Origin of the sequence: Arthrobacter sp. APC 3897 (assembly GCF_030407495.1) — a bacterium.
Classification (GTDB): domain Bacteria; phylum Actinomycetota; class Actinomycetes; order Actinomycetales; family Micrococcaceae; genus Arthrobacter_B.
The window spans coordinates 57,534-111,181 of the sequence record NZ_JASDDG010000008.1; the positions used below are offsets into that span (position 1 = coordinate 57,534).

The following is a 53,648-nucleotide window of genomic DNA, read 5'->3' on the forward strand; positions in this document are numbered from 1 at the left end:
CCGCAAACAGCGCCGCCGCAGAAGCCATCGCTGAGACAAAGGACAGAGCCCATGAGCATCACCACTACCACCCACCTGAATTTCCCCGGCACCGCAGCCTCTGCGCTGGAGTTCTACCAGTCGGTTTTCGGCGGCAGCGTCACGAGGGCCACATACGGGGACTTCGGCATGCCGCAGGAAGCGCCCGGCGCGGACAAGCTCGTGTTCGGCCGGCTCGACACCACCGACGGGCTTCGGCTGATGGCCTATGACATTCCCGCACAGAACCCTGCCGGCGTTTCCGGAACCGCCGGAACCACGCGCAGGGAGAACGGCATGACCTTCACTGACCGGACCTTCTTCCAGCCCCTGCGCGGGCAGAGCCTGCAGGAAATCATCCCGCTGTGGGCCGGGCTTGCCGTCGGTGCACATATCATCGAGCCGCTCGCCGCATCCGCGTGGAGCCCGGGGTTCGGAATGCTCACGGACCGGTTCGGGGTGACCTGGGTGATCGACGTCGAAGCCCCGTATAGCGGCTAAGCTGCGGACCGAAGGATTTTGGTCCGGCCCCGGGGAGGGGTTGCTTGTAGTGCAAGCTAGCGGTAGCGTGCAGTGCATGACACCCACTCCCGAGTCCGTTCTGACTCAGCTTCGCAAAGGCACGGTGGACTATTGCGTCCTTGCCTGTCTGCGCACCGGACCCGCGTACGGGCTGGAGATTGCCGACCGGCTTGGCGAAGGCAAAGTCCTGTTCGCCAGCGGGGGCACTCTTTATCCGCTGCTTTCACGTCTGCGGCAGCAGGGGTGGGTCACTACGTCGCTGGAGCCGTCGCCCGTCGGGCCGCCCCGCCGTTACTACCACCTCACGGATGAGGGCGAGAATGCCCTGCAGGTCTTCACCCGGACCTGGACCCTGTTTGCCGAGGATGTCACCACCATGATCAAGGAGACCCCATGAACACCACTGAACCGATGCCGGCCCTCTTGGAGGCGTACTTCGCTGACCTCGACCGCGCGCTGGCAGGGGCCAATGAGCGCGAACGCGCCGAGACAATCCAGGCGATGCGCGAGGACGCGGCGGAGATGCTCACCCGGTACGGAGCGTCGGAACAGGGGGCAAAACGCGTCATCGCCGAGTTTGGGCCGGTTGAACAGATTGCCGCCGCAGCCACTCCTGCGCCCGCGCCCGCCGCTGCCGCGTCTGCAGCTCGGCGCTCATGGGCCGACATCTGGCTGCTGGCGGGTTCCATCGCGGGCCTTTTGTACTTCGTGTTTCCGCCGCTCGCGGTGGCTATGCTCATTTGGGCGATCCTGCGGTGGAGGCAAAATACCGGGAACCGTACGCTGCAGAAGGCGGCCCTGTGGATTTCCGGTGCGGCGGTTGTCTTGTCGGTCGTACTGTTCACCCTCCACAGTCTCTGACCTGGCCGGCGGTCACATCTGCAGCGTGGGTGACGCCTGCCGCGGTTCTTCTGACCCGCGCCGCCGCGGTTTTGCCCTTCCTGCCGCAGTCATGAGCCGCCTTCAACGCGAACCGGCTGCGGGTACAAAAAAGCGGGCCATCCCCGAGGGGACGGCCCGCTTGTGCATGGTCTTTACTTTTGGTCATCCTTATTGCCGTCAACGGCGTCCTTGACCTTGTCTTTGGCCTGATCGACCTTCTCCGGGTGATCTTCCGCCGCGTCCTTCGCCTTGTCTGCCATTCCGCCCAGATCAGCCATGGGTCTCGCCTTTCCTATGAGGTCCCGAAACGGCACAGGGTCACCGGTTCGGTCTGACACGCCCCATCCTCCACCCGGGGAGCGCCAAGTACCACCCCCGCCGGCTTTGGATCCGGACCCGGCCGGCGGCGGTCCCGCTGCCGCCAAGGCTGTTAGCGTTATCGGGACCCGGGCTTGCCTGCCCATGCGTGCGCATAGAACAGCGGAGAATGTGAATCCAGCAGCTCTGCGTAGTCCTCGGCTTCCTTCGCCTGGGCTGAGCTCTCCGGAATGCCCGGGGAGAAGGCTGACACGCCCAGCCCTGCGGCATGGTCCTGCAGCGTCAGGCCCGCGGCTTCCAGCACGGTGGGGTACATGCTCAGCTGGTCCACACCGGGCCGCTGCCGGACGGTCTGGTCCTGCCCCGGAATCCAGATTCGGTTGAAGATGGTGCGGTTCTCGTGGAAATCAAGCTGCTCGTGGAAGGCGTCGCCGGCGCTCATGTGCTTGAGGTGGTCGCCCATGATGACGACGGCGGTGTCCTCGAGGTACCCCTTGTCCTTCATGTGGCCCAGGAATCCCGCAACCTGCGTCATGGAGCAGTGGAACGCGGACGTGACCTCGTTCCGGGTGTCCACGTTGCAGTAGTCGTAGATGTGCACCGGCTCGTGGGTGTCCAGCGTCAGCATCGACAGGTTGAACGGCTTGCCGGTCCTTTCGGATTCGGCGTGCAGTTCGTCAACTGTGGCTTTGGCGTTCTCCATGAGCCGCTCGTCACTCAGGCCCCAGTCGCTGCGGAAGCTCTCTTCCGGTTCGCCGGCGGCACGCCAGTCCGCAAGCCCTTTAATCTCCGAGTAACCGTGGGTGGAAAGGAACGTGTCCTTTGCGGCGAAGGAGGAACTCGCACCGCCCAGGAAGACGCTGGTGTAGCCCTGTTCTTCCAGGACATCACCCAGGCAGGTGATTCCACCCAGATAGGTGTCGCCCTCTTCATCGACGGCAGCTGAGGATCCGCTGTCCGACCCGAAGCCTGCCCCCTTCAGGGGGACCCCGCACTGCGTGGACGTGAGGCCGGCCATGGTCCAGCCCCCGCCTTTGTACTGCTGCAGGTTGTCCACGCTCTGCCAGCCCTCTTCGGCCGCGGTAACTTCCTTCAGCGGTACAAACGCGTCCTTTTCGAAGAGCTGGTCATCAGCCAGGGTGGCCTCGCCGGACTCCAGGTAGATCAGCACCAGGTTGCGCTTGTCCGTGTTGCCGGTGACGGTGGGCTCCACATAGTAATCACCGACGTCGTACGGGGACTTGGTTGCCTTGATGTAATCCGCCACGCCCACAGTGGTGCTGAAGGCGGTGGTGCCGCCCACAACCACAGCGGACACCAGAACCGTGGAGATGCTGCGCAGGATCCACTGCTTGCGGCGGGGGAGCATGCTGCCTCCGGCACGGTGGCGTTTGCGCCGCCGGGTGTGCCGCCAGAAAGCGATGGCAACCGTGATGAGCAGGGGAACGACGCCGATCCCCAGGATGCCGGCCCAGACGATGGCTCCGCCTCCGCCGTCCGTCTCCACGGACATGAGGTTCAGGAGCATCTGGCCCACCGAAATCTCGCCCCAGTAGAAACGGATGCCGGCGGCGGCGATCAGGAGTGCAAGCCCCAGCCAGATCAGAACGTAGACCAGCAGCGCTCCCACGACAGCACCGACCCGTCGGGTCACGTGAAAGATCCGGCCAGTCATGACACCCCGCGTTCCGATACCGGCTTTCCGCCGGACACCCTTGACAAACTCTTGACAATACAACATGCCCGTTCACGGGCTCGTAACAGACTAGTACCGTTACGTTACCCGTTCAACGGCGGCGTATTGCCGGCATCAAGCCGTTTGCCGAAGGAACTTCATCCGATCGTTAGCGTGTCAGCGGCCGGCTCACCAGCCTCCGCGCGTCGGTGTGTGCCCCTTGCGGGCGCTGTCGGGCATGGGCATTTCGGCCCGCAGGCCCAGGAGCCGGATCGGTCTGCCGGGCTCGATGGCGCCGGCGAGATCCAGGGCCTGGGCCAGGACATCGCCCGTGTCGAACGTCTCGGGGATTTTCCGCGCGTGGGTCTTGGTGGTGAACGGCGCGTACCGGACCTTGAGTGTCAGTCCGATCACGGGCCGTCCCTCCGCCGCCACGTCCGTCAGGACATCCGCGGTCAGCTGCCGAAGCGCTGCATCCACCCGGGCGGGCTCGGTCAGGTCCTGCTGAAAGGTGGTTTCCCGGCTGTGTCCGCGGGCAATCCACGGAGTGTCATCCACCTCGGCGGACCCGTCTCCCCGCCCCAATTCGGCATACCAGGGGCCCATTTTGGGACCGAACTCGGGCACCAGGCTCTGCGGATCAGCCGCCGCGAGCTCGGCAACCGTGGAGATCCCGAGCCTGGCGAGCCGGCCGGAGATCTTGGCTCCCACGCCCCAGAGTTCCTTCGTGGGCCGGTTGCCCATCACCTCCAGCCAGTTGTCGGCAGTCAGGCGGAAGACTCCTGCGGGTTTTCCGAGATCCGTGGCGTTCTTCGCCCGGACCAGGGTGTCGCCGATGCCTACGCTGCAGTGCAGCTGCGTGTCCTCGAGGACGGCGGCCTGAAGAGACCGGGCGTAGCTTTCGGGATCTTCCGTCTGCGTCCCCACAAACGCCTCGTCCCAGCCCAGTACCTGCACGACGGCGCCGGGGTGGGTCCGCAGGGTGGCCATGACGACGTCGGATGCCGCCAGATAGGCCTCGGCATCGACGGGGAGGATCACCGCGTCGGGCACCTTCCGGGCTGCAATCCGCAGCGGCATGCCGGACCCCACGCCGAAGGCCCGCGCCTCGTAGGACGCGGTGGACACCACCGCCCGTTCCGCGGGATCGCCCCGACCGCCCACGATCACCGGTTTTCCCGCAAGCTCCGGCCGCCGGAGCACCTCAACAGCGGCAATGAACTGGTCGAGATCCACGTGCAGTACCCACTGGTTTCCGCTCACGCGACCAAGTCTGCCCCATACCTTCGCAAATGGGCATCAACTCTGAGGTGACCGTAGCCCTTCCCGGGAAAGGAAAAACGTACAGGCGCCTGCGCGTTCGGGTTACGGCTCGTTCGTGGTAGATTTTGTGTGATTTAGTGCGAAACCGTCTCATTGGCAGTCCCCGGCAGGAGAAAAATGCTCGCAGCAGAACGCCAGGCAGCCATCCTGGACCGGCTGGACCGTCATCCCGCGGTCCGCGTCAGCGATCTGGCCCTGAACCTGGGGGTGTCGGAGATGACCGTCCGCCGGGATATCGATTCCCTTGACGCACGCGGCGTCCTGGTGCGCGTCCACGGCGGGGCGGTCCGTCCCGGAAGCCTCAGCTCCGTGGAGCCGGGGTTCGAGGCCAACCGCACCCGCAGCAGCGCGGCGAAGCAGCGGATCGCTGAAACAGCGGTGTCCCTGCTGGTTCCCGGCATGACTGTGTCCGTCACCGGTGGAACCACCACTTATGCGTTGGCTCCGCTGCTGTCCGCCGTGCCGGGCCTTACCGTCATCACCAACTCCATGCCGCTGGCAAACGAGCTCCACCGGCTTCAGGCCACCGCCCACCACGGCAGCGCACCCGAGGTGCTGCTCTCCGGCGGCCAGCTCACGCCGTCGCAGGCGCTGGTGGGACCGCTCGCCACCCGGACCATTTCCTCTCTGCGGGCAGATCTGTGCTTTATGGGTGCTCACGGAGTGGATGCGGCAGCCGGGGTCACCACGCCCAACCTTGCGGAAGCGGAGACCAACACCGCCTTTGCCGGAAACTGCGGCCAGCTGGTCCTCCTCGCCGACGCCACCAAGATTGGCGTGGTCAGCCTCGCCCGGGTGGTGCCGCTGGGTGCCGCTGCGGCGCTGGTCACGGACCAGGCTCCCAATGCCGAATACTCAGGTCTCACCCGCATCCTCCTTGAACCCGTCACCGACCCGCAGCGAGAAGAGCGCCCATGACCTTCGTGACCCCTACCCGGCTGTCCGACGGACGCGAGCTGATCTACTTCGATGCCTCCGAGGACAGCGCCGCCCGGCACCGCGACGAAGCGGCATCCGCCGACCGGCGGGCGCTTCCAGCCCGCGGAGCCGCCGGAACCGCACGCTACGACGCGCTCTCCGGCGAATGGATTGCCGTGGCGGCGCACCGCCAGTCACGCACCCACCTGCCTCCGGCCGACCAGTGCCCGCTGTGTCCCGCCACGCCCGGGAACCTTTCGGAGATTCCCGCCGCCGACTACGAGGTGGTGGTGTTCGAGAACCGGTTCCCTTCCTTCGGGCCGGACCTGGGCGGGCTTCCGGATGCACCGGAATGGGGAACGACGGCGGCGGCGTACGGCCGCTGCGAGGTGGTGGCCTTCGATTCGGCGCATCAGGGTTCCTTCGGTTCCCTCAGCCCCGAACGGGCCCGAACCGTCATTGACGCCTGGGCCCAGCGCACCGAAGCGCTCTCGGCGCTGCCCGGAATCAAGCAGGTTTTTTGTTTTGAAAACCGCGGGGCGGACATCGGGGTCACGCTGCTGCACCCCCACGGCCAGATCTACGCCTACCCGTTCATCCCGCCCCGGGCCGCAGTGCTGGCGGATCGGGCAGCGCAGTTTCATGCCGCGTCCGACGGGAATGAGACCCTGATGGGACACATCCTTGCCTCGGAACGCAGTGCCGGGGACCGGATGGTCCTCGAAGGGAAGCACTTCAGCGCGTTTGTTCCCTTTGCCGCCCGCTGGCCGCTGGAAGTTCATCTGGTTCCGCACCGCCGGGTTGCCGACCTGGCGGGACTGACCGGTGAGGAACGTGACGACCTCACTGCGGTTTATCTCGATCTCCTGGGCCGGGTGGACGCCCTCTATCCCACGCCCACTCCGTATATTGCGGCCTGGCAGCAGGCTCCCCTTGATCCCGTCCTGCGCCCCGCGAGCTATCTGCACCTGCAGCTCACTTCCCCGCGCCGTGCCGCCGACAAACTGAAGTTCCTGGCGGGTTCGGAGGCAGCGATGGGTGCCTTCATCAACGACACCACGCCCGAGGCCGTTGCGCAGGCACTGCGCAGCGCCGTTCCGTGCGCATCTCCGGCCCGTTCCGTTGCCGGCCGTCCTGCCACCGGCCGTCCTGTCACCGACCGTCCTGCCACCGACCGTCCTGCCACCGACCGAAAGGAACAGGCATGAACTCCACGCCGGCCAAGCTTGCTGAAACCTTCACCGAACGCTTCGGCGTGGATCCGGACGGGCTCTGGTCCGCGCCCGGCCGCGTCAACGTCATCGGTGAGCACACGGATTACAACGACGGTTTTGTCCTGCCGTTCGCCATCAAGCACTCAACCACCGTTGCCGCCGCCGTCCGCCGCGGCCGGACGGTCCGTGTGGCGTCCACCTTCGCGCCCGACGACGAGCCGGTAGCCGTAGACCTGGACAATCTGTCGGAGGGCAGCGTCTCCGGCTGGGCCGCCTATCCGCTGGGGGTCCTGTGGGCGCTGGAACAGTCCGGCCACCGCTGCCCCGGCATGGACATCCTGGTGGATTCCTCCGTGCCCGTAGGTGCCGGGCTTTCCTCCTCCGCCGCACTGGAGTGCGCCGTCGCCGTCGCCGCCAATGACCTTGCGCAGGCGGGCGTGTCCCGCCGGGAACTCGCCGTCGTCGGCCAGCTGGCCGAAAACAGGATGGTGGGAGCCCCCACCGGCATCATGGACCAGTCCGCGTCCCTGCTGGGGGAGGAGGGACACGCCGTTTTCCTGGACTGCCGTTCCGGTGAATCACGGCTGGTTCCCCTGGACCTTGAGGGCGCCGGGCTGGAACTGCTGGTCATCGACACGCGTGTCAGCCACTCACACTCCACCGGCGGGTATGCGGCACGCCGCCGCTCCTGTGAGCAGGGCGCCGAAGCTATGGGCGTTCCTGCGCTCCGGGACCTGTCCATTGCGGATCTGGCCAAAGCCGGGGGGCTGCTCGATGACGAGACGTTCCGGCGAATCCGCCACATCGTCACCGAAAATGTGCGCGTGGAGGAAGCCGTGGAGGTGCTGACCGGCAGGGGCCCTGCCGGACTCGGGCCCCTGCTGACGGCCAGCCATGCTTCCATGCGAGACGACTTTGAAATCTCCTGCGCCGAGCTGGACACCGCTGTGGAGGCTTCGCTCGCCGCCGGAGCGCTGGGAGCGCGCATGACCGGCGGCGGTTTCGGCGGTTCCGCCATCGCGCTGGTCCGCCGGGAGGACACTGCGGCCGTCCGGTCGGCGGTGGAGCAGGCATTCGCCGCTGCCGGTTTCCAGCCGCCGGCCATCTTCAGCGTCCTTCCCGGGGACGGCGCAGGCCGGGTGGCCTAAGGGGCGCTGGCTACGCGGTCTCGTCGCCGACGCGGATCAGGATCTTGCCCGTGGTGCCGCTCTCGACGGCGTCATGCGCGGCTGCCGTCTCTGCCAGCGGGAACCAGGTGAGCGGCAGGCCGGCGGACTCGCCCACGGGGAACACTCCGTCCCGAAGAGCGGCGGTGATGTCCTCCGCTGCGGCATGCTGGGCGTCTTCGCCGACCGTATAGATGAGGACGCCCTGCCACCGGACGTTCTTCGCAAAGCTGGCCACGATGGGGGCGGTGAACTCGTCGCCGTTGTTGTTCGCGTAGTAGGCGATGCTGCCGTGGTTGGCGATGACGTTCACGTCGAGTTCCGCGTTCTGGGCGGGGGAGACCTCAACGATCTGGTCCACGCCGTCGGGCGCAATTTCGCGGATGCGCTCGGCCTGGGCGTCGTCGGGGTAGCGGACAATGTGGTGTGCTCCGGCGGCGCGGGCGAGTTCGGCCTTCGCATCGCTGCTGACCGTGGCAATTACTGTGGCACCGGCCCAAACAGCGAACTGGATGGCGGCGTGGCCCACGGCTCCGGCGCCGCCCTGCACCAGGACCATGCGGCCGGCCAGCGCGCCCGGGGACAGGCGGTCCGGGCCGAACTCGTGGACGGTCAGCGCGCGGTGGGCGGTCATGGCCGGAACACCCAGGCTGGCGGCGACGTCGAACCCGATGCCGTGGGGAAGTTTCACGGCGCGGTCGGCGGGGAGGACGGTGAATTCGGCGGCGGTGCCGGTAGGCCGGCCGTAGGCGGCGAGGTAGATCCACACCGGGTCGCCCGGCTGCAGGTCCGTGACGCCTTCGCCGACGGCGTCGATGACACCGGCGCCGTCCTGGTTCGGAACCACTTCGGGGAAGGCAAGATCACCGGCGGCGCGGGCTTTCCAGTCGGTGGGGTTCACACCGGAGACGGTGACGCGGACCCGCACTTCACCCGGACCCGGGGCGGGAACGTCCCGGTCGACGGGGGTGAGGACGGACGAGGGACCTGTGGCGGAGTACACGATTGCTTTCATGGGCGGTACAAGAGCCCCGGCCGGCGTTCTATTCCCTGCCCGTGATCCTGGCCCCTGCCCTGTACCCGTCCCGCCGGAGCTCAGCTTCCGAAGGCGTCCTGAAAGAAATGCCGGTTCGTTTCCACCTTTTCCAGCAGGTCGCCGCCGCTGAAGTACTTGCGGTCAAACTCTTCCCAGCCGCCAACAAACATGGTCCATTCCCCGTCCACCTGAACCGGCCAGCTGCGGCGGACCCAGTTGAGTTTGTCCCGAACCTTTTCCGGATTCTCCGGGTCTGCCGCCGTGTACTGCAGGACGGTGCAGTTGTGGATCATTTCGGCCCTGTCCGCATCACGGTCCAGGAACTCTTCATCACTCCAGCGCTCCAGCACCAGGCGGGTGGCCCACATGAACTCACCGTGCGTGACCATCAGGACGTTTTCCCGGGGATTCTCGCGGTGCAGGGTGCTGAGGATATTGCGGACCCGGTTTTCAGCGACATTCGCGATGGACTCGCCGGCGGGTGGAGCCCAGTACAGCGGATCACTGTCCCGGTACGCCGCGTTCTGCGAGTACTTCCGGGCAAAATCCTGTTTGGACATGGAGCCGATTTCGCCCCAGGACCGCTCGCGGATGACACGGCTCTCTTCCCAGCGCACATCCAGTCCCAGCATCGCCGCCGTCTCGCGGGCACGGGTGTAGGTAGAGACCACAGCGCGGTCGAACTCAATGTTCTGCCCGGCAATCCACGCCCCCGCCACCTTTGCCTGCTGCACACCGAGTTCGGTCAGGCGCCAGGAACGGTCCGGAACGGTCATGGTCTCCTCGGTATAGAGACTCGGGTCCCCTGCCTTGGAAGCCTTCTGCATGATGTTCGCTTCGCTTTGTCCGTGGCGGACAAGGAACAGGTTCCGGGGCATGACCATTGAGCGCGTACTCCTTTGTGATGCGGTTTGATCCGGCTGTTAAATACTATGAGGTCCGATCAGGCCGGCTGGAGCGCGGCAGGCTGCCGGCCCTGCGGAAGGAAGCACCACACCAGCAGGCCCGCCGAAACCAGCGGTGCAATGAACCCGGCGCCGGCCACAATGATCACCCCGACGGCTGCTCCGGCGAAGCCCGCACCAACGGTTCCGCCAATGCGCACCAGCCGAGGTCCGGGAATGAGCCTCGCTGCAGGCAGGGCCAGGCCGAAGCCCAGCAACACTGCTCCGGACAGGGTCAGCGGCCACTGCCAGGGGTGTCCCGCGCCGGCAAACTGGGATCCGGCTTCGCACAGGAAGGCTCCGGCCATAAGCAGCACGGTCCAGCGGATGACGCCGCCGAACCGGGGATAGAGGATCAGGCCCCCTGCCACCGTCAGCGGAACGGCGTTGAGCGCGCCGGCCGCCAGGCCGAGGTTCATCGCGGCGGTGGAATCCGCAGCCAGCCCGGACCAGGCGCTGCCGGACAGCGCGAAAACGATGCACAGCACACCCATCAGGAGCGTGCCGCCCGCAAGAACGGCGACGGCGGTCCAGACGCTCCGAGATTCCGGGAATCCCGTGGCCGGTTCCATGGCCTGGGAGTCCCCGGGCCGCGGATCGCGGGGTCGATTCTCGAGAGGCGATCGGTTCCGCGAACCTTCAGTGTTTCCCGCTCGCAGCGCCACGAAAAGCAGCCCCGCCGCAGCAAAAGGAGTAAACAGAAAACCCGCCATGAACATAAGGAAGAGGGCCAGCGCCGCCGGCGGGGCGAGCAGCAGGCTCCGTGCGGTGCGGGACGCTTGGGAACGGTGCGGACTCCACACAGTGTTCACGGTGGGGATAAGGGCCGCCGTTCCTGCGATCAGGGCAAGGGCCAGCAGGGGCACCGCGGCCGCTTCGAACCAGGTCAGCGGGACGCCTGCATCAGCGGAGGCGAAGCCGGCGGACCAGCTGGCACCCGCTGCCGCAGCCAAGCCCCACGCGGAGGCGGCAGCCGCGGCAGTCAACCGGACCTCCGGTGCCGACAACCGGCCGGACTGATAGGACAGCGCCACCGCCGAGAGGGTCAGGCCCAGGGGACCAAGGAACATCGCAGCCAGGATGCGGACGGCGTCAGCACCGGGCCAGTAGAGGGCCCCGGTCAGCAGGATGCCGGCAGCCAGGAGAAAGGCAGCCAAAGCAACCGCTGCCCACCCGGCCGCCCCTTTGTACGTGGCGCATCCGGCCAGGGCGCCGGTTCGAAAAGCCGGCGGGGCCGCAGAAGACAGGTTGTACGGGTTCATGCAGGTCAACCTACCCGTACGGAAGACCTCCGCCTACGGTCCGGGCGGGGCAAACCCGGCGGAGGGCAGGCTGCTCCTTCCCTGATCGCCGCGTAGGCTTGAACCGTGCGAAAAGAAACCCTTTGGGAAGCTAAAAAACGTTCATCACCGGGCCACTCCGCCTGGTACATTTCGCGGTTCGCGCAAATGCGTGAGCAGGGCGCAGACCTGCACGGCGAAGCGCGGCTGCTCGACGCCATGGTGCCGCGGGGAGCACGGATCCTGGACGCCGGCTGCGGTCCGGGCCGGGTGGGCGGCGAGCTGGCGGCCCGCGGACACGACGTCGTCGGCGTTGATGTTGATCCGGAACTGATCGAAGCTGCGCAGCAGGACTTCCCCGATGTGCCCTGGCTGGTGGGTGACCTGTCTGAACTGGACCTTCCCGCCGCCGGCATCGAGGAGCCCTTCGACCTGATTGTCTGCACCGGCAACGTGCTCACCTTCGTGGCACCCGGCACCCAGCAGGAAGTCCTGACCCGGCTGCGGAACCACCTGGCCGGCGGCGGCCGGCTGGTCACCGGATTCGGCGCCGGCCGCGGGTACGACTTTGGGGCCTTCCTCGAGGACGCCGCAGCCGCAGGCCTGAAGTGCCAGCAGAAGTTCTCCACCTGGGAACTGCACCCGTTCGAACCGGATGCAGATTTCCTGGTGGCGGTCTTTGGCCGGGCCTGACGCGTTCCACTTTCACTGTGGCGGCGGTTCGGATCCGCCGCTAGCCTTCGGAGAGACCGTATTAGTTCTCTCGTAAGGGCATGCCATGGAACTTGTTGGCGGCACAGCAATCGTCACCGGCGGGTCAAAGGGCATCGGCTACGCGGTGGCCGGTGCCCTCCTGGCGCACGGGGCCGACGTCGTGATCACCTCGCGGCACGATAAAGAGGTGGCCAAGGCTGCGGCAACCCTGACGGCCGCCCATCAGGGCCGGCGTGTCCTTCCGGTGGCCGCGGACGTGACCAGCGCCGCCGACGTCGAACGTCTCTACGCGCGCGTGAAGGCCGAACTTGCCCCAGTGGCAATCGTGGTGAACAACGCCGGCATCCACTCCTATGAAACCATCGCCCATCTGTCCGAAGACGACTGGAACGGTGTGGTGGACTCCCACCTCAAAGGCACCTTCCTCGGGACCAAAGCGGCTCTGACGCACATGCGGGCCAGCGGCACGGCCGGAGCGATCATCAATCTCGGCGCGGTGGACGCCGTCGCAACGACGCGCGGCACAGCCCACTACGCGGCAGCGAAGGCCGGCATCGCGAAGTTCACGGAAGTGGCCGCGCTGGAGGCCGGCCGCCACGGCATCCGGGTCAACACGGTGTCGCCTGGAGTGATCGTGACCCCGGAGAACGCCGGGACCTTCAGCCCCGGCTTCGAGGCCGCCTGGCACCGCAGCTTCGCCATCGACCGGATGGGCGAGCCGGCAGACATGGCCAAGGCCGTGGTCTTTTTGGCCTCTGACTATGCCGGCTGGATCACGGGAATCAACCTGCTGGTCGACGGCGGCACCCACCTGCGCGGGCTGCCCGACTATGCGGATTACCTGCTCGGAGGCAACGAGTGAGGGGCCCCCGAGGGGGCAGGGTCATAACCGGCAGCGTCAGATCAGCCAGACCGTCGTGTCGCCCGGAAGCATGCCGTCCTCGAGAGGTGAACTGCTCAGCAGCACCTCGCCTGAGGGAAGGGCCACCGGGGCCGATCCGAAGTTGGTGACGCAGTGCCACCCGTTGGGCCGGGTGAAGTGCAGGACCTCGGGGGAGACTTCCTCAACCCACTCGAAGTCCTCCCCGGTCTGCAGCTGGCGGCGAAGTTCCAGGGCCCGGCGGTAGAAGGTGAGCGAGGAGGCGGGATCCGCTTCCTGGCTGTCGACGGCGTAGAAACCGAACCATTCGGGCTGCGGCAGGTGCGCTCCGCCAGAGCCGAACCCGAAGGAGGTGCCCTCAGCGGTCCACGGCAGCGGCACGCGGCAGCCGTCGCGGCCAATGTCCACGCCCTTGTTGCGGAAGAAGGTGGGGTCCTGACGGTGCTCGTCGGCAATGTCAGCAACCTCGTGCAGGCCAAGTTCTTCGCCCTGGTACAGGTAGGCGGAACCGGGCAGTGCCAGCATCAGCTGGGACACGGCACGGGCGCGGCGCTCGCCGAGGATGTGGTCCAGCGCCGGTTCCGTGCCGCCGCTCATCAGCCAGGCAGAGCCGTCCTGGCTCTCCCGATCGGCGGGACCGGAAACGGGCAGGCCGTAGCGGGTGGCATGGCGGACGACGTCGTGGTTTGAAAAAACCCACGTCGACGACGCACCGGAGGTCTTCGCCTCGGCGAGGTTCTTGGTGATGATGTCGCGGAACTGGCCGTAGTTCCAGTCGGCCTTCAGCAGGTCGAAGTTGAAGGCCTGGCCCAGTCCTTCGGGGCTGGCGTAGCGGGCGCGGCGGTCCGCGTGCACCCAGGCCTCGGCCACGGCGGTACGGGGCGGGGTGTATTCGTTGAATACCTGCCGCCACTCGGCGAACACTTCGTGGACTTCGTCCCGGTCCCAGAACGGGTGCTTGCCGTTGTTATTCTCATTCTCCGCGCCCAGATCAGCCTTGGAAGCGAGCGGCTCCGTCATGTCCTTGGTCAAGGCATGCGCCACGTCCACCCGGAAGCCATCCACGCCCCGGCCGGACCAGAAGCGCAAAGTGGTGAGGAAATCGTCCCGGACTTCGCGGTTGTCCCAGTTCAGGTCCGGCTGTTCCTTGGCGAAAATGTGCATGTACCACTGGCCGTCTTCGGTCCGTTCCCAGGCCGGGCCGCCAAAGACGGAGTCCCAGTCCGACGGCGGTTCGTCACCGTTGGGGCCCAAGCCGTCGCGGAAAATGTACCGGTTCCGGGCGGCGGATCCCTTCGGGGACGCCAGCGCCTCCTGGAACCAGACGTGGCGGTTGGAGGTATGGTTCGGCACGATGTCCGCGATCAGCTTGATGCCGGCCGCATGCAGGGCGGCAATCATCTCGTCGAAGTCCTCAAGTGTGCCGAGCTTCGGATCGACGTTGCGGTAATCGTCCACGTCATAGCCGCCGTCGGCCAGTGCCGAAGGATAGAACGGGCTGAGCCAGACGGCGTCCACCCCCAGGGACTTCAGGTAGGGGATCCGGGACGTAATGCCCGGCAGATCTCCAATCCCGTCGCCGTTGGAATCCGCGAAACTGCGCGGATAAATCTGGTAGACGGCGGCCTGCCGCCACCAGTGCGGATCCTGCATCCGAGCGGCAAATTCTTCAGGGAAAGGCTGCGCTGCGGGGTCGGCGGGCTGGAGCTGCGGATTGGCAGAAAACGTCACAGAATCATCTCTCGGAGTTGGGGCCGGCTTTCCGCGAGTCTACGTGATGCACCCGGTCCGGGCCGCCGGCGCCGCCGGCAGGAGAGCCGGGCAGCGCCCTCGTGCCGGCGCGTTACTTCGCGGTCAGCAGCTCCGGGTGATGCAGTTGGGCAACCTGCGGATGGGCGCGGAGCCAGCCCTTGAGGACATTGGAGCCGTAGGACGCCAGCATGGGGTTTTCCGGGTCATCGGAGATGCCCCGGGACTGTGCCGCCAGCTCGGCCGGAAGTTCCACTGAGTCAATGACGGCGTCCAGGCGCGGGGACCAGAAGAACGGAATGGCGTAGCGGTCCACACCGGGGGCCGGAGCCGTGACCCGGTGGATGGTGGCTGAAAGATAACCCTGCGTGGCCACCTCGAGCATCTCGCCCAGGTTCACGACCAGGGCACCGTGAATCGGCTCCACCGGAATCCAGGTGTCCGATTCATGCGGCCGCACCTCCAGCCCGCCCACCGAATCCTGCAGCAGCAGGGTCACGAACCCGTAATCAGCGTGGGATCCGACTCCCTGGGTGCCGGCTTCCTTGACCACGCCGCCCACATAGTGGATGAGCTTGGCCATCCAGGCAGGAGTGCCCTCGAACGGCTCGGTGAAGTGGTCCTCCGGCAGTTCCAGGGACACGGCGATTGCGCTGAGCAGTTCGGCGCCCACCTCCGACATCAGCTCTCCCCACTCCATCGACTTCTGCCGCAGCTCGGGCAGGACCTCATCGGGGAACAGGTTGGGACCCTGCACCAGCCAAAACGGCTGATCCTGGGGGTAGTCCGTGACGGGCTCGCGTTCCGGACCGAAGTCCACCTGTTCACGGGCGTCCGGCCGGCCCTGCGTCAGCTCGGTGCCCAGCCGGGTGTACCCGCGGAAGTGCGGAGACTTCCGGTTGTCCAGCTCCAGCCTGTTCTCCAGCGGCAGGTCGAAGAAGCGTTTGGTGACATCAAACAGGTCATCCACCTTCGCCTCGCCTGCGCCGTACCCCACAAGCTGGAAGAAGCCGATACGGTGCGTGGCATCACGCAGCTGTTCGATGAACTCGGCGTTGAAGGAACCATCGGCGTTGCGGGCGGTGCTCAGGTCCAGGACAGGAATCGAGGCGGGGATCTCAGTCATAGGGCGAAGTTATCACCGCCTGCTGTCAAGTAAGGAGCAAATGTTACGACGCTGTCCGTTGACTGCCGGCTGACCTGCGCTTTTACTTCGCTCTTCACTGGTCGGTGCGTAATACGGCGTCTTGCGGCGACATGATCCACAGGACACGGACCCCTCAGTCAATGACATGGGTCCCGCCATCAGGAAGCGCGTCCGGTGGCCGTGGTGCCGAAATAATTAGTACACACAAATATGCGCTAATCCGATCTATGTGGTCTGATATCAACATCAGCCATTTAGGTAAGCCTTACCTACCAACCCGATAGGAACGTTGTTGAGCGCCACTCACCCTCCCCGCGGAACATCCCGCCGCCATGTTCTCGGCGGTGCCGGCCTGGGTCTTCTTGCCCTTGCCCTCGGTGCCTGCTCCTCCCGTGAAACCGTTGCGGCTGCCGGAAGCGGGGCGGGTTCCGGCGGTTTCACCGTGACCGACATGCGCGGCGTCAAGGTGTCCTTCGACGCTCCGGTGCAGCGCATCGCCACCACCGTGATTCCGTCACCGTCCATGCTCGCTGCGGTGGACGGCGGTTACGGCCGCATTGCGGGCATCAACGAATCCACCCTCCAGGCCAACAGGCAGGGCCTGTTCGGTGAGATGTACCCGGAATCCAAGAGCACCACCACCATTTCCCCCTCGAGCTTCACGCCCAACATCGAGACCATCACCAAGCTGGAGCCCGACGTTGTGTTCCAGTGGGCGGACCAGGGTGACGGGCTGGTGGAGCCGCTGGAAAACGCGGGCTTCAAGACTGTCTGCCTGCTCTACGGGACCCAGGGATACCTGGAAACCTGGGTGCAGCTGTTCTCCACCATCCTGGGCAAGGAGGAGCGCGGCACCGAGATTGTGGACTGGATGCACACCGAGATTGCCCGGCTGCAGAAGGAGCTCGCCGGCGTCAGGACTCCGGTGCGCACGGTCCATCTGGGCCAGTCCGGTGACGGGTACTCGGCGTCCAACAAGTCCTCCTATATGCACTACTGGATGGAACTGGCCGGCGGGCAGAACATGGCAGCGGACAATATATCCGCGGAAAACGTGGTCAGCGCTGAACAGCTCATCACATGGGATCCGGAGGTCATCACCCTGGGCGGTTTCGACGCCCGCACCCCGGCAGAGGTCTACGCCGACAAAGCGCTGGCCTCCGTCTCGGCCGTGCGTAACCGCCGCGTCTACAAGGCACCGCTGGGAGGCTACCGCTGGGAAGTTCCCTGCGCCGAGTCTCCGCTGATGTGGCAGTGGGCCGCCGAGCTTTACCATCCGCAGCTGACGGGCCACACGCTGCGTGCCGCCATGGCCGAGAAGATTTCCTACCTCTACAACTACGAGATGTCCGAAGCCCAGATCGATGCCGCTCTCCGGATGGAACTCAACAGGGAAAGCGCCGGCTATGACGTCTTCCGCGGTTAAGCCCGGCACGACGACGACGCCGGCGGCAACTGCTGCCCTTTCATCGGAGCCGCTGCGTCCGCCGGCCCGCAGCCACCGGTTGCCGCTGCTGCTGTGCGTCCTGCTCCTGTGTGCGGTCGCCCTGATATCGATGGCGGCCGGCCGCTACTGGGTTCCGCCGAACGAAATCCTGCGCATCCTGGCCAATGAAGCCACCGCGCTCTTCGGAGCGGGCGGCGGCGAGGGCGCCCTGCGCCGGACCTGGACCGAACAGGAAGCCACCGTGGTCCTGGAGGTGCGGCTTCCGCGGGTGCTTCTGGCCTTCCTGGTAGGCGGTGCCCTGTCCCTGGGCGGCGCCTGCCTGCAGGCACTGTTCCGCAACCCGCTGGTCAGCCCGGACATCATCGGCGTCACCGCCGGAGCATCCTTCGGCGGCGTGCTGGTGCTGACCCTTGGCCTCTCCGGCGGCGCGATGGTGGGCGGGGCGTTCGGTTTCGGCCTGGCCGCACTCGCCGTCGTGCTCCTGCTCGGCCGGCTGGGCGGCAGCGGCGGGCCCATGCTGATGATCGTGCTTGGCGGCATTGTGGTGGCCGCGTTCTTCAACGCCCTGGTCTCCTTCATCACGTACACCGCAGACCCGTATTCCGAACTGCCGTCGATTGTGCACTGGCTGCTGGGCTCCATTGCCGCCGCCGGGTATGACAAGGTGCTGACCGCGCTGATCCCGGTTGCCCTCGGCGCGGCCGTGGTCCTGGCCATGCGCTGGCGGCTGAACGTGCTCTCACTGGGCGACGACGACGCCGCTGCCCTGGGCGTCAATCCGCACCGCTCCCGCGTGGTGCTGCTGTGCGCCGTGGCCCTGATGACCGCCGGGACCGTGGCCGTGGCCGGTGCCGTCGGCTGGGTGGGCCTGGTGGTTCCGCATCTGGCCCGGCTCTGGGTTGGCCCGGACCACCGCGTGCTGCTGCCCGCGTCGCTGCTGCTCGGCGGCACCTATCTAATGCTCATTGATACCCTCAGCCGCTCCCTCACCAGCAGCGAACTGCCCCTGGGCATCCTGACCGCCGTTATCGGCGCCCCGGTGTTCGTGTGGCTCCTGGCCCGTTCCCAGAAAAAAGGCGAGATGCAATGACCACCCTTCCTGTCCTCAATCCCGGGTCCGCAGCGGCATCCTCCCAGGCGCCAGCATCAGCTCCCTCCCAGGCGCCCGCATCAGAGGCCACCCTCATGGAGGTTTCCGGGCTGGGTTTCCGCTACTCCCGAGTGCGGCCCTGGCTGTTCCGAAACCTCGGCTTCACCTTGGAGCGCGGGGAAATCCTGTCCATCCTCGGCCCCAACGCACGCGGCAAAACCACGCTGCTCAAATGCCTGTCCGGTCTGCTGACCCCGCGCGAGGGGCAGATCACCACCTCCGCCGCGGTGGGCTATGTGCCGCAGGACCATGGTGCGGGCGGTACGTCCTACACCGTGGCCGAGATGGTGCTCATGGGCCGCAGCCGCCACCTGCGTGCATACCAGTGCCCCCGCCGGGAGGACCACGACGCTGCCGACGCGGCTATGGAACGGGTGGGTGTGGCCGGCTGGGCCAACCGCTCCTACGCCGAACTGTCCGGCGGCCAGCGGCAGCTGGTCCTGATCGCGCGGGCCGTGGCCTCCGGCTCCGAGCTGCTCGTCCTGGATGAGCCCGCCTCGGCACTGGACCTGCACAACCAGTCACGTGTGCTCGGTGTCCTCGCGGGACTGGCGGCGGACGGGATGGGTGTCATCATGACCACCCACCATCCGGACCACGCCCTGCATGTTTCGCGCAACGCCCTGCTGTTTGTCGGCAGCGACGACACCCGCTGGGGACCCACTGACGAAATGCTGACCAGCTCCGCCCTCTCCGCGGTCTACGGACTCCCCATCTGCACCCCCACGGTCGGCACCGAGTCCGGCAACCGGGTCATCGCGGTGCCCGATTTCGGCCCTTCCTGCCGCCGGGACTGCGCACTGCCCTTCACCTCCGAGCCCTTCACCTCTATCCCCCTTCGAAAGGACCACCCGTGATTTTCCGGCTGATCGGCGGCACGCCGATGCGCGGCCAGAAGGACCCGTCCTGGCGCGGCGCACTCGAAGACGTTGACGCGTACGACCTGGACGACGACGCCGCCCGTGCCCGGATCCTGTCCGCTGACGGACTGGTGATCGGCGGGGGCGTTGACCACCTGCTGCTGTGCCGGCACCGCAGGGACATCGGTGATTTTGTCCGCTCCGGGGGCCGGGTGCTGGTCAACGGCCAAGTTGTGAAGCCCTTCATTGACGGACTTGCGGTGTGGCGGAAGCTGGAATTCCGCGGCGCACAGGACGTCCGTCCGCATCCGGTCACCGGACACCCGGTATGGGCCGGCGTCGACTACCGGGACCTGCACTACCGCACGGGTGTGCCCGGAACACACAGCTACGAGAAGCTGGAAGAAATTGGCGTCGCCGGCTTCTACGGCCGCGGCTACCATCTGGACCTGCCCGAGGGTGCCAGTGTTGTCACGGGCATCGGCCAGTATTCGCTGCCGCTGGACTACAGCTACCGGCTGGGCGACGGCGAAGTGCTGGTCCACGGCGGCAATGATCTGGAGAGCTTCAGTGATGACAGGTATTCGATCGGACTGATCGGCCCCAACCTGGTGCGCTGGCTGGAGGGCGGAATCCGGGCGCCCGGCTGGAAGCCTGCCGGACCGGAAGCCGCGGAATATGACTCTGTTGCCGCAGTTCCGCCGCCGCCGTCCGCCGGCCAATCCGTCGCCGTCGGGCGCGAAACCCGCAAACCGGCAGCGGCACCCGGCGCCGCCCCGCGGATCGGGCTGCTGCACTGCGGCACGTTCCCGGCGCTGCGCACGCTCGCTGATCCCGCCCTGGCCCCGCACCGGATTGAATCCGTGTACCTGCCCGAAGCTGATCCGTCAGCGCTTGCCGGCCTGGACACGATCATTGTGGGGGACCGTCTGCACCAGGGGCAGCTGGCCCGTTTTGCCCCGGCTGTCCGCGCCGCGCTGCAGGACCCTGCCAAGACCGTGATCGTGCTCGGCGAGAACAGGGTGGAACAGTGGCTGCCCGGCGTCGGCTACACCTTCCGGCCCACCGTGTTCTGGACCTGGCGCACCGGCGAGGATAACGGCACGCGGCTGCGGTTGCCGGGGGATCCGATGTGGGAATTCTTCACCCCGCGGGCAGTGTCCTGGCACCATCACGGACTGCTGCATCCGCCCGCCGGTGCCCGGTCCCTGGTGATTATGGAAGAGAGCGGCACCGAGTCCGGCGCTCTGCTGTACGTGGATGAGGTGAACCAGCCGGCCCGTCTGCTGGTGACCACCATGGATCCGGTCTACCACCATGGTTCGGGGTTCATGCCCGGCGCTTCCCAGCTCCTGTACTCCCTGCTGCGCTGGGTGACGGCCTCGCACGTTCCGAGCAGCTAAGCGTTTCCGTCGGCGATAAACCGGCCGCTGTGGGATTTTCCGTCCACTTTGGGAAATCCCTGCCGTTTGAATCAGCAGGGATTTCCCAAAACGGTGAGGATTTCCCAAACCGGAGGGATTTCATGACCGGCGCGCAGACTGGCTGTCGACCGTTGACCAGGAACGCTGGAGCTTCGACCGCGGGCTGAGGACGCTGGCTCACGCCGTCAGCGCCGGTTGCCCTGCGCGCTCCCGGGCTGCCTTCCCGAAGTAATAGGCAAGGAAAAAGGTCATGGAGATGGCACCGGCCAGAACCGCCGCCCGTTCGCGGCTGCCGGCTGGGGCCCGGCCCAGCAGGGCGGTGCCGCCGGCGGCGTTCAGGGAACTCCACAGGGCGTTGGTCACGGGGCTAGAGAGCCCGACGCCGGGAGGGGTGGCAAACGGTGTGGGAAATTCCTTGCCCTGGACGGCGTTGACCCCGTGCGGCACAGCATTGGCCAGGAGCACTCCGGCGAAGAATCGGGAAACGAGAGACATGGGCGGCGGTGTCCTGTCGGTAGCTGGGGGAGGGCGGAAACGAGCAACAGGATCCAGTGTAGGGCGGGCGAGGCAACCGGCTCGCAGCACCGGTGCGCCGTTCCCGACCGCAGATGGACGGGCTGTGAAGTCTCAGCCCAGAACGAGCCGCACGGCCAGGACCAGCATCACGACGCCGATGAGCAGGTCCAGTATCTGCCAGGTCCGGGGACGGTTCAGCACTCCGGACAGCGAGCGGGCTCCGTAACCCAGCGCCGTGAACCAGAGGCAGCTGCCGGCGGCGGCACCTGCCGCAAATATCCAGCGCGCATCCGGCCCGAGCTGGTTTGCCAGGCTGCCCAGCAGCACCACAGTGTCCAAGTAAACATGCGGATTCAGGAAGGTCAGCGCAAGGGTGGTCAGGATGACCGTTCCTTTGGCGCGCGGCGCCTGCGCGGTCAGGGCCGAAGGCCGCAGCGCTGAAGCCAGGGACCGGATGCCCCACCAGGCCAGATAGGCGGCGCCGCCCCAACGGAGGATTTCAAGGGCGGCGGGAAAGCGGGCCACCAGCGCGCCGATCCCCGCGGTGCCGCCGAAGATCAGCAGCACGTCACTGATGATGCACAGCATCACCACCACCCCGATGTGCTCGCGCCGCAGACCCTGCCGCAGCACAAAAGCGTTCTGGGCTCCGATAGCCATGATGAGTCCCAGGCCGGTGACCAGGCCTGTTGCCGCGATGCTTAACATGTCTTCACCGTAGCCAGCTGCACAGATTCAATCCAACGAATGATTTTCAGGATGCATTAGCTTTGCTTCATGAACTTTGAACAGCTGAGGGCACTGGCCGCCGTGGTGGACGAGGGTACTTTTGAAGCGGCCGCTGACCGGCTGCACATCAGTCCTTCGGCGGTAAGCCAGCGGATCAAGGCCCTCGAAAACGCGGAGGGCCAGATCCTGATCCGCCGCGGCGTGCCGTGCAGTCCCACGGAACCCGGAGCCGTCCTGCTGCGGATGGCCCGGCAGATGCAGCTGCTGGAAGCCGAGGCACGTGAGGCCCTGGGGTCCCGGAATTCGGCGCTGGCCGCCACGCGGCTGGCCGTAAACGCCGATTCCCTGGCCACGTGGTTCCTGCCCGTCCTCACGGACGCCGCGGAATGGGCGGACACCACCCTTGACCTGCATATTGAGGACCAGGATCACAGCAGCCGGCTGCTGCGGCAGGGCGAGGTGATGGGGGCGGTGACATCGGACCGGACACCGGCGAACGGCTGCCGGGCAGTCCGGCTGGGCGCCATGCGTTACGTCCCGGCCGCGGCTCCCGGGCTGCGCGACCGGTTCGCCGGGGCAGCCGGCCAGGACTGGGACGCCATGCCGGTGCTGCAGTTCAACGCCAAGGATGACCTGCAGCGCGGGTTCCTCGCCTCCCTGGGCAAGACCGGCACACCGCCGAAGCACACCGTGCCGTCTTCCGGGGCTTTCCTGGCCGCCCTGCGTGCCGGGCTGGGCTGGGGGATGGTGCCGGAGCTGCAGGCGGGCTCGGACTTTGACGAGGGCAGGCTGGTGCGCCTTGACCCCGCGGCCCACCGCGACGTCGTTCTGTACTGGCAGTCCTGGGCACTTCAGTCCCGGCGCCTGGACCGGCTGACGGAGGCTGTCCGCCGGGCAGCCCGGCAGCTGCGGCGCTAGCCCGCCTGAGGAATCAGCTCACGCCGTCGTCGCAGGTTGCCCGGCCCGCTGCCATGGACGCCCAGCGCGCCATGGACGCCCAGCGCGCCATGAAGGCACCGCCGGCGTCTTCATGGATCAGGTCACCGGCGGTGAGCACCGGATACGGCTTGGCCGGAACGCCGTCGGCCGGGCGAACGTCCACGTGGGCCACGTCGTAGCCCAGGGCATGCAGCTCATCTGCCATGGCGTAGTCCGTGCGGGAATCCCCGACGGTGCGCCAGATGCGCGGAATGTCCGTGCCGGCAGCCTCCAGCAGCGAGAGGGCGCGGCGCGCGCCGAGGTCCTTGCCGACCCCCAGCGCTTCAATATCGGTGGAAATGATCGTGGGATCGATGCGGTAATCAACGGAATCGTCACTGTCGGGAACGTGGTGCTCCAGCCGGCACACACCGAGGTCGAACTTCTCCATCAGCGCCAGCGCATCAGCGTCGAACCGCTGCTGCTCGGCCAGATAGTCGGCGTTGGCCACGTCCACGTGCTGCTCCACGGACACCATGGCCCGTTTAGTTTCGTCGTAGAACATGTGTCCGCTGTACTTGTCGCCCACCAGTTGCCGGACGGCGTCGGCATAGCTTTCCGGCAGGGCCAGTGCGGAATCCACCTGCGGCTCACCGGGGCCGGAACCGGTGAAGGAGAACCAGACAGCACCCTTTTCGCAGACGGCATGCACGGTGGTGTCCGCCGGAAGGCCCGCGGCGATCATGGGGGCCATGACCTGCTCGCGGATGAAGGCATCGGACCGGCCGGTGTTGAAGATGACAGGCCAGCCGGCGGCCGCCAGCGCCACGAGGTCCGCAATGATCCCGGCGGGCACGGACCGGCTCACCGGGCTGGCCACCGGGCCGTCGACGTCAAGCAGGAGTCCGTATCGGGAGAAAGTCACCGTGCCAGTATTCCACCGGGACTTCGGTCCCGGAAAACTGTCTGCGGCACGGGGTGCAGCGTATTTGTACTGGTGAGAGGCCGGATCCCCGGAACGGTGCCGATCAGAGGCCATAATGTAACCGAATGCAAACGCCCCGCCGGGTGCGCTGTTTCAAAGAATGCAGATCTTCTTTAGTCTGTATGAGTGATCTTCAAAGCTGTTGGCGACGGACGCCCTTACCCTGACCATGGATACGTAACACCCAAGGACTGGGCAGCGGTGCCTCCCCGGCAGGTTCGTCTCGACGAGCTCGTCACCACCAAGAGCACCCTTGACCTTGGCGCCCTGCTGGCGGAGGATTCCACCTTCTTCGGAGATTTGTTTCCGCACGTTGTGCAATGGAGGGACACCATGTATTTGGAAGACGGACTTCACCGGGCGGTGCGAACCGCCCTGCACCAGCGGACCATCCTGCATGCACGCGTCCTGGTGATCGATGACTGACAGGCCCTCCGGTGCACAGCACCGGAACAGGGCAGCCAAGAGTGATCCCACCGAGTGGCACGGGCACCGAATTGTCACCGAGGATGATCTCGGGGCAGTGTTCGACGCGGAGGCTAATGAAGCGGCAAGAGTGCGGCTGGCGCGCCGCCGGCAGCTGCGGCACCGGATTGTCATAGGCCTGCTTCTGGCGGTGCTGCTGGCTGCGGCACTTTTTGCCGTAGCTGTGCTGCGTGGCTGGGTTGTTCTCTCCGAACCCCCGGCAAAGCCGGTGGCCTCATCGGAATGCCCCGCGGGACCGTTCATCTCTCAGCCTCCGGACACCATCACGGTCAACGTCTACAACACGACGCCGACGGCGGGGCTGGCCGGCCAGGTCTCCGAAGCGCTTGCCCAGCGGGGCTTCCAACAGGGAACGGTTGGCAACAGCTCGGTCAACCGCGAAGGCATGACCGCCATCATCATTTCCGGGCCCGAAGGGGAGGCCGCCGCGTTCACGCTGCAGCAGCAGATTCCCGAAACACAATACGTTCAGGATGATCGGGCCGGCGCCACGGTGGACGTGGTCCTGGGATCGGGATACGCGGCGCTGGTGCCCGCGGAGAAGGTTTCGGCTGCAGTCGCCGGACCCATGAGCTGTCCGTGGATGTCGGAGACGCCGTCACCCCCGGCAGGCTAGCGGTGAGGCGCACCCCGGAAGAGCGCACGCTGATCGGACTGGAGTTTGCTACGTCTGCGGCGGCTCTGGGCGGCGGCCTTCTCCTGGCCGTGCGGCCGGACGGCGCGTTCCTTCATGCCGACCCGTCAGTGCTGCGGCGTACCCCGTTTACCGATTGGAGGCTGCCCGGCCTGCTCCTGGCCGCCGGCTGCGGAGGCGGTTACCTGGTCGCCGGGCTGCTGACGCTGCGGCGGCACCGGGCCGCGCCTCTGGTGTCCGCTGCCGCCGGAGCCGCGCTGATCGGGCTGGAAGCGTGGGAAATCGCCTGTATAGAGTTCCAGCCGCTGGAGGCGGTGTTCGCGGGGGTGGGAGCCGCCGTCGTCGTACTGGCGCTCCGCACCCGTCCTGTTTCCGAAGCTCAGGGCGGGTCCGGAGCCGTACGTTCCGCCTAGCTGCCGGCGGTTCGGCTGCCGGGGGACGCGGCGGTCACCGACGGGTGCGCATCCGATCCGGTCCGGGGATCGGGAGTTTCGTCGGCCAGATCGGCGCGCACCCGTCCGTCGCCGCGCACCCACAGGCGGTACGCCGCGAAGAGCAGCGCAATCCAGACAGCGCCCACGATGAGGGCCACCCGGGTGCCCGGCATAACGCCCAGCAGCACCACAATGAACACCATGAACGCCAGCGCCGCGTAGGAGGCCACCGGCCAGAACGGCACACCGAACTCCGAGGCCGGCAGGTTGCGGCGGGCAATGTCGCGCTTCATGGCAATGTGCGAGAGCAGGATCATCAGCCACACCCACACGGTGGCGAAGGTGGCGATGGAAGCGATGATGGTGAACAGCGACTCGGGCAGCAGGGCGTTGAGCACGACGCCGGCCAGCAGCACCCCCGCCATGGTGGCCACGGTCATCCACGGCACGCCGTTGCGGGAGACTTTCGCGAACGACGCCGGTGCCTGACCCTGACGGGCCAGTCCGTACATCATCCGGCCGGCACCGAAGATGTCGGCGTTGATGGCGGACAGCGCGGCGGTGATGACCACGGCGTTGAGGATGTGCGCCGCGGCGGTGATGCCGAGCGAATCAAAGATCTGCACAAAGGGGCTGGTGGAGCCGTCAATGTCCTGCCACGGGAAGATCATCATCAGCACGGCCAGGGTGCAGACGTAGAACAGCAGGATGCGGAACGGCACGGTGTTCACAGCGGCGGGGATGGCCTTCTTCGGGTTCTCCGCCTCGCCGGCGGTGATGCCGATGGTTTCGATGCCGCCGAAGGCAAACATCACAATGGAGAAGGACGCCAGCAGGCCCCAGAAACCGTTGGCGAAGAAGCCGCCGGAGCCCAGGAGGGTGTCCACGCCGGGGTTGGCGCCGTCGTCGAGCCCGAAACCGAACACGATGATCGCGGCGCCGCCCACAATCATGGCGATGATGGCGGAAACCTTGAGGATGGAGAGCCAGAACTCGGTTTCGCCGAACACCTTGACCCGCATCAGGTTCAGCGCCGCGATCAGCAGCACCACGGCCAGGATCCAGATCCAGCGCGGCACATCCGGGAACCAGAAGCCCATGTAAATGCCAAAGGCTGTGACGTCGGCAATGGCCACCACCGCCATTTCGAACGCGAAGGTCCAGCCGGTGATGAAGCCGGCAAACGGCCCCAGGTAGCGGCTCGCGTAATCGCCGAATGAGCCGGAGACCGGGTGCCGCACCGCCATCTCGCCGAGCGCCCGCATGACCAGGAACACAGCCGCGCCGCCGATCATGTAAGCCAGCAGGACTGCCGGCCCCGCGGACTGGATGGCGGACGCCGAACCGTAAAACAGTCCGGTGCCGATGGCCGAGCCGAGCGCCATAAAGCGGATGTGCCGGACATTCAGGCCGCGGGCCAGTGCCTGGGTAAAGGAGGACTTCAAAGAGAACGCACCTTGGAAATTGGGGGGGGTAGGCCGAATAGTCGGCCTACCCATATTACGCCCGTCCATCCCAAGGGCCGTGCTAGCAGCCGTCCGGGCCGCAGGCCGGGCCGTCTGCGGATGCAGATGCCGGCGTGAGGTTCACCAGCGGATGGGATTCCATCCACGCCTGTTCCAGGGCCGAGGAGAACAGCTCCACGGGCTGGGCGCCGGAGATCCCGTACTTTTGATCCAGAACGAAGAACGGCACGCCGCTGACTCCCAGGGACCGTGCCTGCGCAATGTCGGCGTTCACGGCGTCGGCGTACTCATCAGTGGCCAGCATGGAGCGGACCCGTTCCGGGTCAACGCCCGCAGCGGCACCGATCCCGGCCAGCACCTCGGCTGAGCCGATGTCCTGCCCCTTCTCGAAGTGAGCTGACAGCAGCGCCTCCTTGACGGCGTCGGCTGCCTGGGCCCCGCCCTCGGCCCGGGCCAGATGGATCAGGCGGTGCGCGGAGAAGCTGTTGGCCACCACCAGGGAGTCGAAATCATAGTCCAGGCCCTCGCCGGCGGCCTGCGCGGTCACCTGCTCCAGCATGCCGGCCAGCTGCACCGGATCGATGCCCTTGCGTTCGCTGAGGTACTGGACCTCGGTGCCGTCATAGTGCTCCGGCAGGGAAGGGTCGAGCTGGTAGCTGCGCCAGGTCACCTCCACCTCATTGCGGTGCGGGAAGGCTGCCAGTGCCGCCTCGAAACGGCGCTTGCCGATGTAGCACCACGGGCAGGCAATGTCGGACCAAATATCAATCTTCATATCCTCTGCAACGCAGAAAGGGCCGGGAGCCATTCCCGCAGCGTCAGCAACACTGCGAAAACGGTTCCCGACCCCTCTTCCGCGGGTTAGGCCGGTGCCAGTTCCCTTGCCTCATGCAGGAAACGGGCGTAGGCGGGCACCGTCAGGAACGTGGGGAACTGCTCCCCGCAGGCAACCTCTTCAAAGATCTCCCGGGCGTCCTCGAAACGGTCGCCTTCGAAGCGCTGCAGGTTGCCGAACTCCTCGTCCAGCAGTTCCTCCACCCAGTGATGCGTGATGATGTCGCCTTCGTCGGTGACGGCGGAGGCATGGATCCACTGCCAGATCTGTGACCGCGAGATCTCGGCGGTGGCGGCGTCCTCCATCAGGTTGTTGATGGCTGCGGCGCCGTTGCCCCGCAGCCAGGACTCGATGTAACGGATGCCCACCTCAATGTTGCTGCGGATGCCGGCCTCCGTGATGACTCCGGGCGTGGAGGCAACGTCCAGCAGCGCCTTGTCGTTGGGCACCACATCGTCGCGGGTCCGCTCCAGCTGGTTCGGACGCTCGCCGAGGACGCCGTCGAACACCTCCATGGCCACCGGAACCAGGTCCGGGTGCGCCACCCAGGACCCGTCAAAGCCGTCATTCGCCTCGCGCGTCTTGTCGGCGCGCACCTTCTCCATGGCAACGTCGTTGGCGGCGGCATCCCTGCGGTTCGGGATGAAGGCTGCCATGCCACCGATGGCGTGGGCGCCGCGGCGGTGGCAGGTCCGCACCAGCTGCTCGGTGTAGGCGCGCATGAACGGAGCGGTCATGGTCACCATGCTGCGGTCCGGCAGCACGAACCGGGGTCCGCGGGTGCGGAAATTCTTGATCACGGAGAAGATGTAGTCCCAGCGGCCGGCGTTCAGGCCGGCGGCGTGGTCCCGCAGCTCGTAGAGGATTTCCTCCATCTCAAAGGCGGCCGTGATGGTTTCAATCAGCACCGTGGCGCGGATGGTTCCCTGCGGGACGCCCATCAGGTCCTGAGCCAGGACAAAGATGTCATTCCAGAGCCGCGCTTCGAGGTGGTTTTCGATCTTCGGCAGGTAGAAGTACGGGCCCCGGCCCTGGGAGATCAGGCGCTGGGCGTTGTGGAAGAAGTACAGGCCAAAGTCCACGATCCCGCCGGCGATCGGAGTGTTGTCCACCAGCATGTGCTTCTCGGGCAGGTGCCAGCCGCGGGGACGGACCACGATGGTGGGCAGATCGGTCAGGGACGTGCCCTGGAGCTTGTAGTCCTTGCCTTCGGGGGAGGTGAAATCGATCCTGCGGTCCAGGGCATCGCGCAGGTTCAGCTGTCCGTTGATGACGTTGGACCACGACGGCGTGGAGGAGTCCTCCATGTCCGCCAGCCACACCTTGGCACCGGAGTTCAGGGCGTTGATGGTCATTTTCCGGTCCACGGGACCGGTGATTTCCACGCGGCGGTCCTCCAGACCGGGGGCGGTGGGGGCCACGCGCCAGGAATCGTCGTCGCGGATGGACCTGGTTGAGGCCAGGAAGGAGGGATCAGCCCCGTTGGAGATCTGCTGGCGGCGTGCCTGGCGCTGCTGCAGGAGTTCCTGCCGGCGCGAGGCGGTGGCCCGGTGCAGCGCCTTGACGAAATCAAGCGCCTGCGGGGTGAGGATTTCCTCCTGCCGCCGCACAGCGGGAGCGGTGAGGGAAATGCCGTTCAGGGTGATTGGGTCATTCATGGCGTGTCTCCTTGAGGTGATTCAAAGCTGCGGGGGTGACGCGGCGGGGGTGCGGAAAGATTCCGTCACCCCCGCCGCGTCCGGCTTCTGAGCGCCGGGGTTAGTGGAACTGGGAGGACTCCGTGGAACCGGCCAGGGCCAGGGTGCTTCCGGTCGGGTTCAGCGCGGTGGCAATGGCATCGAAGTATCCGGTGCCGACCTCGCGCTGGTGCTTGGTGGCGGTGTAGCCGCGGGATTCGGAAGCGAATTCCTTTTCCTGCAGCTCCACGTAGGCGCTCATGCCGTTGCGGGCGTATCCGTGGGCCAGATCGAACATGGAGTAGTTCAGTGCGTGGAACCCGGCCAGGGTAATGAACTGGAACTTGAAGCCCATGGCACCGAGTTCACGCTGGAACCGGGCGATGGTGTCATCATCCAGGTGCTTCTTCCAATTGAAGGACGGGGAGCAGTTGTACGCGAGCATCTGGTCAGGGAACTCGGAACGGACGGACTCCGCGAACTTGCGGGCCAGCTCCAGGTCCGGGGTTCCGGTTTCCATCCAGATGAGGTCCGAGTACGGGGCGTAGGCCTTGGCCCGGGCGATGCAGGGTTCAATGCCGTTGCGTACCTTGTAGAAACCTTCGGAGGTACGCTCGCCGGTGATGAACTCCTGGTCACGCTCGTCCACATCGGACGTGATGAGCGTTGCTGCTTCCGCATCGGTGCGGGCAATGACGACGGTGGGCGTGCCCGCAACGTCTGCTGCCAGCCGGGCAGCGTTCAGGGTGCGGATGTGCTGGCCGGTGGGGATCAGGACCTTGCCGCCGAGGTGGCCGCACTTCTTCTCCGAGGCGAGCTGGTCTTCCCAGTGAACACCTGCTGCGCCCGCCTGGATCATGGACTTCATCAGCTCGTAGGCGTTCAGCGGGCCGCCAAAGCCGGCTTCGGCGTCGGCCACGATGGGGACCATGTAGTCCTCCACGCTCTGGATGCCTTCGGCGAACTCAATCTGATCGGCACGCAGCAGGGCGTTGTTGATGCGGCGGACCACGGTGGGAACCGAGTTTGCCGGGTAGAGGGACTGGTCCGGGTAGGTGTGGCCGGAATTGTTGGCGTCGGCTGCCACCTGCCAGCCGGAGAGGTAGATGGCCTTGAGGCCGGCCTTGACCTGCTGCACGGCCTGGTTGCCGGTCAGGGCGCCCAGAGCGTTGGTATAACCCTCGTCGCCGGCGTTGCGGAGCTGGTCCCAGAGCTTCTCAGAACCGCGGCGTGCCAGCGTGTGCTCTTCCTGGACGCGGCCGCGGAGCTTCACGACGTCGTCGGCGGTGTAGTCACGCTCGATGCCCGCCCAGCGGGGATCGGTGGCCCATTCCTGGGCAAGCTGCTCGGCGGCGGGTGAAGTGTTCTGTTCCTGGGTCATAACCAACGTCTCCTTGAGTTTGCTGCATCTTCGGCCGCTTCGACCGGTGATTTCCTGCTGTGCAACCAACTCTGCGGCAATAACAACCCCCTTTCTAGGGTTTTTCTATGGCAAGAAATGAAGTTCTTCGCATATTGTGAATTTGTGACCGACACAACATGGAACCGGCCCGCTCCGGCAGCCCGCACATCCGTTCCGGGGTCCGAAGCGGAGCGCACTTTGGACGTCATCAGCCTGGGCCGGCGCGTTCGGCACCTGCGCAAAGCCAAGGGAATGACGCTCGATGACCTGGGCGCCGCCGTCGGAACCGTAGCCTCCCAGCTGTCGCTGATTGAAAACGGCAAGCGTGAACCCAAGCTGAGCATGATGCAGGCGCTGGCCGCCGCTCTGGATGTCAGCATCGATTCGCTGCTGGGTGCCGAGCCTCCGAGCCGGCGGGCTGCACTGGAGATTGAATTGGAGCGGGCCCAGCGCGGACCGCTGTATTCCTCCCTCGGACTGCCGAAAGTGCGGATCGGGTCGCGCCTGCCGATCGACGTCCTTGAATCCCTGGTAGGGCTGCAGGCGGAGCTTGAGCGCCGGCTCAATGAGCAGGTGGCCACGCCCGAGGAAGCGCGCCGGGCCAACGGTGAGCTGCGGGCCATGATGCGCGAGCGGAACAACTACTTCCCCGAATATGAGGCGGAGGCGCAGAAGGTGCTGGCTTCGGTGGGACACACCTCCGGTCCGCTGTCCCAGCACGTCATCGCTGATATTGCCGCGCATCTGGGCTTTAGCCTGCATCACGTGAATGACCTGCCGCACTCCACCAGGTCCGTCACGGATCTGAAAAACCGGCGCATCTATCTCACGCAGTCGCAGCGTTCGGACCACGATCCGCGCTCGGTGCTGCTGCAGGCGCTGGGCCACTTTGTGCTCCAGCACCGGACGCCCAGCAGTTACGGCGAGTTCCTGGGCCAGCGGGTGGCCACCAACTACTTTGCCGCGGCGCTGCTGCTGCCCCAGAAAGCCACCGTGGAATTCCTGCAGCGGGCCAAGGCCGCCAAGGAGATTGCCGTGGAGGATATCCGTGATGCGTTCGCCGTGTCCTACGAGACGGCGGCGCACCGGTTCACGAACCTCGCCACGGAGCATTTGGGCATCCCCACCCACTTCCAGAAGGTCCATGAGAGCGGCATTGTCTACAAGGCCTATGAGAACGACGGCGTGACGTTCCCCGCCGACCACACCGGCGCCATTGAGGGCCAGCCCATCTGCCGGTACTGGACCTCGCGGGAGGTCTTCTCCGTGCCGGACCAGTTCAGTGCGTTCAATCAGTACACCGATACTCCGGCCGGAACCTACTGGTGCACGGCACGGATTGAGCGGGGTTCGGCAGGGAAGTTCTCACTGAGCATTGGAGTGCCCTATCAGCATGTGAAGTGGTTCCGCGGCCGGGACACCACCGAGCGGTCCAAATCCCGCTGCCCTGACCCGGACTGCTGCCGCACGCCTCCCGGCGAACTGGCATCTCAGTGGTCGGGGTTTGCCTGGCCCAGCGCCCGGGCCCACTCACACCTGCTGGCGGCGCTGCCGCCGGGAGCGTTCCCCGGGGTGGATGAGACAGAGGTGTATTCGTTCCTGCAGTCGCACTCCGGAGACTGATCGCCGGCCACCGCCCCGGAATTACGACGACGAAGGCAGCGTGAGGATCTCGGCTCCGTCATCCGTAATGATGATGGTGTGTTCGCTGTGCGCGCTGCGGGCGCCGGTGGCACTTCGAAGCGTCCAGCCGTCGGCATCGAAGGTGAGCTGGGCTGTGTCGGCCATGATCCAGGGTTCCAACGCCAGCATCAGTCCCGGCCTGAGCGTGTAACCGCGTCCCGGCCTGCCGGTGTTGGGGACATGCGGGTCCTGGTGCATGGTTGAGCCGATGCCGTGGCCGCCGAACTCGGTATTCACCTGGTACCCGGCCTTCATCAGCACCGTTCCAATGGCATACGAGATGTCGCCGATGCGTGCTCCCGGTCCGGCGGCGGCAATCCCGGCAGCCAGCGCGCGCTCGGTGGCGGTAATCAGCTCAACGCTCTGCGCCGGCCTGGTATCTCCCACGATAAAGCTGATGGCGGAGTCGCCGGCAATTCCGGCCTTGCTGACTGCCAGATCCAGGCTCAGCAGATCACCGTCCTGAAGGTCGTAATCGTGCGGCAGGCCGTGCAGCACCGCATCGTTGACGCCCGTGCAGATGTAATGCCCAAAGGGTCCGCGGCCAAAGGACGGGGCATAGTCCACGTAGCAGGATTCTGCACCGGCGTCCCGGATCATCCGGGCAGTCCACCGGTCGATGTCCAGCAGGTTGGTGCCCACGGCGGTCCGCTCTTTCAGGGTCTGCAGGATGTCTGCGACCAGCCGGCCGGTAACACGTGCCTTTGCTGTTTCGGCCGGGGTCAGGATCTCGATCATGTTGCGCCTTTCTTGGGCGGTGGAAATTTGCGTCTGTTCTGCAGTCTCGCAGACCGTCTAGGGTGTAGGCATGCCTGAGATGCCGGAAGTGCAGGGACTGGCCGATTTTCTGCGAACCAAGCTGCTGCCCGGGGACGCGCCGCCGGCCCGGGTGGCTGAGGTTGAAGTGCTTTCCTTTGCTGTACTGAAAACAGCCGCGGTCCCGCTCGAGGCGCTGCAGTCGGGTCCGGTGACCGCTGTGGAACGCCGGGGCAAATACCTCATCATTACGGCCGGGGAAGCACACCTGGTGATGCACCTGGCGAAGGCCGGCTGGCTCCGCTGGTCGGAGGCACTCAAACCGGGAAAGCTGCGTCCAGGCAAGGGGCGGATGGCGCTGCGGGTCCGGTTCGCCTCCCCGGAGGCGGACGGTGATGAGCCGGGGTTCGACCTCACCGAGGCCGGAACCAAGAAGTCCCTGGCCGTGTATCTGGTGCGGGACCCGGGGGAGGTGCCGGGCATTGCGCGGCTGGGGCCGGAGGCGTTCGACGTCGGCTTCCAGGCTTTCGCGGCGCTGGTGGCCGGGCACCGGGGTCAGATCAAGGGGCTGCTGCGGGACCAATCGGTGATCGCCGGAATCGGCAACGCGTACAGCGATGAAATCCTGCACGCGGCACACCTCTCACCCTTCGCCAACGCGTCCAGGCTTCATCCGGAGGAAGTCGAACGGCTCTACCAGGCCATGCGTGCCGTACTGGAGTCCGCAAACGAGAACGCCGCGGGCCGTCCGGCGGCCGAACTCAAGGATTCCAAACGCCGGGCCCTGCGCGTCCACGCCCGTACTGGGGAGCTGTGTCCCGTGTGCGGGGACACCGTTCGTGAAGTCTCCTTCGCCGATTCCTCGCTGCAGTACTGTCCCGCCTGCCAGACCGGCGGCAAGCTGCTGGCAGACCGGCGGATGTCCAGGCTGCTGAAATAACAGCTGCAGAACAGCAAAACAGCGGGCCCGGGATATTCTCCCGGGCCCGCTGTTTTGGTGCTGTTACCGCTTACTTGCAGTTGCCGCCATTGTCGGCGGTGTAACCGTCCAGGCGGTTGATGAATGCCGCCATGGCTTCACGCGAGACATCCTGGAGCGGACGGAACGTGCTGTCCGGCCAGCCGGTGGAAACGCCGGAGTCCTTCATCCACGAGATTTCCTTGTGGAAGAGGTTGTTCGTGGCAACGTCAGTGAAGGAAGCCGCACCCGGGGACTTGTAGCCCGAGGCGTCCTCGACGGAGCACTGCTCGCCGGCGAACCGGTTCATGAACGCAGCCATCGCGTCACGCTTGACCGGAGCCAGCGGGCGGAAGGATCCGTCCGGGTAACCGGTGGAGATGCCGGTCTCGGCGAGCCAGGAGATTTCCTTGTAGAACTGGTTATCCGTGGCTACGTCAGTGAACGGGCTGGCCGCCGGTGCGTTGTACGACGGGGATCCGGCCAGACGGTACAGGAACGCCGCCATGGCGTCACGGTTGATCGAGCCGAGCGGGCGGAAGGTGCCGTCCGAGTAACCCGTGGTCAGTCCCTGATCGGCCATCCAGTTGATTTCAGTCTCGAACTTGGTTCCGGCGACGTCGGAGAAGCGCAGGGCGCCCACCTCAATCGGAGTGACCTGGTCCTTGACCCCTTCGGCGTTGTGGTGCTGCAGGAACAGGGCCTTGGCGTCAGCGGTGCCCGCCTGGCGGTTGACGCCCAGAACGGTCTGGTCCTGGGCAGCGAAGGTGCTGACCTCTTCGCTGCCTTCTGCGCCGTTGAACCACACAGCGGGCTGTGCGACGTCGAAGGCGATCCAGTCGGTGGAATCCACCGGAACCATCTGTCCGCTCTCATCCACGTTCATGACGTTGGAGGTCATGACGCGGTAGTTGATCGGTGCCGAGGTGCTCAGGTCCAGGCCCAGTGCAGCGGCCGGGATCGGAAGCGTCACCACGTTGGTGTCGAAGATGTTGGTGTCAACATCACCGAACTGGCCGTTGGCCAGTCCCAGGAAGTCCAGCGGAGCGGCGAGTTCATCGTTTTCCACGGACACGATCTGGAACACGGTCTGGTCCAGGCCGGTGGCCCGGGTGGTCAGGGCAACAAAGTTGGCCTTGCCGTCCGAGTCGGTATCGAGTTCAACCTGAATCTGGCTGTTGCTGTTCAGCGTGGCCCAGTTCTGCCACGTGCTCAGGCCGATGGTCAGGGCGGTTTCATTCACATCGGCGCCCGCTGCTGCGAGTGCCGGTGCGTTGGAGGACGCTCCCACAGTCCGCAGGTCCAGCGAGGACAGGGACTCCAGTGCCAGGTTGGTCCGGCGCGGGCTTTCCGCACCGAGGACCAGCGGGGTGACCAGCGAGACATAGCCTTCGCTGTCTTCGCCCTGGGCAAGGCCCCGGCCGGTGAACGTGGTTGCAGTGGAGAGGGCATCCGCGCTCGGGAACGTGATCTTGCCACCGGTCTTGAGGTCCGAAACAGGCTTCGGAGCCGAGTACACCGGAACCCGCAGGACCGAGTCGTCGCTGGTCAGCTGCAGGCGGCCGGAGGCTTCGGCCAGGTACTGGCGGGGAACGCCAAGCTGGTCCTTCTCCGCGGCCGGGTCAATGGTCTTGGCCAGTGCAGCCGGATCATCAACACGCATGGTGACGGCAATTTCGGTCTTGCCGTTGGCGGGGACCGTTACCGGACCGCCGTCAACAGTGATCGATACTCCCGGAACCTTGGTGGCTTCGAGGTACTCAGCCGTGAAGGTCTTCGGGGAATCGCCCTTGTTCTCGATGGTCACCGAACGCGACAGCTCAACCGGGGAGGCTCCAATTTCCAGAACCCCAAAGTTGACTGACGTCAGGCCCTGCTGGTCGGTGGCGTAAGCGAAGACCTTGGTGTTCAGTGCATCGAGTGCGTCTACGCGGCCCGAGCCGACGCGGTTCGGCGCGTAGGCCACTCCGCCGTCGGTGAGGAGGTCATGGGTGGCCGTATTCATGATGATCGACTTGACCTCATACGGGTTGTAATCCGTGGCGCCCACAACCAGTGCGGCGAGGCCGGCAACGTTCGGGGCCGCCATGGAGGTGCCGCTCTTGATGGAGGCTCCGGTGCCGGTGCCTACCTGTACGGACTTGATCTGCGTTCCGGGTGCCGCGACGTCCGGCTTGATGACGCCGTTGGAACCATGGACGCCGCGCGAAGAGCTGTCGTTCAGGGTATCGAGTGCACCGGACTCGCCGGTGACGCTGCCCACGAGGGCCGGATCGAGACGGATCTCGAGGGTTCCGGCCTCGGCGGCGGGACGCAGTTCCGCGGAGGTCTTGGCCGTGAACTGCATGCCCGGGATGGCAGCGTTTCCGGCAATACCGGCGCTGAAGCCATTGAGGGTGGAGTCGATGATGACACCGGCGTAACCGGCTGCTGCTGCGTTGTTCCAGCGGGCGCCGGAACCGCATTCGCGGGTGGCCGCATTCTCGTCCCAGGAAAGCCAGACCCACTTGCCGGCGTCAGCGCCGGCGTCCAGCGGCGCGCAGCCGTCGGAGTTGCCGCCCTCGGGGCCCATGACAACCGTTCCCGTCAGGGCGTCGGCCGAGGCGTTGGCGTAGTTGAAGCTGGCCGTGTACTGGCCGGCTGCGACGCCCTCCGTCGGAGCAACAACCTGGCCGGCGTCCAGAGTGGTCTGGGAGCCGACGCTGTTGGCCACGGTCAGTGCGGTTTCGGCGCTGCCGGGGGAGCCGCCGATGTCGTAGATGTCTCCGGAGTTGCCGGAGGAGACCACGGACAGGATGCCCTGGGCCGTGAGAGCGTTGACGATGTCATTTTCGGGATCGTCATAGGCCGGGAAGCTGGAGCCGAGGGACATGTTGACGACCTGCGCGCGGTCGCTGAAGTCGCCGTCGTTGTTGGGGTCAAGGACATAGTCCAGGGCCTGGCCAACAACTTCGGAGGAGCCTTCGCAGCCGAAGACGCGGATGCCGACAATCTTGGCTTCCGGTGCCGTGCCCGGGCCGATTCCCATCTTGTTGACGTCGTCGGCGGTGAGCGCCGAGTAATCGCCCCTGAAGGTGGTGCCGTCCGCATTGGTGCCGTAGCCTGCAGCGGTGCCTGCGACGTGCGAGCCGTGGCTCTGGCAGTCCAGGGGATTTGCGTCAGGCTTCGGGATGGGGCTGTACAGTGCGGGATCCGAGGGGTCGGCGTTGTATTCGTCGCCCACCAGGTCCCAGCCGCCGGCAAACTTCTCCGGGTCGTAGAGACCCGAGTCTGCGGCCGGAATAACGTCCGAGGCCTGTGCCTGGGCGAAAGCCTCAAGGGTGCCGGGGCCGCCGAAACCGGCGTGGGTGTAATCCAGTCCGGTATCCAGCACGGCGATGGTGACGCCCTCGCCGGTCTGGTCCCGCTGGACCCAGGAGTCCAGGGCGCGTACGTCGATATCCCCGCCCTTGTTGTCGAAGGTCTTGGGGACAATGCCGGTGATCTTGGCGACGTCCCCGCGGGCTGCCAGCGCACGGATGGCTTCCGCATCTCCGTTGATGGCTACACCCGGAAGAGTGTTGGTGGTGGTGTAGATGATGCTCGATGAAGCCTGTGCTGCCACTTCCTCGGCCTGCGCTTCGATGGCAGCCCGGATCTGCTGGACTTCAGGGGCCTTATTGAGCGGCGCAGCGAATCCGTCCCGGACTTCCTGCGGCTGGGTCTGTTCAAAGGCGCCCTTGCCGGTGAACTGGACGAAGACGGATACCGGTCCCTGCTTCGTCTTCAAATCTGTAGAGACTTTCAAATCCGGCGTGACCCGGGGAAGTCCCTGGGCTGTCGGATCCCCCGGCGTGCTTCCCTCGACGGCCGCAGCCGGGGTCCACATGCTGGAGACCAAGGCCAGGCCGGCAATTGTTGCCAGCGCAGCCTTTCCTGATCTCCGATGGTTTGGATTGTTCATTTTTCTCCTTGTTAGAGAGTTCGCCGGAGCTTGGGCCGCAATCTGGTGATTCCGGATCCCACAGACCGAGACCGGGCAATGAGGAAGTGACTAAATGGCGATGCTGGAAATGGTGAAGCTGCGAGGTCCACGATTCTTTCGGTCAGGATCCGAATCATGGCGCTACTGGTACCTTTGTTTGTCTCTAATCGGATGTCAACAGTAAGTAGCATTCCTTTTTTCCATGACGGCGCGCACCCGTCGGGATCGGTATATCGTGGTAGCTGAACCCGACCGAATCATGGGAGTGAAGTGCCAGCGCAGGACCCAGTAGCCGTCATCGTCCGGACCAAAAACCGCCCGCACTTTCTCCAGCGGGCCCTCCAGGACATTTTCGACCAGACCTACCGTTCGTTCCGCGTGGTGATCGTCAACGACGGCGGCAGCGCCGGACCGGTGGAGAATGTGGTTGCCGGGTTGCCGGAGACGGCCAGGGAACGCGTTGCCGTCCTGCACAACAAGCAGAGCCTGGGGATGGAGGCGGCATCCAATTCCGGTGTTCAAAGCTGTGATTCCGAGTACATCGTCATCCATGATGACGATGACCTTTGGCACCCGGAATTCCTGGAACGGACAGTTTTCTATTTGAATAACTCTTCGGATGCAGGGGTTGTTGTACGAACCCAAATAAGGTATGAGGAAATTGTCGACGGACAAATCCTGAAGACCGGTTCGGAGCCTTTCTGGGAAGGCATGCAGCAGATATCGCTGGGTGACATGCTGCGGATTAACCGCGCGGTGCCCATCTCGTTCCTTTACCGCCGCTCCCTGCATGAAGAGCTTGGCTATTTCAACGAATCCCTCCCCGTCTGCGGTGACTGGGAATTCAACCTGAGGGTGCTCGCGCGCCATCGTATTGGATTCCTTGACGGGGAGCCGCTGGCGTTCTGGTGCCAGCGGCCCTCAACGGGAGGCGACGAGGCCAACAGCCTGTTCGCCAAGGCGCGGGACCACGAACGGTTTGACCGCAGCATCCGGGATGACTATCTGCGCAGGGACCTCAGCAGCGGCCGGGACCTGGGAGTCCTTCTCCAGATCAGCGCCATGATGGCAGAGCAGGAACAAATGCTGCTGGAGAACCGGCAGCAGATGGTACGGATGCAGGAACAGCTAACCGATGCCACCCGGCGGCTGGAACACATCATGATGCAGCGGACCAGCTTCCTCGCGCGGGCGGGCACAGCGGCAGCAAGGCTCAAGGGTGCATTCAAGGGGACGCGGCGGCCATGACCCTGCGGATTGCCGTCCTCGCCGACCTCGGCCAGGACACTTACCATTCCGGGGACGAAGCCATGGGCCACGCTGCCGCGGAAGAACTCCGGAGCCGCGGACTGCAGGTCCTCATGCTGTCCCGCAACCCCGGGCAGACGAAGCAGCTGTTTGGCGTGGACGCAGCTCCCACACTTGCTTTCCCCTGGCCGCCCGCCGAGCGGGAAGACTATTTGCGCCGAATCCGGGGACACCTGGCCGGCTCTGCCGAATTGCCGGCGGGCGACCCGGCGCGGGAACTGATCAGCGAGCTTCGGAAGTGTGACGGCCTGCTTATCGCCGGCGGGGGAAACCTGAATTCACGCTATGGCTGGCTGTTATATGAACGTGCCGCCGCGGTTGCCGTGGCCCGGGCGCTGAACAAGCCCGTGGTGGTGTCGGGGCAGACGCTGGGGCCGCAGCTCAGTGCCGCAGACACCATGGTCCTGGCCGACCTGCTGCGTGCCGCGGAGTTGACCTCCGTACGCGAGCAATCCTCAGCTGACCTCGCGGTGCGCATCGGCGCTCCCGCCGTGCGGGGACTGGACGATGCCTCGTTCCTGTCCGGCGGGCAGACAGCTGACCTGCCGAAAACGGGATACGTGGCCGTCACTGTCTCCCCGCTGGCCGGTTCCCTGGAAAACCTCTATGCCCTGCTGGGCGCGGAACTGGACAGCCTGCACCGTCAGACCGGGCAGCCTGCCGTATTCCTTCCCCACGTGGGGATCGGGGACGGGGACGGCTGGGACATGTCCGCCCACGCCCGCATTGCCGGCTCCATGACCTCTCCCTTCCGCCTCATGCCGGTCCTCACCGCGCGGGAGACTGCCGAGCTGACTGCCGGCGCTTCGATGATCGTGACGTCCCGCTATCACCCGGCGGTGTTCGGGCTTTCACGCTCGGTGCCCGTTGTTGGCCTCGCCGTGGATGACTACAGTGCCGTTCGGCTCCAGGGTGTGTCGGCAAACTGGGGTCTTGAAGATTTTGTCCTTCCCCTCCCGGGCCTGCCGGAAGGGCTGCTGTCTGCGGCCCTGGCAGAAGTCTGGGAACGGAGGGCGGAGATCTCAGCTCACCTCAGTTCAGTGCTGCCCGCCCGTACAGCGTGGTCCAATCAGTGGTGGGACGCGGTGGCGGCAGTCTTCTCCGGCAGCCCGGCACTCTCCAGCCCTGCGCCGGACCTGCCGCCGGACCTCCCGCCTGTGCCTGAGCTTCGCGCATCCGGACAGTGGGCGGCAGCCGCCAAAAGACTCGGTGCCGGGTTCTACGCCCAATCTGCACTGAGTGCCCGGTCCGAGGTCGAGGAGGACAGGGTGAGGTCCTACCTCGCGCAGCCGTCCGGGGAGCTGGCCTCCCTGCGGGATGAACACCAGCGGCTGCTGGAGTCCCGGACGGTCAAAACGGCCCTCTCCCTCTACCGGATCTACGCGAAGCTTCTCCGGCGCTGAACGTACCGAAGCTGAACGTCCCGGCGCTGAACGTACCGGCGGCATGGCCAGCGGTACGTTCAGCGGACAGGTATTGAGGGCTTACGAAAGTGCGGGGCCGTTCCCCGCGTTCCCCTGCCACAGGGCGTCGAACGGGGCGTTGGAGGAAACCCGGTTGCGGATCCCCTCGGTCACAAAGGCCTTTGCGGTCTTCGCTGCCTCCAGCGGGGTGGCTCCCTTGGCGAGCTCAGCAGTGATGGCTGCCGCCAGGGTGCAGCCGGCGCCGCTGACAGCAACTTCGCCTACCTTGGGTGCCCGGAGGACCTCCATGATCTCGCCGTCGTAGAACACGTCCACGGCGTCGTCGCCCTCCAACCGCACTCCGCCCTTTGCGAGGACCACGGCTCCGGAAGCTTCGTGGATGCGGCGGGCTGCCTCCTGCAGGTCTTCAACGCTTTCGATGGAGTCCATGCCGGACAGGGACACTGATTCAAAGTGGTTGGGGGTGACGAATGTTGCCAGCGGCAGGATCTGCGCCTTGAGCGCCAGATCCGTGTCCAGGGCGGCCCCCGGCTCCTGGCCCTTGCAGATCAGCACCGGGTCAAGAACAATGTTGGTCCATTCCTGGCTCTGGAGGGCCTTGGCGACGGTGTCGATCGTGGCGGGCGTTCCCAGCATGCCGAGCTTCACCGTGGTCAGGTCATAGGCGGTCTGGATGGCCTCGAGCTGGTCACTGATGACCTGGGGTTCAACCGGAACAAAGCGGTGGTTCCAGTTCTCTTTCGGATCAAAAGAAACGATGCAGGTCAGGGCAGCGATGCCGTAGGTTCCGAGTTCCTGGAAGGTTTTCAGATCGGCCTGGGCGCCGGCGCCGCCGGTGGCCTCGGAACCGGCTATGGTCAGGGTTACGGCCGGGGAGGCTGTTTCGGCAGAGTGTGTGTTAGCAGACATGAGTCCATCTTCCACCCAAAGCAAGTATCGGTGCCACTGAAGGCCACCTCGTGCGGCGGCTCGGGGCCGGGGCGCAAAAAGCGTTTGCCGGCGGCAGGCTAGGCCCGGGCGAAGGGCCAGACGGCCGCCCGGCCGGCTGCCATGGCTACTCCGATGGCAGCACCCATGAACAGGGGCACAACAACGGCATGCACGCTCAGCCCGATGATGATCCAGCCGAGCAGCAGCGGCACGAGGAAAAAGGCCAGGACGTGTTGGCCCTGGCGCTGGACGCCGCGCAGCAGCCAGCCCAAAAGCAGGGCGGCGGGAAGGGCCGTGAACAGTCCGAGGCCGGCTGCGTAGAAGGCGGCAACAATAACGGTCCACACATAGCCCCAGAAATCCCGGGACGTCCCCCAGCCCACCACAATGGTGGCAATGGCAGCCAAGACAACGCAGGCAACTCCGTATCCCCAGGCGACGGCCAGCGGGCCGGGCGGAGTGTAACGGTGCTGCGCCGCGGCGACGGCGGGAGAGGACCGGCGGGGAATCAACGCGGGCGGAAGAACGACGTCGTCAGCGCCTTTGTCAGTCATCGCGTCGGGCTCCCTGGAAGAGGTGGACTACATCCTCAACAATATTGCGAACCACGGGCAGGCGGGAGAGGATGACCAGCTTTGCGGTCAGTGGGGCGACGTTCTCCACCAGCCGGCGCGAGCGGCGCTGTCCCGGCGAGCGGTCATAAATCCAAAAAAGCGTCACCCCCATATGCACCAGCCATAAGAGTTCGGGCAGGTCGTCGCGGATGGCCAGCGGCGGCTGCGGGCGGGAGGCGGTGACGGCCTGGCGGAACATGGCAATGGATTTGGCGCGGCCAACCCCCGGGTCCGCGCCGGTGCGGCTTCCCCGCGGGGAGGCCGACGACGGCGGCATTGCTGTGCGCAGGAAATGGGCGCCAAAATCGTGGAACGGGCCCATGATGTCCAGATGGGCCAGCAGAATCAGCCTCAGGTGCTCGCCCAGATTGTGTCCGTCACGGAGCAGGGACAGGGACGCGCTGCGGTGTTCATCCTGCAGGAACCGGTACAGCTCTGCAACGAGCTCGTCTTTGGAACGGAAGTAGTAGTACGCATTGCCCACTGAGACCCCGGCGGTTTCGGCAATGCAGCGCATGGTGGTGTCAGCGTAGCCCCGGGTGCGGAAAAGGGTAAGGGCGGAGTCAATCAGCAGCCGCCGGGTCTGTTCACTCTTGGCCGTAGCGGCCATCAACGCTCCTCGGTCCAGTTGCGGGTTCAGGTGTGGGGCGCTGGTTCAGTGATAGGCGCGGATCCGCGTATATGTGCTCAGCTTCCGGGCACGACTGTCAGAATACATCAGGTTTTTGAACGTGTTCAAAAATGTCCCGGGCACGGCTACGGGTCAGAACATGGCAGAATTGACGGCGGCCCTCCACGGGCCGCCCGGTGCAGCGGGCACAGTGCTAATACAGCCGGCGAAAACTACGGCGAACCACTAGGAACGGAAAACCCATGCACACGCAGACAGGCGCCGGGACGGCGCCCGCTCCGGCATTTGCCAGCCGCGGAAGCTCGCATTATGACCTCATCCTGACGCTCATGTGCGTGGTGATTGTGATCTCAAATATCGGTGCCACCAAGGGCGTGGTGCTGGGACCGATCTTCGGGGACTTCAGCATCGTGACTGACGGCGGATTCTTCCTCTTCCCGCTGGCCTACATCCTCGGCGACGTCATCAGCGAGGTCTATGGCTTCAAGGCGGCCCGGCGGGCCATCTTCACGGGCTTTGGGGTTGCGGCGCTGGCCGCAGCCAGTTTTGCCGTGATCATCGCACTGCCGGGATTCGACGATGAGTACGGACAGGCCAAGCAGACGGCGCTGGAACTGGCGCTGGGGCCCGTGTGGCAAATCGTCCTGGCCAGCCTGCTCGGCTTCCTCGCCGGGCAGACGCTGAACTCCTGGGTCCTGGTCCGGATGAAGGAGAAGTTCCGGGAACGGGCACTGATCGGACGGCTGATGGCCTCCACCGGCGTGGGCGAGTTCGCGGACACCCTGATTTTCTGCGCCATAGCCGCGCCGGTCATTGGGATCACTGACGCCGGCGGCTTCATCAACTACGTGATCTTCGGATTCGTCTACAAGACGCTCATTGAGTTCCTGTTTGTTCCGGTCACCGCCGTGGTGATCAAGGCCATCAAGAAGCGCGAACCGAGCTACGGAGCTGCGCTGCCGGCAGGGACGCCGGAAGGCTGAGCTTCCACGACTCCCCGGGCGGCCCGTTGGGGAAACCATTGGCAGCGCGGTTGCTCCTGCGCTAACGTCACAGGCATCGTGCGACCAGGGAGAACAGTCATGGCACAGCAGGAGAACCCCTCCAAGAACAACCCCTCCGGGTGGGAACGGCGCAACGGAGCTGCGGACGACGCCGCGCAGTCCGAACGCTCGGGCGAAGCAGCAGACAACGAGGGCTTCCACGCCGCCCGGCCCGATCCGGAGGAATCGGAGCGCACGGACGATCCCGGCGCACAGGGCAACGACCCGGCCACCGGAGGGCCCAGGGACCCGAGGGACGCGGAGCAGAACCCGGCCGGGCAGGATGACACTGAACAGAATCCGCCCCTGCCCAGGACCTGGAACTAAAGTGCGCAGCAGGCACCGGGACCTGTTGCCGCGGCGGCCCCGGACTGGAACCTGCTAGACCTTGGCGCTGTAGTACTTCCCGAGCGTCTCGGCCTTGAAATCAAAGAAGGATCCGTCCTCGATGGCCAGCCGTGCGTCGTCCACGAGCTTCACCGTGAAGCGTTCGTTGTGGATGGACACCAGGGTGGAAGCCACCATTTCCTTGGCGCGGAACAAGTGGTGGATGTACGCCTTTGTGTAGTGTGCGCACGCGTAGCAGTCGCAGCCCTCCACCAGGGGAGTGAAGTCCTTTTTGAAGCGGGCGTTGGAGAGGTTCAGCCGCCCGTACGGCGTGTAGAACGCCGACGTGCGGGCCACCCGGGTGGGGGAGACGCAGTCGAAGGTGTCGGCACCGTTTTCAATGGCTGTGAAGATGTCGTCCGGTTCGGAAATCCCCAGCAAATGGCGCGGCTTGTCCTCCGGCAGCTCCTCGGTACACCACCGCACGATGGTTCCGAGGTTTTCCTTTTCCAAGGCCCCGCCGATGCCAAAACCGTCAAAGTCCATGGCGCCCAGATCTCTTGACGCCTTCCGGCGCAGGTCCTCATATTGTGCTCCCTGCAGCACGCCGAACAGGGCCTGATAAGGCTTACCCACCCGTTCCTCGGTGAGCCGCCGGTGTTCGGCAATGCAGCGCAGCGCCCACAGCCGGGTGCGTTCCAGCGACATTTCCTGATACTCACGGGAGTTCATCAGCGTGGTCAGCTCATCGAACGCGAACATGATGTCGGCGCCGATCTGGTGCTGGACCTGCATGGACACTTCCGGAGTGAACCGGTGCTTGTCGCCGTTGAGATGGGACTTGAACCACACGCCGTCGTCATCAATGTGGGCAAGGCGTTCCTTGCCGGGGGCGACGGCGTCGTCCGCTCCGGTGGCATGCGTGGTGCCGTCCGCATTCATGTTGATGACCTTCTTGAAACCCGCGCCCAGGCTCATCACCTGGAACCCGCCCGAGTCGGTGAAAGTGGGGCCGGACCAGTTCATGAACCTGCCCAGTCCGCCGGCGGCGTCGAGCACGTCCGGGCCGGGCTGCAGGTACAAATGGTAGGCGTTGGCCAGGAGCGCCTGCGCACCAAGGTCCGCCATGGATTCGGGCAGGACCGCCTTGACCGTGGCCTTGGTTCCTACGGCAATAAAGGCCGGAGTGGCAATTTCGCCGTGCGGCGTGGTGATGGTTCCGGTGCGGCCTTGGAACTCACCGCCGTTGGCCTGCGTCTGCTCAGCAGAGGGGGCAGCGGTTTCACGCAGGCGCTTACCGAGGGCGAAGGAAAATGTTGAGGAGGACACCCCTCCATTTTGCCTCACCCGCCGACGCCGGCAGTCCGCCGGAGCCCGGCACGCTCAGACTGGGATGCGCGCCACATATTTCAAGGTGCGGCAGCAGGCGGGCGTACGGTGGAAAGGCCGACGTCGGCCGCACCCCAAAGACCTGCAAAAACGTACCTGGAAGCTGCCCTCTTGAACCTGCTGCGCGATATGTTCCGGATCGCACCCGCCAACAACGATCATCACGTGGCGGCGCGCTGCGGTCTGGGGGTGGGGATTCCCCTGCTGCTGCTCCTGGCTTTCGGGCGGATTGACCTGGCCATCTTTGCCACCTTCGGCGCCTTCACCGGCATTTACGGCCGGAACGAGCCGCATCGTCAGCGGTACGGGCACCAGCTTCGGGCAGGAGCACTGATGATGGCGGTCATCACGGCCGGAGCACTGACCTCACGGCTGGAACCGGATGCCTGGGGAATTGTGCTGGGCACCACGGCCGTGGCCGGATTGGGAACACTGGGCACCGGCTTCTGGCGGCTCCGCCCCGCCGGCTCGCTGTTCCACATCTTCGCCTACGCGGCCATCTCTTCGGTCCCGAACCAGCCGCCCCTGTGGCAGACCGTCTCGGTGGCTGCGGCCACTGTTTGCTTCTCCCTGCTGCTTGGCCTGTCCGGGCGGCTCCACCCTGCGCACCGCACCCCGTGGTTAAGGCCGGACAGGGTCCCATTTACCGCCGCGCAGCGCAAAGCCGTGTGGATCGACGCCGGCCTCTACACCGTCGCTGCCGCGGTTGCCGGGTCCATCGCCACGCTCATGGGCATCGGCCACAACTACTGGGCAATGGTTGCAGCCACCGTCCCGCTGGTGGGAGTGGGCGTGCGGCACCGGCTGTACCGCGGCCTGCACCGTATCCTCGGAACCTTCGCCGGGCTGGTGCTAACCGCACTGATCCTGCTGCCCGGGCTGGAACCGTGGCAGATGGTGGTGGTGATTGCGCTGCTGCAGTTCGGGGCTGAAATGCTGGTGGTCCGCCAATATGCCCTGGCCCAGGTGGTTGTCACGCCGCTGGCTCTGGTCAGCACTGAACTGGCTAACCCCAGCAACTCGGCGCTGCTGATCAGGGACCGGGCCGTGGAGACGGTGATCGGTGCGGCAGTGGGGATGGCACTGGTCCTGATCATTCACCTGCAGAGCCGGCGCACGCGCCGTCCGACCGGGCAGCGCCGCTAAACCTGCACCGCGCAATGAAGTCCGGCGCTACAGGTCGAGGTTCAGGCCGCGGACAGCAATCAGCTCGTTGCGGATGCGCCGATCCAGCTCATGCTCCGAAAGAGTCTGCGAGCCCCCGTGGGCACGCAGATAGAACAGGGCATCCAGTCTCAGGACACGCCAGTCGCGTTCGCCGTGCTCGTCGCCGGACTCACCGGCACGGTGGATTTCCCGGTCGTACAGGTTGGGCTGGTTCAGCTGGCGCTGCAGCAGTTCCGCGGCCAGCTTGGCCTTCAACGGATCACTCTCCGCTGCGTCTCCGGCCCGGACAGCCTGCGCGTAGGCGGCTGACATTTCCTCGTCACCGGCTTCATGGGTGATGTGCGCGGCCAGTGAGAGCGCCCCCTGAATCCACTTCCACCGGCCAAAGTTGCCGTCAAACGGGAGTCCCGTGATGATGTTGCAGACCTGCAGGGCGTTTTCGGCGTCGTCCAGATGCACGTACAGGGCGTGCGCCAAATCCCGGACGTCCTGCAGGTTGCTGCCCGACTTTACGTTGAGTCCGCGGCTGAGCCGGGAGGTCACTTCCTGGACACGCCCGTCCTCCGGGTGGGCGGCCGCGGCTGCAGCAATGACTGCGGCATAGTTCTCCTCGTCGGCCGGTGCCACCCGGACTGCGTCCGCCGGGGCACCGGACGGTGCCGGTGCCTGGACGCGAACGGAGGAGCCGTGGGCCAGACGCAGTGTCATGCCGTCTTCAAGACCCAGGACAACCAGGGCGGGCACGCCAAAGTCATCGGTCTCCACGGAGCTGTCCTTCACCGGAGCCAGTGAGGCACTTTCATGCACCGGAATTTGACCGGGTGCAAGCAGCTCGGCATTGACCCGGAATGTGTAAGACTCCGGCTGGCTCTCAGGCATGGCAGATTCCTTTTCTTCGCAGCAGTCGGCCCCCAGTATATAAAGACGCGGTAACGGGTGCTCAGCGGCCCCAGCTGGCCGACGCCAGTGCCTGCCGCAGCAGGTCACCGCGTCCGCCTGCAAACTCTGCATAAATGTCGGGACTCAGCGCTTCCTCGGGCGTCAGCCAGGACAGCTCAAGGGCGTCCTGCCGGGGGTCGCATTCACCGGTGACGGGAATCAGGTAGGCCAGCGCAACAGCGTGCTGACGCTCATCGGTCAATCCCGACTGCGAGGGGGAGGGGAAATACTCGGCCACGGCAAACGGAACCAGGGCAGGCGGCAGCTGGGGCAGGGCCATGGGGCCGAGGTCCTTTTCCAGGTGGCGCAGCAGGGCGGCGCGAATGGTTTCGCGGTACATGACCCGTCCCGAAACGAAGGTCCGGACCATCTTGCCCTCGCTTGTGGCCTGCAGCAGCAGCCCCACTTCCGTCACATAACCCAAAGGATCACAGCGAACCGGCACGGCTTCGACGTAGACCATCGGAAGGCGTTGCCTCGCCTCGCGGAGCTCATCTTCTGAAAGCCAGCCGGGATAGGGGTCAGGGGTACGAACACTCATAGAAGTGTTTTACCGCATACCGGGGAAGGCGCCGGACCGACGCGCGGCGCTTTGGCCCTCGGCTGAACTGCCGAAGGTGCTTTTGCCCGGCGCGGGCCCGGTCTACGCTCTGAGGATGAGCAGCAGCGACCGGAGGCCGCCACAGTCACAGAACCCGCCAGAGCCCCCGCTTCAACCTGCGCCGAAGTCTCAGCCGAAGTCTCAGCCAAAATCCCCGGCGAAATCCCCGGCGAAGCCGCCGCTGCCCGAACTGCTGCTACCGGATGCGGAGGCATGGCGCACGTGGCTGGCGGCCAATCACGCCAGCTCAACCGGGGTGCAGCTGATTCTGGGGCGGAAGGGCGGAACCGTGACAAACCTGTCCTATGCCGGGGCGCTGCAGGAGGCGCTGTGTTTTGGCTGGATTGACGGGCAGGCCAACAAGCGCGACGGCGAAAGCTACCTGCAGCGGTTTACCCCGCGCGGCAGGCGAAGCATCTGGAGCCTGCGCAACGTGGGATACGTGGAACAACTGGAAGCTGCCGGCAGGATGCACCCGTCCGGGCGCACCGCCGTCGAGCAGGCCAAAGCGGACGGACGCTGGGACGCAGCCTACGCAGGACCCGCAACGGCGGTGATGCCCGCTGACCTCACGGAGGCGATTGCCGCGGTGCCCGAGGCCCAGGCAACCTACGAAACCTTGAATTCCCAGAACCGGTACGCGCTCTTTTTTCGGATCAGCACCCTGAAGACCGCCGCGGCAAGGGAACGCCGGATCGAGGCCATCGTCCGGATGCTGGCAGCCGGCGAGACTCCCTATCCGCAGCGGCGCACGCCCTGAAGGGCAGGGCGTGTCCGGTTCCAATGCCCCCTGCGTTTGCGCACTCTTGCCTTTGTAAAGTGCCCGCGGGACTCTTGAGTACAAGCACATGAGTACACATGTACCAGCAACTGAGGCCAAGCCCGCGGCAGGGGAGCCGTGCTGCGGCAAATCCGCGGAGGACCATCAATGTGTCGTCTCTTTGGCATGCACGCCGGCAAAACCCCCGTCAAAGCCACCTTCTGGCTCCTCACCGCACCGGACAGCCTGTCGAAGCAGAGCCGGCGGGAGGCTGACGGATTCGGAATTGGAACCTTTGACCGGCAGGGAAGGCCGGCGGTGGAAAAGGCGCCCATCGCCGCTTATGAGGACAAGGCGTTCGCTGCGGAAGCCCGGGATCTGTCGAGTATCACGTTCGTCGCGCACGTGCGCTATGCCAGCACCGGCGGCAACCTGAAAGTGAACACCCATCCCTTCGAACAGGACAACCGGCTGCTTGCCCACAACGGCGTGGTGGAGGATCTGGCCCTGCTCGAGGCAAGGCTGCGCCGGCTTGGGGCGATGGAACTGGTTAAGGGCGATACCGACACCGAGCGGGTCTTCGCCCTCATCACGGCGGAGGCGCGCAGCAACGGGGGTGACATCGAAGCGGCCCTCGTCTCGGCACTGGCCTGGGTGGCGGAAAACCTGCGGCTGTTCGCCGTGAACATCATCCTGACCACCGGGGCGGACGTGTGGGCGGTCCGGTATCCGGACACGCACCCCCTGTACGTCCTGGAGCTCGGCGAATCCGACCCCAAGCAGGGGATGCGCACACCGCGCATCAGCGTGCGGAGCGAGGAAATCGCCGAAGGCCGGCGGCCCGCGGTGCTTCTGGCCACGGAAAAAATGGACGACAATCCCCGCTGGCGGCTGATGGGCTCCGGCGAGGTCCTGCACATCGATCCGTCGCTGACGGTTCACAGCAGCTATCCGCTGCCGCCTGAACCGCGGCATCGTTTGACGCTGGCTGACCTGAATGAAACGGCCGCGGCATCACAGCAGCCAATGAAGGTCGGCTCATGAAGGCCGGCCGGCTGAGCCGCACGAGCTGTATGAGCCTGTCTCAGGCGTTGCCGCGCCGGACCCTCGCCGCTGCCTCCAGAATGATCCACGCTGACAGTTGGGTGGAGAGGCCGACGCCGGTCCTGCCCGGATAGTGCCGCTCGGCCGGCTCCAGGGGATGCGGTGAGAAGACCGTCCGCTGCCCCCGCTTTGCCCGTCCCGCCCAGAGCGCTTCAGCCGTGGCGCTGACCATTGCACCGGCCATGTCCCGCTGGGGGTCCGGCAGGGTGGGAGACACTGCGGCCTGGGCAAGATAGCGGACGAGGATCCCCGTAAACAGACCGGCATCGCCGGTGCCGTGGGTGACAAGAACCGCCGTGCCGGAGTGGGTGAGCCGCAGGTGCACTGCATCGATGAGCCGCGCTGCCCGGGACAGATTTGCGGGACCGCCCAGTTCCAGCAGGGCGCCCAGGACCGGGCCCTGGTTGTAGGAAAAGACGGCCCCTTCCACCACTGGGTCCGCCGACGGTCCGCCCCCCTTGATGCCGTCGAGGTACAGCCCCGTGTCGGCATCCAGGAGGGTGGAGTTGAGCCAGTCGATCAGGGCCTGGGAGCGCTCGCGTTCACCGCTGCGGGCAAAATGCAGCGCCGCCGGACCTGTGGCCGGAGTGTTCTTGAAGGTTCGGCGCCGGTTCCAGTACAGCCCGCCGCCAAACTCCATGGTGTGCGCCGAGCGCAGGGCATCCGTCAAGGCTGCGAGCATCCGGGGATGGTGCCGCGCAGTCGGCCGGCGGGCTCCGCCGTCGTCGGCCCGGCGCACCGGCCGGGAGGGCAGGAGGGCATCGAACCGGGCCACGGCAAGGGCCAGCCAGGCCATATCGTCGAAATACCAGTTGGTGGCCCTCAGCCCGTTCCGCAGCCTGATGGTGCGGATGAGCTGGTGGGCCTGCCCGACGGCATCGGGAGCTCCGCGCAGCGCCGCGTCCACTAGCGCATCCACATAGTGGGCCTGCCACCAGTAATGCCAGGGCCCGGGCAGCGGCCGCCGGGGAGCCGGGCTTTCGACGGCGGCCAGCCTGGTTCCCGGAAGCCGCAGCAGCGGCCGGGAAAAGGCGGCAGAAACGGATGCCGCCGCGTCATCGGCGCGGGCTTGGATCTCGTGCAGTGGTTGCTCGGACAGCATGCGCACCACCCTAGACCCGTGAGGGCCGCAGTCACAGCTTCAGCGGGAGCGGCCGGCCGCGGAAATCTGCACGAAGATGCGATGTGTGCCCGATCACAGTAGGCTCAGAGGCGCTGCCGCAGGGGCAGGCGAAAACTTCAACGCAGGAGTACGGATGGACATTTCAGGCGCATCGGCACTTGTTACGGGAGGTGCCTCCGGGCTGGGGCGCGCTACGGCCAGGAGGTTGTACGACGCCGGAGCGTCAGTGATCCTGGTGGACCTGCCCTCGTCCGGCGGCCTGGCATACGCCGCCGAGCTGGGCGACAACGCCCACTTTGTTCCGGGCGATGTCACCGATCCCGACCAGATGGCAGCGGCAGTGGAAGCGGCCATGAACGCCGGACCGCTGCGTGTGGCTGTCAACTGTGCGGGCATCGCCACCCCGGGCAAGGTGCTGGGCCGCAACGGTGTGCTGCCGCTGGAGGACTTTGCCCGCGTGATCCAGGTAAACCTCATTGGAACGTTCAACGTCAGCAGGCTGGCAGCGCAGGCCATGGCGGAGACCGACCCCGTGGAAACCGCCGGCACGTCCGAGCGCGGCGTCATTATCAACACTGCATCCGTTGCCGCTTTCGACGGACAGATTGGCCAGCCGGCCTATTCCGCTTCCAAGGGCGGGGTGGCAGCAATGACGCTGCCGCTCGCCCGGGAGCTTGCCCGGCACCTGATCCGGGTGGTGACCATTGCCCCGGGGATTTTCGAGACCCCCATGATGGCGGGTCTGCCCCGGGAAGCGCAGGACTCCCTGGGGCAGCAGGTGCCTCATCCGTCGCGTCTGGGCCGGCCGGATGAGTACGCCGCACTGGCTTCGCACATCATCGAAAACCAGATGCTCAACGGGGAAACCATCCGCCTGGACGGCGCTATCCGGATGGGACCGCGCTGATTTTGCCGGCTGCAGATGAGGGGAACCAGTCCGGCGCTGCGGGGCTTCCGGACGCCGATTTTTACTTGTTCGAGGATCTGCTGAGCGAGCGCGAACAGGCAAAGCTCGCTGAGCTGCGGGCCTTTTTAGCGGCCGAGGTGGCTCCGCACGCCGGGCAGTGGTGGCAGGACGCGCACTTCCCCGCCGAGCTGTTGCCCAAGCTGGCGGCCCTGGAACTGTCCACCCCGGTGCAGCAGGGATACAGTCCGCTTTTTGCGGGGTTGGTCATCGCGGAAATGACCCGGACGGATACATCGATCGCCACGTTCTTCATGGTTCACCATGATTTGTTCGTGGAAGCCCTGCACGCCTTCGGCTCGGATGAACAAAAGGACCGGCTGCTGGCGGACGCGATGGCACTTCGGATTACCGGAGCCTTTGCCCTCACCGAGCCCGAACATGGTTCCGACGTCGCCGGCGGGATGGAAACCACGGCGGTCCGCGACGGCGGCACCTGGCTGCTGAACGGCAGCAAACGCTGGATCGGCAACGGAACCTTCTGCGACTACATGCTGCTGTGGGCACGGGAACCGGACACCGGGAAGGTGCGCGGGTTCCTGCTGGACGCTTCGCTGCCCGGTGTCCGCCGGACCCGGATTGAAAACAAGACGGCGCTGCGGACCGTCCAGAATGCCGATATCACCCTGACGGACGTCCGGATCAGTGAGGCTGACCGGCTTGCCGGAATCGACAGCTTCGACGACATCAAACACCTGCTGCGCGGCTCGCGGATCATGGTGGGCTGGCAGGCGGTGGGTGCCCAGCTCGCCGCGGTGGACGTCTCCCGGGCGTACGCCGTGGAACGCCAACAGTTTGGCCGCCCGCTGGCCTCCTTCCAGCTCGTCACCGAACAGCTGGTCCGGATGCTGGGCAACACCGTGGCCAGTACGGGGATGCTGGCGCGGGTGTCCGAGCTGGAACGCGGGGGATATCCCTCTGCGGCGGGCCGGAGCGGTCCGGAATCCGCTGAGCCGGCAGGGCGGTTGCGCGGATCCGACGGCGGCATGGCGCAGGCCGCCCTGGCCAAGTCCTACGCCAGTGCCAGGATGCGCGAGACCGTGGCGCTGGGGCGCAGCATCCTGGGCGGCAACGGCATTGTGACTGATTACCGGATGGCCAAGATCTTCGCCGATGCCGAAGCCATCTACACCTATGAGGGCACCTATGAGATCAATTCCCTCATAGTGGGCCGGGACATTACCGGAATTTCGGCCCTGCGCTAGGGCAGTCCGG

Annotated in this window: 51 protein-coding genes; 27 read left to right on the forward strand and 24 right to left on the reverse strand. The window is 65.7% G+C overall.

What is annotated here, in order from left to right:
* Window positions 1–51: 51 nt before the first annotated feature.
* From QMA10_RS05760 to QMA10_RS05770, 3 genes are all read left to right on the forward strand, one after another.
* Window positions 52–519 (forward strand): VOC family protein, encoded by a 468-nt coding sequence (locus QMA10_RS05760; protein WP_290166874.1) that lies wholly within the window; start codon window positions 52–54, stop codon window positions 517–519.
* A 76-nt stretch (window positions 520–595) separates the two neighbouring features.
* Window positions 596–937: a PadR family transcriptional regulator gene (locus tag QMA10_RS05765; protein ID WP_290166875.1), complete on the forward strand. Its 342-nt coding sequence runs from the start codon at window positions 596–598 to the stop codon at window positions 935–937.
* Window positions 934–1,401, forward strand: coding sequence for a hypothetical protein (locus tag QMA10_RS05770; protein ID WP_290166876.1), 468 nt, complete (start codon window positions 934–936; stop codon window positions 1,399–1,401). The genes QMA10_RS05765 and QMA10_RS05770 overlap by 4 nt, the downstream gene beginning before the upstream one ends.
* Window positions 1,402–1,574: 173 nt before the next feature.
* On the opposite strand, the gene QMA10_RS05775 is transcribed toward QMA10_RS05770, so the two are convergent.
* The 3 genes from QMA10_RS05775 to QMA10_RS05785 all read right to left on the reverse strand — a co-directional run bounded on the left by QMA10_RS05775 (window position 1,575) and on the right by QMA10_RS05785 (window position 4,678).
* Window positions 1,575–1,700, reverse strand: coding sequence for a hypothetical protein (locus tag QMA10_RS05775; RefSeq protein WP_290166877.1), 126 nt, complete (start codon window positions 1,698–1,700; stop codon window positions 1,575–1,577).
* A 158-nt stretch (window positions 1,701–1,858) separates the two neighbouring features.
* On the reverse strand, window positions 1,859–3,394 hold the full coding sequence (locus QMA10_RS05780; RefSeq protein ID WP_290166878.1) for an LTA synthase family protein: 1,536 nt from the start codon (window positions 3,392–3,394) through the stop codon (window positions 1,859–1,861).
* A gap of 210 nt (window positions 3,395–3,604) precedes the next feature.
* Window positions 3,605–4,678: a DNA polymerase IV gene (locus tag QMA10_RS05785; RefSeq protein ID WP_290166879.1), complete on the reverse strand. Its 1,074-nt coding sequence runs from the start codon at window positions 4,676–4,678 to the stop codon at window positions 3,605–3,607.
* 177 nt (window positions 4,679–4,855) lie between these two features.
* On the opposite strand from QMA10_RS05785, the gene QMA10_RS05790 reads away from it, so the two are divergent.
* From QMA10_RS05790 to galK, 3 genes are read left to right on the forward strand one after another with little or no spacing between them, the layout of a single operon-like run.
* The gene (locus QMA10_RS05790) at window positions 4,856–5,656 is read left to right on the forward strand and encodes a DeoR/GlpR family DNA-binding transcription regulator (RefSeq protein ID WP_290166880.1); all 801 of its coding nucleotides are present in this window, start codon (window positions 4,856–4,858) and stop codon (window positions 5,654–5,656) included.
* A complete protein-coding gene (gene galT / locus QMA10_RS05795) occupies window positions 5,653–6,864 on the forward strand; it encodes a galactose-1-phosphate uridylyltransferase (protein ID WP_290166881.1) in 1,212 nt (403 codons plus the stop codon). Before QMA10_RS05790 ends, galT begins: the two co-directional genes overlap by 4 nt.
* Window positions 6,861–8,018 (forward strand): galactokinase, encoded by a 1,158-nt coding sequence (galK, locus tag QMA10_RS05800; protein ID WP_290166882.1) that lies wholly within the window; start codon window positions 6,861–6,863, stop codon window positions 8,016–8,018. The genes galT and galK overlap by 4 nt, the downstream gene beginning before the upstream one ends.
* Window positions 8,019–8,028: 10 nt before the next feature.
* Here galK and QMA10_RS05805 read toward each other — a convergent pair whose 3' ends face one another.
* The 3 genes from QMA10_RS05805 to QMA10_RS05815 all read right to left on the reverse strand — a co-directional run bounded on the left by QMA10_RS05805 (window position 8,029) and on the right by QMA10_RS05815 (window position 11,278).
* On the reverse strand, window positions 8,029–9,051 hold the full coding sequence (locus tag QMA10_RS05805; protein WP_290166883.1) for an NADPH:quinone reductase: 1,023 nt from the start codon (window positions 9,049–9,051) through the stop codon (window positions 8,029–8,031).
* 80 nt (window positions 9,052–9,131) lie between these two features.
* Window positions 9,132–9,956: a histidine phosphatase family protein gene (locus tag QMA10_RS05810; RefSeq protein WP_290166884.1), complete on the reverse strand. Its 825-nt coding sequence runs from the start codon at window positions 9,954–9,956 to the stop codon at window positions 9,132–9,134.
* A gap of 59 nt (window positions 9,957–10,015) precedes the next feature.
* Entirely contained in the window at window positions 10,016–11,278 is a 1,263-nt protein-coding gene (locus tag QMA10_RS05815) for a hypothetical protein (protein WP_290166885.1), read from the reverse strand.
* A gap of 105 nt (window positions 11,279–11,383) precedes the next feature.
* Here QMA10_RS05815 and QMA10_RS05820 point away from each other — a divergent pair, with 105 nt between their 5' ends.
* Entirely contained in the window at window positions 11,384–11,989 is a 606-nt protein-coding gene (locus QMA10_RS05820; RefSeq protein WP_290166886.1) for a class I SAM-dependent methyltransferase, read from the forward strand.
* Window positions 11,990–12,074: 85 nt separating this feature from the next.
* Window positions 12,075–12,872, forward strand: coding sequence for an SDR family NAD(P)-dependent oxidoreductase (locus QMA10_RS05825; RefSeq protein WP_290166887.1), 798 nt, complete (start codon window positions 12,075–12,077; stop codon window positions 12,870–12,872).
* 36 nt (window positions 12,873–12,908) lie between these two features.
* Here QMA10_RS05825 and QMA10_RS05830 read toward each other — a convergent pair whose 3' ends face one another.
* Together QMA10_RS05830 and QMA10_RS05835 are read right to left on the reverse strand one after the other, a co-directional pair.
* Window positions 12,909–14,543 (reverse strand): glycoside hydrolase family 13 protein, encoded by a 1,635-nt coding sequence (locus tag QMA10_RS05830; RefSeq protein ID WP_290166922.1) that lies wholly within the window; start codon window positions 14,541–14,543, stop codon window positions 12,909–12,911.
* Window positions 14,544–14,733: 190 nt separating this feature from the next.
* Entirely contained in the window at window positions 14,734–15,765 is a 1,032-nt protein-coding gene (locus QMA10_RS05835; RefSeq protein WP_290166888.1) for a 2-oxoglutarate and iron-dependent oxygenase domain-containing protein, read from the reverse strand.
* Window positions 15,766–16,078: 313 nt separating this feature from the next.
* On the opposite strand from QMA10_RS05835, the gene QMA10_RS05840 reads away from it, so the two are divergent.
* Genes QMA10_RS05840 through QMA10_RS05855 form a run of 4 tightly spaced genes read left to right on the forward strand, consistent with a single transcriptional unit; the run spans window position 16,079 to window position 20,646 of the window.
* Window positions 16,079–17,212 carry an ABC transporter substrate-binding protein gene (locus QMA10_RS05840; protein WP_290166889.1) on the forward strand — a complete coding sequence of 378 codons (1,134 nt, stop codon included), beginning with the start codon at window positions 16,079–16,081 and terminating at the stop codon, window positions 17,210–17,212.
* The gene (locus QMA10_RS05845; RefSeq protein WP_290166890.1) at window positions 17,193–18,323 is read left to right on the forward strand and encodes an iron ABC transporter permease; all 1,131 of its coding nucleotides are present in this window, start codon (window positions 17,193–17,195) and stop codon (window positions 18,321–18,323) included. Before QMA10_RS05840 ends, QMA10_RS05845 begins: the two co-directional genes overlap by 20 nt.
* The gene (locus QMA10_RS05850) at window positions 18,320–19,240 is read left to right on the forward strand and encodes an ABC transporter ATP-binding protein (protein WP_290166891.1); all 921 of its coding nucleotides are present in this window, start codon (window positions 18,320–18,322) and stop codon (window positions 19,238–19,240) included. The genes QMA10_RS05845 and QMA10_RS05850 overlap by 4 nt, the downstream gene beginning before the upstream one ends.
* On the forward strand, window positions 19,237–20,646 hold the full coding sequence (locus tag QMA10_RS05855; RefSeq protein WP_290166892.1) for a hypothetical protein: 1,410 nt from the start codon (window positions 19,237–19,239) through the stop codon (window positions 20,644–20,646). The genes QMA10_RS05850 and QMA10_RS05855 overlap by 4 nt, the downstream gene beginning before the upstream one ends.
* Window positions 20,647–20,844: 198 nt before the next feature.
* Here the strand turns inward: QMA10_RS05855 and QMA10_RS05860 are convergent, their stop codons facing one another.
* Both QMA10_RS05860 and QMA10_RS05865 read right to left on the reverse strand, forming a co-directional pair.
* Entirely contained in the window at window positions 20,845–21,162 is a 318-nt protein-coding gene (locus QMA10_RS05860; RefSeq protein ID WP_290166893.1) for a hypothetical protein, read from the reverse strand.
* Window positions 21,163–21,294: 132 nt separating this feature from the next.
* Window positions 21,295–21,891, reverse strand: coding sequence for a LysE/ArgO family amino acid transporter (locus QMA10_RS05865; RefSeq protein WP_290166894.1), 597 nt, complete (start codon window positions 21,889–21,891; stop codon window positions 21,295–21,297).
* Between the two features lie 69 nt (window positions 21,892–21,960).
* Between QMA10_RS05865 and QMA10_RS05870 the strand changes: the two genes are divergently transcribed.
* Entirely contained in the window at window positions 21,961–22,830 is an 870-nt protein-coding gene (locus QMA10_RS05870; protein WP_290166895.1) for a LysR family transcriptional regulator ArgP, read from the forward strand.
* 13 nt (window positions 22,831–22,843) lie between these two features.
* Here the strand turns inward: QMA10_RS05870 and QMA10_RS05875 are convergent, their stop codons facing one another.
* Window positions 22,844–23,755: a hypothetical protein gene (locus tag QMA10_RS05875; RefSeq protein WP_290166896.1), complete on the reverse strand. Its 912-nt coding sequence runs from the start codon at window positions 23,753–23,755 to the stop codon at window positions 22,844–22,846.
* 186 nt (window positions 23,756–23,941) lie between these two features.
* On the opposite strand from QMA10_RS05875, the gene QMA10_RS05880 reads away from it, so the two are divergent.
* Genes QMA10_RS05880 through QMA10_RS05890 form a run of 3 tightly spaced genes read left to right on the forward strand, consistent with a single transcriptional unit; the run spans window position 23,942 to window position 25,348 of the window.
* Window positions 23,942–24,241: a type II toxin-antitoxin system VapB family antitoxin gene (locus QMA10_RS05880; protein ID WP_104055710.1), complete on the forward strand. Its 300-nt coding sequence runs from the start codon at window positions 23,942–23,944 to the stop codon at window positions 24,239–24,241.
* Complete coding sequence (locus QMA10_RS05885; protein WP_290166897.1) at window positions 24,234–24,917, forward strand: LytR C-terminal domain-containing protein; 684 nt, start codon at window positions 24,234–24,236, stop codon at window positions 24,915–24,917. The genes QMA10_RS05880 and QMA10_RS05885 overlap by 8 nt, the downstream gene beginning before the upstream one ends.
* A gap of 2 nt (window positions 24,918–24,919) precedes the next feature.
* A complete protein-coding gene (locus QMA10_RS05890) occupies window positions 24,920–25,348 on the forward strand; it encodes a hypothetical protein (protein ID WP_290166898.1) in 429 nt (142 codons plus the stop codon).
* On the opposite strand, the gene QMA10_RS05895 is transcribed toward QMA10_RS05890, so the two are convergent.
* From QMA10_RS05895 to aceA, 4 genes are all read right to left on the reverse strand, one after another.
* Window positions 25,345–26,754 carry an amino acid permease gene (locus tag QMA10_RS05895; RefSeq protein WP_290166923.1) on the reverse strand — a complete coding sequence of 470 codons (1,410 nt, stop codon included), beginning with the start codon at window positions 26,752–26,754 and terminating at the stop codon, window positions 25,345–25,347. The genes QMA10_RS05890 and QMA10_RS05895 overlap by 4 nt on opposite strands.
* 142 nt (window positions 26,755–26,896) lie before the next feature.
* The gene (locus tag QMA10_RS05900) at window positions 26,897–27,610 is read right to left on the reverse strand and encodes a DsbA family oxidoreductase (protein ID WP_290166899.1); all 714 of its coding nucleotides are present in this window, start codon (window positions 27,608–27,610) and stop codon (window positions 26,897–26,899) included.
* An 86-nt stretch (window positions 27,611–27,696) separates the two neighbouring features.
* Entirely contained in the window at window positions 27,697–29,328 is a 1,632-nt protein-coding gene (gene aceB, locus QMA10_RS05905; protein WP_290166900.1) for a malate synthase A, read from the reverse strand.
* Window positions 29,329–29,428: 100 nt separating this feature from the next.
* Window positions 29,429–30,727, reverse strand: a complete 1,299-nt coding sequence (aceA, locus tag QMA10_RS05910) for an isocitrate lyase (RefSeq protein WP_290166901.1) — start codon at window positions 30,725–30,727, stop codon at window positions 29,429–29,431.
* A 117-nt stretch (window positions 30,728–30,844) separates the two neighbouring features.
* Between aceA and QMA10_RS05915 the strand changes: the two genes are divergently transcribed.
* Complete coding sequence (locus QMA10_RS05915; protein WP_290166902.1) at window positions 30,845–32,371, forward strand: helix-turn-helix transcriptional regulator; 1,527 nt, start codon at window positions 30,845–30,847, stop codon at window positions 32,369–32,371.
* Window positions 32,372–32,392: 21 nt separating this feature from the next.
* Here the strand turns inward: QMA10_RS05915 and map are convergent, their stop codons facing one another.
* On the reverse strand, window positions 32,393–33,169 hold the full coding sequence (gene map, locus QMA10_RS05920) for a type I methionyl aminopeptidase (protein WP_290166903.1): 777 nt from the start codon (window positions 33,167–33,169) through the stop codon (window positions 32,393–32,395).
* 70 nt (window positions 33,170–33,239) lie between these two features.
* Between map and QMA10_RS05925 the strand changes: the two genes are divergently transcribed.
* Window positions 33,240–34,127, forward strand: coding sequence for a DNA-formamidopyrimidine glycosylase family protein (locus QMA10_RS05925; protein ID WP_290166904.1), 888 nt, complete (start codon window positions 33,240–33,242; stop codon window positions 34,125–34,127).
* A gap of 70 nt (window positions 34,128–34,197) precedes the next feature.
* Here QMA10_RS05925 and QMA10_RS05930 read toward each other — a convergent pair whose 3' ends face one another.
* Window positions 34,198–38,088, reverse strand: a complete 3,891-nt coding sequence (locus QMA10_RS05930; protein ID WP_290166905.1) for a S8 family serine peptidase — start codon at window positions 38,086–38,088, stop codon at window positions 34,198–34,200.
* 291 nt (window positions 38,089–38,379) lie between these two features.
* Between QMA10_RS05930 and QMA10_RS05935 the strand changes: the two genes are divergently transcribed.
* Both QMA10_RS05935 and QMA10_RS05940 read left to right on the forward strand, forming a co-directional pair.
* Complete coding sequence (locus tag QMA10_RS05935; RefSeq protein ID WP_290166906.1) at window positions 38,380–39,357, forward strand: glycosyltransferase family A protein; 978 nt, start codon at window positions 38,380–38,382, stop codon at window positions 39,355–39,357.
* Window positions 39,354–40,820, forward strand: a complete 1,467-nt coding sequence (locus QMA10_RS05940) for a polysaccharide pyruvyl transferase family protein (protein WP_290166907.1) — start codon at window positions 39,354–39,356, stop codon at window positions 40,818–40,820. Before QMA10_RS05935 ends, QMA10_RS05940 begins: the two co-directional genes overlap by 4 nt.
* Window positions 40,821–40,901: 81 nt before the next feature.
* On the opposite strand, the gene QMA10_RS05945 is transcribed toward QMA10_RS05940, so the two are convergent.
* The 3 genes from QMA10_RS05945 to QMA10_RS05955 all read right to left on the reverse strand — a co-directional run bounded on the left by QMA10_RS05945 (window position 40,902) and on the right by QMA10_RS05955 (window position 42,995).
* The gene (locus QMA10_RS05945; RefSeq protein ID WP_290166908.1) at window positions 40,902–41,750 is read right to left on the reverse strand and encodes a hydroxymethylpyrimidine/phosphomethylpyrimidine kinase; all 849 of its coding nucleotides are present in this window, start codon (window positions 41,748–41,750) and stop codon (window positions 40,902–40,904) included.
* 98 nt (window positions 41,751–41,848) lie between these two features.
* Window positions 41,849–42,325, reverse strand: coding sequence for a hypothetical protein (locus tag QMA10_RS05950; RefSeq protein WP_290166909.1), 477 nt, complete (start codon window positions 42,323–42,325; stop codon window positions 41,849–41,851).
* Window positions 42,318–42,995, reverse strand: a complete 678-nt coding sequence (locus tag QMA10_RS05955; RefSeq protein ID WP_290166910.1) for a TetR family transcriptional regulator — start codon at window positions 42,993–42,995, stop codon at window positions 42,318–42,320. The genes QMA10_RS05950 and QMA10_RS05955 overlap by 8 nt, the downstream gene beginning before the upstream one ends.
* A gap of 263 nt (window positions 42,996–43,258) precedes the next feature.
* On the opposite strand from QMA10_RS05955, the gene QMA10_RS05960 reads away from it, so the two are divergent.
* Window positions 43,259–43,999 (forward strand): queuosine precursor transporter, encoded by a 741-nt coding sequence (locus QMA10_RS05960; protein WP_290166911.1) that lies wholly within the window; start codon window positions 43,259–43,261, stop codon window positions 43,997–43,999.
* Window positions 44,000–44,098: 99 nt separating this feature from the next.
* Window positions 44,099–44,386, forward strand: a complete 288-nt coding sequence (locus tag QMA10_RS05965) for a hypothetical protein (RefSeq protein WP_290166912.1) — start codon at window positions 44,099–44,101, stop codon at window positions 44,384–44,386.
* 54 nt (window positions 44,387–44,440) lie between these two features.
* On the opposite strand, the gene tgt is transcribed toward QMA10_RS05965, so the two are convergent.
* Window positions 44,441–45,715 (reverse strand): tRNA guanosine(34) transglycosylase Tgt, encoded by a 1,275-nt coding sequence (tgt, locus tag QMA10_RS05970; RefSeq protein ID WP_290166913.1) that lies wholly within the window; start codon window positions 45,713–45,715, stop codon window positions 44,441–44,443.
* A 171-nt stretch (window positions 45,716–45,886) separates the two neighbouring features.
* On the opposite strand from tgt, the gene QMA10_RS05975 reads away from it, so the two are divergent.
* On the forward strand, window positions 45,887–46,921 hold the full coding sequence (locus tag QMA10_RS05975; protein ID WP_290166914.1) for an FUSC family protein: 1,035 nt from the start codon (window positions 45,887–45,889) through the stop codon (window positions 46,919–46,921).
* A gap of 27 nt (window positions 46,922–46,948) precedes the next feature.
* On the opposite strand, the gene QMA10_RS05980 is transcribed toward QMA10_RS05975, so the two are convergent.
* Window positions 46,949–47,821, reverse strand: a complete 873-nt coding sequence (locus QMA10_RS05980; protein ID WP_290166915.1) for a DUF6707 family protein — start codon at window positions 47,819–47,821, stop codon at window positions 46,949–46,951.
* A 61-nt stretch (window positions 47,822–47,882) separates the two neighbouring features.
* A complete protein-coding gene (locus tag QMA10_RS05985; RefSeq protein WP_290166916.1) occupies window positions 47,883–48,422 on the reverse strand; it encodes an NUDIX hydrolase family protein in 540 nt (179 codons plus the stop codon).
* 349 nt (window positions 48,423–48,771) lie between these two features.
* Between QMA10_RS05985 and QMA10_RS05990 the strand changes: the two genes are divergently transcribed.
* Window positions 48,772–49,242 (forward strand): YdeI/OmpD-associated family protein, encoded by a 471-nt coding sequence (locus QMA10_RS05990; RefSeq protein WP_356833930.1) that lies wholly within the window; start codon window positions 48,772–48,774, stop codon window positions 49,240–49,242.
* A 168-nt stretch (window positions 49,243–49,410) separates the two neighbouring features.
* Window positions 49,411–50,286 carry a class II glutamine amidotransferase gene (locus QMA10_RS05995; RefSeq protein WP_290166917.1) on the forward strand — a complete coding sequence of 292 codons (876 nt, stop codon included), beginning with the start codon at window positions 49,411–49,413 and terminating at the stop codon, window positions 50,284–50,286.
* A 40-nt stretch (window positions 50,287–50,326) separates the two neighbouring features.
* On the opposite strand, the gene QMA10_RS06000 is transcribed toward QMA10_RS05995, so the two are convergent.
* The gene (locus QMA10_RS06000) at window positions 50,327–51,448 is read right to left on the reverse strand and encodes a glycoside hydrolase family 76 protein (RefSeq protein ID WP_290166918.1); all 1,122 of its coding nucleotides are present in this window, start codon (window positions 51,446–51,448) and stop codon (window positions 50,327–50,329) included.
* Between the two features lie 154 nt (window positions 51,449–51,602).
* On the opposite strand from QMA10_RS06000, the gene QMA10_RS06005 reads away from it, so the two are divergent.
* Together QMA10_RS06005 and QMA10_RS06010 are read left to right on the forward strand one after the other, a co-directional pair.
* On the forward strand, window positions 51,603–52,376 hold the full coding sequence (locus tag QMA10_RS06005) for a 3-hydroxyacyl-CoA dehydrogenase (RefSeq protein ID WP_290166919.1): 774 nt from the start codon (window positions 51,603–51,605) through the stop codon (window positions 52,374–52,376).
* Between the two features lie 2 nt (window positions 52,377–52,378).
* Window positions 52,379–53,638 (forward strand): acyl-CoA dehydrogenase family protein, encoded by a 1,260-nt coding sequence (locus QMA10_RS06010; RefSeq protein WP_290166920.1) that lies wholly within the window; start codon window positions 52,379–52,381, stop codon window positions 53,636–53,638.
* Window positions 53,639–53,648: the final 10 nt, after the last annotated feature.

Excerpts from the sequence above, each read along its gene's own strand:
- QMA10_RS05760 (WP_290166874.1), top strand. The coding sequence starts at position 52 with ATGAGCATCACCACTACCACCCACCTGAATTTCCCCGGCACCGCAGCC.
- QMA10_RS05765 (WP_290166875.1), top strand. The coding sequence starts at position 596 with ATGACACCCACTCCCGAGTCCGTTCTGACTCAGCTTCGCAAAGGCACG.
- QMA10_RS05770 (WP_290166876.1), top strand. The coding sequence starts at position 934 with ATGAACACCACTGAACCGATGCCGGCCCTCTTGGAGGCGTACTTCGCT.
- QMA10_RS05775 (WP_290166877.1), bottom strand. The coding sequence starts at position 1,700 with ATGGCTGATCTGGGCGGAATGGCAGACAAGGCGAAGGACGCGGCGGAA.
- QMA10_RS05790 (WP_290166880.1), top strand. The coding sequence starts at position 4,856 with ATGCTCGCAGCAGAACGCCAGGCAGCCATCCTGGACCGGCTGGACCGT.
- galT (WP_290166881.1), top strand. The coding sequence starts at position 5,653 with ATGACCTTCGTGACCCCTACCCGGCTGTCCGACGGACGCGAGCTGATC.
- galK (WP_290166882.1), top strand. The coding sequence starts at position 6,861 with ATGAACTCCACGCCGGCCAAGCTTGCTGAAACCTTCACCGAACGCTTC.
- QMA10_RS05805 (WP_290166883.1), bottom strand. The coding sequence starts at position 9,051 with ATGAAAGCAATCGTGTACTCCGCCACAGGTCCCTCGTCCGTCCTCACC.
- QMA10_RS05810 (WP_290166884.1), bottom strand. The coding sequence starts at position 9,956 with ATGGTCATGCCCCGGAACCTGTTCCTTGTCCGCCACGGACAAAGCGAA.
- QMA10_RS05815 (WP_290166885.1), bottom strand. The coding sequence starts at position 11,278 with ATGAACCCGTACAACCTGTCTTCTGCGGCCCCGCCGGCTTTTCGAACC.
- QMA10_RS05825 (WP_290166887.1), top strand. The coding sequence starts at position 12,075 with ATGGAACTTGTTGGCGGCACAGCAATCGTCACCGGCGGGTCAAAGGGC.
- QMA10_RS05830 (WP_290166922.1), bottom strand. The coding sequence starts at position 14,543 with ATGCAGGATCCGCACTGGTGGCGGCAGGCCGCCGTCTACCAGATTTAT.
- QMA10_RS05835 (WP_290166888.1), bottom strand. The coding sequence starts at position 15,765 with ATGACTGAGATCCCCGCCTCGATTCCTGTCCTGGACCTGAGCACCGCC.
- QMA10_RS05845 (WP_290166890.1), top strand. The coding sequence starts at position 17,193 with ATGACGTCTTCCGCGGTTAAGCCCGGCACGACGACGACGCCGGCGGCA.
- QMA10_RS05850 (WP_290166891.1), top strand. The coding sequence starts at position 18,320 with ATGACCACCCTTCCTGTCCTCAATCCCGGGTCCGCAGCGGCATCCTCC.
- QMA10_RS05860 (WP_290166893.1), bottom strand. The coding sequence starts at position 21,162 with ATGTCTCTCGTTTCCCGATTCTTCGCCGGAGTGCTCCTGGCCAATGCT.
- QMA10_RS05865 (WP_290166894.1), bottom strand. The coding sequence starts at position 21,891 with ATGTTAAGCATCGCGGCAACAGGCCTGGTCACCGGCCTGGGACTCATC.
- QMA10_RS05870 (WP_290166895.1), top strand. The coding sequence starts at position 21,961 with ATGAACTTTGAACAGCTGAGGGCACTGGCCGCCGTGGTGGACGAGGGT.
- QMA10_RS05885 (WP_290166897.1), top strand. The coding sequence starts at position 24,234 with ATGACTGACAGGCCCTCCGGTGCACAGCACCGGAACAGGGCAGCCAAG.
- QMA10_RS05895 (WP_290166923.1), bottom strand. The coding sequence starts at position 26,754 with ATGGCGCTCGGCTCGGCCATCGGCACCGGACTGTTTTACGGTTCGGCG.
- QMA10_RS05900 (WP_290166899.1), bottom strand. The coding sequence starts at position 27,610 with ATGAAGATTGATATTTGGTCCGACATTGCCTGCCCGTGGTGCTACATC.
- aceB (WP_290166900.1), bottom strand. The coding sequence starts at position 29,328 with ATGAATGACCCAATCACCCTGAACGGCATTTCCCTCACCGCTCCCGCT.
- aceA (WP_290166901.1), bottom strand. The coding sequence starts at position 30,727 with ATGACCCAGGAACAGAACACTTCACCCGCCGCCGAGCAGCTTGCCCAG.
- QMA10_RS05915 (WP_290166902.1), top strand. The coding sequence starts at position 30,845 with ATGAAGTTCTTCGCATATTGTGAATTTGTGACCGACACAACATGGAAC.
- map (WP_290166903.1), bottom strand. The coding sequence starts at position 33,169 with ATGATCGAGATCCTGACCCCGGCCGAAACAGCAAAGGCACGTGTTACC.
- QMA10_RS05925 (WP_290166904.1), top strand. The coding sequence starts at position 33,240 with ATGCCTGAGATGCCGGAAGTGCAGGGACTGGCCGATTTTCTGCGAACC.
- QMA10_RS05930 (WP_290166905.1), bottom strand. The coding sequence starts at position 38,088 with ATGAACAATCCAAACCATCGGAGATCAGGAAAGGCTGCGCTGGCAACA.
- QMA10_RS05940 (WP_290166907.1), top strand. The coding sequence starts at position 39,354 with ATGACCCTGCGGATTGCCGTCCTCGCCGACCTCGGCCAGGACACTTAC.
- QMA10_RS05945 (WP_290166908.1), bottom strand. The coding sequence starts at position 41,750 with ATGTCTGCTAACACACACTCTGCCGAAACAGCCTCCCCGGCCGTAACC.
- QMA10_RS05950 (WP_290166909.1), bottom strand. The coding sequence starts at position 42,325 with ATGACTGACAAAGGCGCTGACGACGTCGTTCTTCCGCCCGCGTTGATT.
- QMA10_RS05955 (WP_290166910.1), bottom strand. The coding sequence starts at position 42,995 with ATGGCCGCTACGGCCAAGAGTGAACAGACCCGGCGGCTGCTGATTGAC.
- QMA10_RS05960 (WP_290166911.1), top strand. The coding sequence starts at position 43,259 with ATGCACACGCAGACAGGCGCCGGGACGGCGCCCGCTCCGGCATTTGCC.
- QMA10_RS05965 (WP_290166912.1), top strand. The coding sequence starts at position 44,099 with ATGGCACAGCAGGAGAACCCCTCCAAGAACAACCCCTCCGGGTGGGAA.
- QMA10_RS05980 (WP_290166915.1), bottom strand. The coding sequence starts at position 47,821 with ATGCCTGAGAGCCAGCCGGAGTCTTACACATTCCGGGTCAATGCCGAG.
- QMA10_RS05985 (WP_290166916.1), bottom strand. The coding sequence starts at position 48,422 with ATGAGTGTTCGTACCCCTGACCCCTATCCCGGCTGGCTTTCAGAAGAT.
- QMA10_RS05995 (WP_290166917.1), top strand. The coding sequence starts at position 49,411 with ATGTGTCGTCTCTTTGGCATGCACGCCGGCAAAACCCCCGTCAAAGCC.
- QMA10_RS06000 (WP_290166918.1), bottom strand. The coding sequence starts at position 51,448 with ATGCTGTCCGAGCAACCACTGCACGAGATCCAAGCCCGCGCCGATGAC.
- QMA10_RS06005 (WP_290166919.1), top strand. The coding sequence starts at position 51,603 with ATGGACATTTCAGGCGCATCGGCACTTGTTACGGGAGGTGCCTCCGGG.